The sequence below is a fragment of the Parabacteroides sp. APC149_11_2_Y6 genome, from assembly GCF_054506995.1.
Map to the genome: position 1 here is coordinate 922,742 of NZ_CP173709.1, position 57,671 is coordinate 980,412.

Here is a 57,671-nt window from a genome sequence, read left to right on the forward strand (position 1 = left end):
TGACGAGCTTGCAGCAAGTAACGGAACCATAAATAACCTTATGGTGTTTATTTTTAACAATACAGGAACCGTTATTACGAAGCAGTTTTTTGCTTCTCCGGGCGCAGGTCCTAATGAAGTATCGACCACGACGGATGCCCGTGACGTGGCAGTTATAGCCAATGCCAAAGAGGACATGTTTACTACTGTTGCAAGTAAGGATGCACTCAAGGCTGTGTTGGCAAATATACTTACTGGCGATAATCCTACAGATGCCGTAACTCAGAAGGATGATAATCTTTATATGTCAGGAGTCGGTACGTTAAGTACATTCGTAGAACAAGCGGATAAAAGTATGAAGGCTACAGTAACTGTACCATTGAACTATTTATCAGCCAGAATACAACTAAAGCAGATTACATTTAATGGTAAAGATGTAACAGATAATAAATATGTCCAATTAGCCGCGTTTGCCGGGGATGCTACTGCTAATTTTACCATCACACGCGTATATCTGATGAATGTACAGAGAGCGACACATTTCCTGCCTGTTACTGATGGCGGCACTAATTATATCGTACAAGGAGATAAACAATATACAGGGGGTGTTGCATGGAATGATCCATGGACTGGAACGGTACCCAATCAGTTCAAAAATAATAATGAATATACAATAGAGGCTGCTCCTGCTGTGTTCAAACCTACAGCAAATGCAATTTCGAATATCGGACATTGGTACACATTTGCAAATACCGGTGTCGGAAATATAGCCAATCACCCGACTGCACTTGTTGTTGAAGTGCAATGGAGAAAAGTGAAAAAAGATGATTCTGTTACTCCTCATGTTGCTGAAGAAATTCAAACCTTGTATTTCACAACTTATTTTGGAGGGGGAGACAAGGATGAACTTCAACCAGGTAATGTCTATACCGTATCTTTGGCTTTGAATGGTAACTTTAAACCTACCAATGATGGTGGTAGCGGTGGTGGTGGTACTACTGATCCGACCAAGCCGACTGTGAACAGTTCTGTGGAAGTTACTGTTACTCCGGCAACCTGGACACTTGTACCGGATATCTCTAAAGAATGGAAATAACTCCTGAATTGGTATTATGATTGATATGTCCCTCCAGCAGGGCATGCATACTTATTAATAAGTATCTGCCACGGCAGTGTCCGTGGCAGATATTTTAAACTACAAAGAAATAAAATAAGAAAGAATATCCATTATGACAGGTGCCTATAAATTCCGGTTCGCGCCGGGGATATTATCCTTTATGTTCACACTACTGCTGTTGTCGGGGTGCATAGCCGAAAATACCGATGATTGTTTCAAGGGTATCCCCCTGAAGGTCAGTTTGCCTGCCGACGTGCCACAAGAAACAATAAAAGATATGAGCCTCTATGTATTCGATGATAAAGATTTTTTGCTGGATATACTCCCAGTGGATAATTCGGAATCTGTCATCTTAAATTATCCAGGCATTCCTAACCTCCATTGCGTGGCCTGGTGCAATACGCAAGACGGTACAATGCTTGTCAGCCCTCTGAAAAAGGGCGATTCATGCTCCGATGGTTTCATCTCACTGAAACCCTCTGTACCTACACGGGCGGAGAAGAGCATATTCACCTCTCCGACTGATTTATTTTACGGAGAGCTTAAAATAGAAAATAATACAACGTCTAATCAAACGGAAGGGCAATCTATGGCTATTTCCCGCATGACGGCGTCAATGAATATAACATTACGAGGATTGCAAAAACTCACCGGTACAGAGGATGGGGATTATTCGCTTGTTATCTATGAAACATACAGCAGGATAGACTTCAACGGACATTACGGAGGCGAACTTGCCTCGTATTCCCCGGTAATGAACCGGGCGGACAACAAAGATTATGTGGTTCCTGCGTTCTTGCTTTTTCCTGTGCCGGACGGAAACGGACTGACGATAGATATCTATCATAATAATTCCCTGCTTAAGAGTTTAAAGACCGATGGCGGGGGAAACCCGATTGTTCCTGTGGTTGGCAAAACCCTGAATCTCTTATTGGATTTTGAAGGTTCTGCCAATGTAGAGATTGCAATCACAGGGTGGGGAGAAACTTATGTCTGGAAAGAATACAATTGATTCCTCCGGAACCGGAGAAATTAAAAGAAATAATATGAAGATAGAGAAGAATTATATATCGAAGTTGAATGACTTGGTAAAAGTCGTTGGGCTAATTTTCTTACTGGGAGCTTGTCAGAACGATGACCAGTACAACGCGCTACGGGAGGGGCCTGTCCTGGTCAAGCTCTCTGTATCGACTTCCGACGCGGGCAACGCTTCAGGAAGCAGTGCGGATACAGATTCGCAAATTTCTTCCATTTATATTCTTCAGTTTAATGCTAATAATGACTCTTACGGTACCCTGCGTTATGTGGCGGAGGGACACAGGAACGCCAGTGGATCATATACCGCCAACTTGTTGCAAAGTATGGACGCAAATGATAACTACAAACTTGTTATTCTCGCAAACCTCCCTGACTATGGATTTCTTTATGGTTTGTATGGCAATAGCTATGAAGATGTGCAGCGAACTTGCCTGAGTGAGGCAACGCCCGATCCCCTTGTTTTTGATGAAACCCATCTGTACCCTATGTTCGGAGTGGTTAATGGAGGAGCCTCCGTTCAGGTGAAGGATGGCACTGCGTATAACAGCAGCACAGAGCTAATTCGTGCCGTAGCCCGTGTGGATATCGGCATCGGTACTAAGAATACAGACTCGGATGGTACTATTATATCATGGACGAAAGGCAAGGTTCCTTTTACCATGACTGAAGTACAAGTATGGCGGGCTGGACAGAGATACACATATATGCCGGCAGTGGAGAACTACCATTGGAATACTGTCACTTCCGGCGGTGTTTCTTCAAATAAAATCGTGATAGACCGTCCTTCTGAGTCCGGTGGAGCAACGAGTACGAAAACTTATAGCGGTACTTCCTATATAACGAACGGTACTTACTGCTTGGGACAAATCTACCTGCCCGAAGCTGATTTGCAGTGGGGGAGCGTATATGATGCCCGGCATGCTAACCGTTTAGCTATTATTGTAGGAGGTTATTACAATAACTCTTCTCAGCTATCTTACTATCGTGTGGACTTTACCAACGATAATTCCGGTGAAAAAATGGATATCCTACGTAACCATATCTATCAGTTCAGTGTGACCAAGGTAACGGACGAAGGTTATCCCACAGCAGAGTTGGCATATAAGAGTGTGCCGAAAGATATTAGTTTCTCTGCCAATCTTGTAGCATGGACATCATCCAATCCGGTTCCCATACCTTCAATAACCGGCTACCGCATATCATATGGAAGATTGAATGGTGAGATTTTGCTATGGGATGCTACTACCAAGCTCAATGTTCCACAGAAAAAATATGCTTGGGGAAATAATCAGAATATGAGATTTGATTACAACGAATTTTATGGCGAAGCAAATAGCTTTTACGCTGTACAATATCCGGTTGGCATTCAAAACGGGCAACTATATGCCACAGTGGAGGCTGCTTTTAATCTGGAGGGAGCATATCCCAACCTGATGGTATCCGGCGATGATATAGTTGATGTGCAAGGTAATGAAAAAATTGCATGGAAAACGAATAACACTCTTACGGCTTTTGATATTTGCCGTAACTATCAGGGGGAAGGGTATAACGACTGGAGACTTCCGCGACTTTCGGAACTGGCATTAATCTATTTAAACAGGCAAAGTCTGGAATCGATGAGAGGGTTCTCGCCATTCAGTGGTACTTATTGGAGTGGGTCGGAATACCTGGTAAGTAATTCGGATTTAGATAGAAAACATTCCGAACAGGCTTGGGGTATGAATTTTGAAGCCGGCAATCCTCGCAATGCGGCAAACCATGCGAAGACGGAATTACTTAAAATCAGATGTGTACGGCAAGTACAGTAAATGAAACAATATTATATGATAAATATGGATATTCAAAAGAAACATCGCTTATCCGGAGCAATCATCATTGTATCGTGCTTTTTATTATTGACAGGGGCATGCGAAAAAAGTGACGGGATTGAAACCGGAGCTCAAACAAGAAATGTATTCCTGAGTTTCAACGCGTCCACGACAAATCCAACCGTTACTGAAACGAGGAGCGTTGAATCCATCAATGGATTTACCGGGAATTCTTATACATTTGGCATGTCCATTACGAAAAATAATAGCTTGCATAGTGAAGTTTTTGAAGGATCTGGTGATTTGACAGCCACAATGAGTAATCCCCCGCAGATACCGGGCGGGGAGTGGAACTGGAGTTTTAAAAAAAATACTGATAATCAGCTTGTAACTCCCCAAGGGCCTGAAGGAAAACCGTTAAAGGTAATCGCTTATTATCCGGCCATCAGCGGAACCGGAGCTTTTACTAATGGAATTCCGTTTGATTTTTCCGGAACTACTAATCCTAAACAAACAGAAATACTCTATAATACCAATACCTCATATATAATCTCCTCGTCATCCGGAGAAGATAAAGCAACGATCCCCTTACAGTTTCAGCATGCCTATTCCTGGATAGTTATTAACGTGACGAAATATATAGCGAAGGGCACATTTAATCTGACCAGTGTAGCTATAGATAATTTATCGGGAGAATGGATTAAAAATAAAGGAAATATCAGTCCCGAAACCGGATTGGCAATGGAGGGAAGTAGTACCGGTCCGATAGGAGAAGTAAGAAGTCCGCAAGCACTGTCTGTGGGTTCTCCTATAACATACGAATTTCTGGTTCCAGTGTTTATGGATGCAGGAGTCAAAGATGAAGATATAGTCATTACAATGATGATTAACGGAAATAAAGAATTGTTTCCCATTAAGAAAGAACATCTGAACAAAGACGGAAACACATATGGTTTCAGACAAGGCTATAAAAATACTTATAACCTTGAGTACAATAATTCGTCTATGAACCTACGTCTTTTAGATTGGACATCAGCAGATATAAATGAAAATTTTGGCGGAAACCAATCTGTTCCTGCAAATTATGTAAAAATAGACTATCAAAGCTATGATGGTAGTGGTCGACCACCACTGTGGACGTCAGCGGATAATAATGTTAAGTTTCCTCAAATGTACACGGCATCAACTATCGGAAACCATCTGTTTGAAAGTTATCTTACTACTGTGAACTATGGTGCCAATGGTGCATATGTACCTGCCAATCCAGTAATATCTCCACCTCCTGCGGGAGGAATAATCATAGCTGACGATCAGAATGTAGCTTCCATGGAAAAAGTCTATCCGATATTTCAGATGACTACGGAAGATATTTCCATTGAACCGGTACCGTGGGAGGATGATAATGGAGATTTGGTCGCAAAAGAAATCTGCAGAAAATATAATGGAGGAGGCTTTCATAATTGGAGACTTCCGAGGGCCTCTGAGCTCAGAGCCTTATTTGTATATTTAGTTTATAATGCGGGCAATAACACTTCGCTGTCGAAATTGAACTTTTCTGCTGATAAAAATCAATATAAATTATATTGGACGGGTACTGAAGTAAACGAGAATCAGGCGTGGGCCATGTACTATTATGACGAAAGTAGAACTAATTTTCAACGTAGGGGTCCGATGATATCTCCACAAGACAAAAAAATGAAATTAGCTGTGCGTTGTATTCGGGAAATACCATAAACAATGATATTTAATTAATATATAAACGAACCATATTCCTATGATTAGAATATTAATATCCTTAATATGTATATTTTGTCTGATATCCGGAGGGTGTACAGATGACAATATGATGTCTTCATCTCCAACACTTCTTCCGGGAAAGACTGTTCCTGTAAAACTGAGTTTGAGTACGGAGGCTTATAGCACTCCATTTACGGGAGAAACACGTGCCGGAGGAGGAAATTCGGTTTTGTCCGTTTCGACTCCAGGTATGGATATAGAATTGGTGGAGACACCGGTTACGAGAGTCGGTACAGCTATTGATGAAGAAAATGCCATCTATAATTATACCTTATTGCAGTTTGCGGGGACGACTGCTACTTCCACTCTGTATGGTAAGAAAACATATCCTTGTCCGAATGGAGTAATTGATACAAAAGATGTGGAGCTTAAGCTAACAACCACAGGCTCCGGTGGAACAGCCGTCAAGCACAGATTCGTAGTTATAGCGAATGTTAGTCCGGGGGATTTTAATTCTTTGCAAGAAAACAGTTCTACTTATTCGGATTTGCAAAATCTGAATTTCGGATTGAATGGAAATCAGAGTTTTCCATTGCGTGAATTAAGTGTGAGTGGGATTAATAAAAAAACAATGGTCATGTGCGGTTTGGTTGATGCAGTCATTGCGGCTTCGGGCAAACAGATAGCTATTGTTTTACAACGTACGGTGGCAAAGGTTACTTTTAACATACAAACAGATAATGCGGATTTTAGCAAATTTGAAAACTGGGATGTATCATTGATGAACATCCCCAATAAAAGTTACTTTAATACATTAGGAAGGACGGCGGTTTTTCCTGCTTTGGATGAAAAAAAACTGTCTTCCTCTTATTGGAGCAAAGTACTTACTACTCCGACCATGGGGGATGCTCTTCCTATTGGTGGAAAGTCTTTATATATACCTGTTAATCTTCAGAAGACAGTGACTACATCCACTCTGCTTACCCGTCGTAACTTTTCGCCATTGGGTGGTACTTACCTTCAAATTATGGGCAGGGAGATGTCGCCGGGGGGAACTACTGCACTGCCTGTTGTAAAAGATTTTGTTCTATATCAGATTTTTCTGGGGAAGAATCTCACTACTGATTTCAGTATTTACCCCAATTATAACCAGACTTACAATATAACTTTGAAGGGCAGGATAGAGGATGATAGCAATGTGATAAGGCTTATTCCCGGTAAATTTTCCGGAAAGCTTGTGGCATATAGTAGTTCAAGTAATACCCCTTTACAGTCAACAACTGATCCAACTGCCGTAAAATGGGAATACTCCCAAAGAATAGAAACCTATTTTGCAGATAGTCCTTTTCCATGGCAAGGATCGGGAATAGAGGATTTAGGGAGGTATGACTTGAGATGGTATGCAGGAAGTTCATTCAGTAATTTAGGAGCAACTTCTTTGACAGACGGTTACGCTAATACCCGAACACTACAAGGAACTACTATCACATATATACACTATCCGGCGGCTTTGGCATGTTATATGGGACTGAATGGTCTGGGCAATGCAGGCCAACATGACTTTACATGGTATCTTCCTTCCATAGGAGAGTTGATAGGCACGTGGGTTGCTTCCTCAAGTATGGTAAGCCAGCAAAGTCCCAGCTATTGGTCTTCTACGGCCCTTAAAGATGTTCCTCAAGCCTTTGTAATCACAAATGAAGGAGAAGTGAAAACCGCTCCTGTCAATGAGGATAGTAATCGTCATTACGTACGAGGTTGCCGGAATCCGGATAAAGTTACCGCCAACAAATAGAATATAATTCTTTAAAAAGTGAAGATTATGAGTTTCAAATACTATATCACCCTGTCGGTCGTTTGGATATTGATTGGTTTGCCATTGGATGCTTTTGGGCAATATATCCAAAAAGAGTCGGTTAATGGCGTAAATTTCGCCATTATTTACTCGGAAGGATTAGCAAAATCTGCTCAATGGGACCTGGGATTTAAAATGATGAGAAACGGGACAACCATCCGTCATCAGGTTTCTGGGGGAAATGGCGGGAATCTGAATGTCAATGACAGAATTCCGATGCGTTTCATCGTAGCTCCCACAGACGTGGCTAATGTCAGTTGGATTCAGGCTGCGGGTGTAACCGGAGGTAATGGAAATCTGAGTGCCGATTTCACAGGAACAGCAGATACAGGATGCCGCAACTATGGTAAAACTGCGCATGGTACCGGACGTAAATGGCGTGTTCCCACCCAACGCGAACTGCAACTGATGTGGTTGTTTCGTGAACCGATCGGCATTATCTATCCGCAAGCGAAAATGGAAGATGCATCGACAAAAAGCTACTGGGCTTCCACAGAGAAAGGTGCCGATAATGCCTGGTTTTTCGATTTCAAGCAAGGTGTTCCCCGTTGTTTCTGGCAACCAAAAACGACCTTGAGTAATGTGAGATGCGTAAGTGATTATTAATCAGTAATAAAAAAGAAATATGGAGATTCCGGAATTAGTAATGGATAAAGAGCGTAAAAACCTGTATCACATTTACTTGTTTTATATGAATGATACGTTTTGGGCCTTTGGATATTCCGCTTATTACCTGAGTATCATATACCCGGTATTGGAAGCCACTAAAGAGGCCTTAGAAGATCATGGAGAGTATATGCCTTGTGTACATGTCCCTGAGTCATATCTGTTAAAACTCTCGGATTTCTATAATACATTGGTTTCGGACACATACATACAGATTAGCGCTCCGCCTATTGCCTACTGCTATCGGAAAGCCTATGGTGAATGGTGCGGAAAACTGACTAACAGCCAACTAATATAAACTCCTTATATTGAAACATCAATGAGACGATTCATACGATATTGTTTATTATCTTTTATCCTATTGTTTGCAGGTAGTCTTACGACTCACCTGCATGCCCAGTTTTATTCGGTGCAAACCAATACGTTGAAATTGGCCACTACCACATTCAACGTGGAAGGAAGTATGCTCCTAAGCGAACACTGGACCATAAATATGGGGATTTCGTATAATCCCTGGAATTTTAGTGATACGAAGAAAATCAAACACTGGTTGATCGAACCGGGTGCCCGATACTGGCTTTGGCAACCTTATGCCGGTAATTTTATTAGTATGTATGCCATGGGGGCCCGGTACAACATGGCTTGGAGCGGTGAATATCGTTATCAGGGTTGGGGATATGGTGCCGGAATGACTTATGGACGTACCTGGTTGCTCGGTAAACGATGGAATCTGGAAGCAGAAGCAGGTCTGGGTTTGTTGATTTCTCCTTATACCAAGTATCGCTGCGAGCATTGTGGGGACAAAGTCGGATCAGGAACCTATTATCTTCCGGTACCTAAGCTTGCACTGAGTTTGGTTTATCTGTTCTGAGGTCTGTACTCAGGCTAACCTATGGATTTATGAAAAGTACAAAGAGCATCTGCATCTTATTCTTTATGGCAATAGTTACTGCTTGTTCTCCGTTCGGAAGGCTGTATAAAGAACAACCCAGAGTAACGCTGGCATTGCCTGCAGGACAGCGTGTAAACCCACTTGCTGTTGTGAAGCAAGATACTTTGGTGCACAGTACCGTTAACCCGGATTTTATATTTGTCACAGCCACGGGTGATTCCGTACCTGTAGGTGTATCGGCCGAGTGGGACAGTATCAATAAAGAGAATATCAGCACTGTCATGATGGATGAAATTGTGATTTCATCACGATCTGTACGTAATACAGCCGAACGGGATGGAAAAATCAATGTGGAGTTTGTAGTAACGGTTCCCAAGGAATTGCAGGCAGAAAACTGGATGGTTAATATCCGGCCTGTCCTGCTGAAAGGTGACCTGCCTGATTCATTGAGAGAGCTGCGCTTTACCGGTTCTAAATTTCGTGAACAACAGGAAAGGGACTATCGGCGTTATGACCGTTTTCTGGAAAACATTATCCCCGATTCGGTTAATTTTTACCATACATTTGTCAACTATCATGCTTTCGAACGTTATCTGGAACGACTGAAATGGTATCAGCGCGGACTGGAGCGTCGCTGGGCTATACTTGATGTCAAAAAGCGCCGTCCGGACCAGCTGTTGCAACGCTTCGATTTTTTTAATAAGAAAGCTATCCGGCTTGATACGTTGCTGAAACAGCGTATGCAATCCGATGCTTACCGGATGATAGACCGGCAGCAGTGGCAATATAACCAGGCCTGGGAGCGTATGAACGATACGGTACGCTATCTGAACAAATATTTGCCGGAACGTTTTCGTTTTTTCAATATGCGTGCGGATCGTCTTACCGATAAACTCCGTACCCGTTACCATAATAAAATCGAATATCAAAAGCTTTCCATGCCCGGCGATTCGACAAGGTTATGGAGTAATTATGTAGCAAAGGTTGCGCGTGGGAACCAAAAGGCGGAAGAGCTGATAGCCCGTAAAAGATATTTCTATGAGCTGGCACTGAATTCTTCTGTTAATTCTCCGTACCGGCAGGAGAGGTATCCCGGTGGGGTAAATCCGGAAATATACTATCCGCGTTTTATCTTTTTTAATGAAAAAATGGAAAGGCTGAGTGCAGGATTATATATGCATTACCGTATAAAAGGGGCACGTGCGGAAAGCGGGCAGGGAATTAAAATGCTGAAAGCCCTGATAGCCGGCAAAGATACCACTTCAGCTTATCTGAACCGTAGCCAGTTGGCAGAGAAGTACACGAAAAGGTATCGGAAAATAAAAAACTTTTTCCCGATGTATCATTTCCGCCGTCCGGAAGCCGATATGCTTCCTCTTTCATGGATAGCCGGGAAAGCAGACACTGTGCCTACCCGCAGGATGCTTCTTTCACAGTTCTCGGAGAAGGATATTTATGATTATTATCAAAAACAGATTCGTCCGGATACGCTTTTACCGGATACGGGAAGTATCCGGAAGCAATATGCTTCGCGTTTCAATTTCCTTTATAATTTCCTGCCTGTATACACGTTCCGGCGTGAAATCCCGGACTCTGTTCAACGGCACATCCCCAGCGTGAAAGTAGTACGTGATTTTAAATACAGCCTTTTCGACTCCGCATCTACCATAAATTACTATACGAAACGTTATGAACATTTTCGGGCTGTTTATCCGCAATACCGCTTTATGCGCCGGCTGTATAATATAAATCCTCCTGCCATGAGGTATGCCGCCCGGCAGGAAAAGATCGGAAAGTGGATAGACCGCATCAGTTCGGTGGATTCGGCCAGTTTGGTCAAGATGTTTTATAATACGCAGAAGATTGCACGTAATGAGGCACGTAAAGCGATGCGGGATGAGAAATTCCGGGACATCGTACGTTTTCCTTTTAATTCCGAAGCACGTCTCGATACGGTGATTTATGCTGCAGGACAAGTATATTTCCTGTACTCCGAAAATATTCAGGCCGATGAAAATTCATCCCGGATGAAAGTCTATCTGACAGGTGATGTGGTAAGCAGTACCGGTACCAGATATCCTTTACCGCTCTCGGACACGCTGACTTATCTGGTCAGTTCGATGATGAAGTTTGTGGATGAATCTCCCCGGTATGTCCGAAAGATTGTAACGCGGGATGCGGAAGCCAATGTGAGTGTCGATTTCACCTTTCCTAAAAATAAGTTCAAACTGGATAGTAAAATAGAAACCAACCGGGAAGGATTGAAGAAGATATATGACTTGAGTCTTGACTTGATGACAGATCCGGTCTACAGGATAGACAGCCTGACCTTATTTGCCACTTCTTCTCCGGAAGGAAACTGGAAAATCAACGGTGAAATAGCCCGGAAACGTGCAGAGTCTATCCGTTCTGTTTTGGAACGTGATTTTGCTATGCTGTATGATTCTTTGGCTATCAATACCAGCGTTGAGGTCGATGCCTCCGGTAAAATGATCCAACTGGAAACTGCAGATGAGATACCAAATCTGCCGAAACTTGTCAAGATACGGACTATTCCGGAAGATTGGGACAAACTGACTCGCCTGATAATAGCAGACCGGAATTTTGTGGGAAACAAGGAAGCCGTCCTGAAACTTATCTGGAAAGAAAACGAACCGGACCGCCGCGAGTATTTAATCAGAATACGTTATCCAAAAGAATATGCATATATGTATGATAAATTATACCCGCTCGTGCGTTCGGTAGATTTTCATTTCAGTCTTTCGCGGAAAGGTATGCGGCAGGATACGTTGTACACTACGGAGCCGGATACTACTTATGCCCGAGGGATGGAGTATCTGAAAAAGCGTAAATATGAACAGGCACTCGAAATATTGCGTCCGTATGCAGACCGGAATACGGCGTTGGCATATATGTCATTGGGATATGATAAAGCTGCTCTCCGTATATTTGAGACGTTACCTCAACTTGCTGAAATTAAGTATCTGCAAGCCATTTTGCAGGTGCGTTTGGGAGAAGAAAAGAAAGCGGTATTATTATTGCTCAGTGCAGCAGAAATGGATGAAAAAATCAAGTTCAGGGCTAATCTCGACCCGGAATTGTCTGTATTGGTGAAAAAATACGGATTATTTCAGGAAGATGATTTTTGAGAGGGAATGAGGGACTATTTAATGTTGTTAACCTATCTAAAAGAGCCGGCTCCCCTTTGGGAAAACCGGCTCTTTTTTAGTTTAATTGTTTACTTAATAGGTTGTACCCTGAAATACGTTGGATTGTGAATAAGGGAGCAATGTTCCGGTCATAGTCAGATCGTTGCCTGAGAAGTTCGGATCGACAGTTACCGTTGCATTGTTTGTTGCGCTAAACAATACCAGATTGACTGTTGCGGAAATAAAGATACCCTGTACGTTCATGGAAAGGTAAACATTGCCGTTATTCTCTTGTTTGATCTGGATATTTGAAGCACTGCCCTGTACGGTGATACCTCCTAATCCGTTAGGACCGGGATAAGGGGAGTTGGAAGCAATCTGAACCATCGCCTGTCCGTCGTTCAGTGAAACGAAGTTTGTGTTTGAATTGACATAATACACACGTCCGTTCAACGGTTGTACGGAGTTGGCCTCCAAAACGAATGATTTGTTTGTGATTGCCTGCATGGCATTGTTGAAAGCCTCTTCACCCATCACTGAGTCCTTTTCAAGCCGTGCTTCTCTTTTTTCTTTTCTTTCCAGTTTCTTTTCTGCTTTTTCAGCACTCTTGCTACTTTGAGCCTGAACCTGTGTCATACCGCCTAATACGAAGGCACACACCACCATTAAAGATAAAATTCTTTTCATACGATTTAGTTGATTTAGTTTAAAACGTTTTTTTAAAATGTATAGAAAAAACAACCTAATAAGGAAATTGTTCCTGCCCGTATGGGAAATACAGATATAATAACATTCTGTTTGAGTATTTACGTTAATCCGTCAAAGAGTTATTCAAAGTTGTCTGTTCTGGACTGTTTTAATGGAATAATCCTGTATTTTTGTAGTAGATATAAGATAAAAAGTATGAAAATAGACGTATGTTTTTCGCCGGCTTTGTATCCGGTATATCATAATCCGGAGGCTGTCGTCGTCGTGGTAGATGTGTTTCGGGCAACGACTACAATGGCGGCTGCTTTCGGTAACGGTGTGCACAGTATCCGCCCGGTAGCAACCATAGAAGAAGCGCAGGCTTATAAGGAAAAGGGGTGGCTGGTTGGTGCGGAACGCAATGTGAAACGTTGTGATTTTGCGGACTTCGGCAATTCTCCCCTGGATTATACGCCTGAAAAAGTGAACGGGAAAGATGTGGTGTTTACAACAACCAACGGAACGCGTGCCATTACGATTGCACGCGATGCCTACCGGGTAATAACAGGGGCTTTTATCAACTTGCAGGCAGTAGCCGGTTATTGCCTGGCGCATAAACGTGACGTGGTTGTATTATGTTCAGGCTGGCAGGATAAAGTGAATATCGAGGATACCCTTTTCGGTGGGGCGCTGGTCGAAACTTTATTGCAGACCGGTTTGTATGAAACAGGCAGCGATGCGGCTGTGATGGCCCGCGATATGTGGAACACAAACAAGCAGGATTTGATGGCTTATCTGGAACCGACCGACCATATGGCACGCCTGAAAGCAAACCATCTGGAAGATGCCGTTCCTTATTGCCTGACCTTAAGCAGTACGGATAAGGTCCCAGAACTGTCTATCGAGAATGAAATATTGATACTAAAATAATATGCTACGAATGGAAAAACAACCGGACAAAATACGCTTCGGCGTTATAGGAACGAATTTTATTACAGACTGGGTACTTGCCGGGGCACGGCAGGATAAACGTTTTGAGCTGGTAGCCGTATGTTCACGGAAACAGGAAACGGCAGATGCATTTGCAGCCAAACATCAGATACCCTATACCTTCACTTCCCTGGAAGAAATGGCAAAAAGCCCTTTGATTGATGCTGTTTATATCGCTACTCCCAATTTCCTGCATGCAGAACAAAGTATCCTTTGTATGAAGCACGGCAAGCATGTATTATGTGAGAAGCCTTTTGCTTCCAATGCAAAAGAAGTCAGGGAAATGATTGCCGCATCTAAAAAATATAATGTCACCTTGATGGAGGCAATGAAGCCTACTTTAACCCCGAACTTCCTGTCTGTCCGCGAAAATATAGCACAGGTAGGTACGATCCGGCGGTATTTTTCATGTTATTGCCAATATTCTTCCCGTTATGATAAATTTAAGGAAGGCATTGTTTTAAATGCCTTTAAACCGGAGCTGTCTAACGGAGCGATGATGGATATAGGTATATATACGGTCTATCCGATGGTGGTATTGTTCGGCCGCCCGAAAAAGATACAGGCATCCGGTGTGGTGCTCTCTTCCGGTGCAGATGGGCAGGGTGCTGTTAATTTTGAGTATGACGGGATGAATGCCACAGTGCTTTATTCTAAAATAGCCAATTCCTCATTACCGACGGAAATACAGGGGGAGGATGGAAATATCTTACTGGACCGTATTAATATCATCGGCAAAGTGACCTTTACGCCTCGTCCGGTGGCCGCTTCAGGCAAAGGACCGTCAACGGAACCGCAAGATATCAGTGCCGTTACGGATAAAGATGAATACTTTTACGAAGTGGCAGAGTTTATCGACCTGGTATTAGCCGGTAAACGCGAGTCTGCTATTAATAGCCATGAAAATTCCCTGATAACATTGGAAATTATCGATGAGGTCCGCCGCCAGTTGGGCATTGCCTACCCGGCAGATAATAGATAAATAACAGGTGTTTTCCAGATATTATGACTCTCGGAAAAGTATTAAACATGGATGTTCATCATGTATATTCATATTTTTTTATATATGTTTGCATGTGATGTGTTAGAGCAAGGGAGTGAATAGATGGATAAAATAACAGATGACTTATTTATTCTGAATTTAATAAAAGCAGGGGATCATTTGGCTTTCAAGCATTTGTTTGAGTTATATTTCCCCTGTTTGTGCCGTTTTATTCGCTTATATATCAGGGAACCTGGAGTTGCAGAAGATATTGTATTGGATATATTTGCGGGAATATGGGAAAAACGGGAAACCCTGCAAGTAGAAATCACTTTGAAAGCCTATCTATTTCAGTCGGTACGTAATAGGGCATTGAACTATTTAAGAGATAATGACCGTTTTGTTACGTTAAATGATTTTTCTTCATTGGAACGGTTTGAGAATGATGATACTTTTGAGATAAAAGAGCTACAGCGTTTGATACAGGAAGCAATTTTGTCTTTATCCCCTAAATGCCGGGAAGTATTTAATAAAAGCCGGACGGAAAACTTATCGAATAAAGAAATCGCCTATCAACTAAATATAACGGTAAAAGCCGTAGAGGCGCAGATAACCAAAGCTTTAAAGCAAATACGAGCTTACTTGGGAGATGCTTATTCTTATTTGTGGTAAATCTTTTTTTATAATCTTCAAAAAAACATAAAAAATGGAGTAGGGTTCTATTCCTTTGATGTGTCTTACTGTAAAAAGAAGATTTATTTTATGCACAAGAATATACCATGGCAATTAATTATCTCCCATTTGAAAGGGGAAACAAGTGAAGAGGAAAAGCAGTTTTTTCAAAAATGGCTGCTTTTAAATGAAAATGCTGCTTTGTTTTATGAACTGGAGACTTTATGGAATGATATTCGCGAAGAGGCTTTGTCTTATGAGCCGGATACTTCCTATTATTGGCAACTGTTGGAAAATAAAATGAATAGTAAGGGAACTTGCAGGAATGTGGTATCCTTACGGAAATACCGTATGGTGGTGGCGGTTGCTTCTGTTTTGTTGATAATCTCACTTACTTTTTCAGCCTTATATGGAACCGGACATTTTAATGGTTATCCGAATACCCGCTTGGTTTATTCGGCATTAACCGGAAAATCGAAATTATTGCTACCGGATAGCAGTACGGTTTGGTTGAATACAGGTTCAACATTAGAGTATACGTCAAATTTTTCGGATAATCGTGAGGTTTCGTTGAATGGGGAAGCCTTATTCGATATAAAGAAAGACGAACAGCATCCTTTTATTGTTAATGCCTCGGAAATGAAGGTGAAAGTACATGGTACGCGTTTTGATGTAAATTCTTATCCTGGAGAGGATAATATTTCAGTAACACTCTTCCGGGGGTCGGTATCTGTTGCTGCGGGAGGACAGGAAACTTATTTGCATCCGGGAGAAATCGTTCAGTTGAATAAGAAAGATAAAACCTTGAATGTGGGACCGGCTGATGTTTCTTTCGAATCTTTCTGGGCAAACGAAAGTATCCGTTTTGAGGCAAAGTCTCTCCGTTATATCGTCCGCTATCTGGAAAAATGGTATAATGTCAAAATAGATGTGGATGCAGCTGTTCCGGATACCTTGGCATATACATTTACCGTTAAAAACGAATCATTGGAAGTCATTCTCCGTATCATGTCGCGTATCAATCCGATTTCATACGCGTTTGATGAGAACGACCATGTGAAAATAACATATGTGAAACCCCTAAAAAAGTAATGCCTATGAAATAATACGGACTATATAATAATAACAGAAGGCCTAAGTAAACACTTAAGCCTTCCCAGGGAGCAAGCTCTCTAATTTAAATAGAATCATTCACAGTCTGCTGTTCAAATTTGGCCGTTTGTGCAGACTATGAAGTTAACTTTAAATTCATACAAATATATGAAGAATAGAAAACAATTTACTAAAAGAAGGGATTGTTTATTGGTTATATTTTTTCTTATATGCTTTTCTTTCCGTTTGTTAGCTTCTGAGGCAACAGATAAAAAAATAACAATCTCATTTTCAAACATACCATTGAAAGAGGCTATCCGGAAGATAGAGCAAGTAAGTGGTTACACATTCTTTTACGACAGTAATAAGACAGACCTGGCACAAAAGGTTAGTTTGAAAGTTTCCGACCAGCTTATTGATGTGGCTTTACAGTCCATGTTGAAGCCAACCAACCTCGAATTTGAAATTACGAATAAGCAAATTGCATTATTTATTAGACCCGGGATAGTAGCGCAGGCTAAGAAATCGTTACATAAGGTAACAGGTATGATTGTGGATGCCTTAGGAGAACCTGTTATCGGGGCAAATGTTTTGGTAAAGGGCTCATCTAACGGTACGATTACTGATTTGGAGGGTCGTTTTTCTATCGAAGCATCGGATAATGATGTACTGCAAGTCTCTTATATCGGTTATCTGGCACAGAATATCCCGGTTCAAGGTAAAAAAAATCTGACTGTAACGATACGTGAGGATACCCAAAAGCTGGAAGAGGTAATTGTGGTTGGATATGGAACACAGAAAAAGGTAAATCTTACCGGTGCGGTAGAACAGGTGACCAGTGAGGTGTTTGACAATCGTTCCATTTCAAATGTTACCCAGGCTTTACAAGGAACAATTCCCAATCTGAATATTACGATGACGGATGGCAAGCCGACCCGTACAGCCGAATATAATATTCGTGGAACCACATCTATCGGGCAGAAAGGTAGTGCGTTGGTTTTGATAGATGGCGTGGAAGGCGATCCCAGTATGTTAAATCCGAATGATATAGCAAGCGTATCTGTCTTAAAGGATGCTGCCTCTGCTGCAATTTATGGTGCGAGAGGCGCCTTCGGTGTTGTGCTAATTTCTACAAAGAATCCGTCAAAAGACAAGACTTCGGTGACTTATTCCGGTAATTTCACCGTGAAATCACCTACAAAAGTTCCGGATGTAGTAACAGATGGCTATACATATGCCAAATATTTCAATGAGGCGTGGAGTGCATATTATGACTATTCACAAACTCCGCAGAATATAAATAAGACGCTGAAGTTTTCACAGGAATATCTGGAGGAACTGAGACGTCGCTCAGGAACGCCCGGATTGCCGGAAGTCGAAATCGGACCGAACGGAGATTATGTATATTATGGTAATACGGATTGGTATAAAGAATTGTATAAAAAATCCACATTTGCCACGGACCATAATATTTCCGTTTCCGGAAGTAGTGGAAAGAGCAGTTTCTATGTAACCGGTCGTTATTATGGGCAGGACGGGTTGTTCCGTTATAATACGGATGACTATAAGTTATTCAATTTGCGTGCAAAAGGCTCGATACAGGTATTCGACTGGTTGAAAGTAGATGATAATCTGGAATATTCCAGTATGAATTACCATAATCCGTTGAATGTAGGTGAAGGCGGAGGTATCTGGCGCAATATAGCGGATGAAGGACATATCTTGTCTCCGATGTTTAATCCGGACGGTACATTAACTCATTCGGCTGCTTACACAGTAGGCGACATGTGGTATGGAAAGAACGGTATAGATACGGACCAGCGAATTTTGAAGAACACAGTAAGTGCTACTGCAAGTTTCTTTAAAAACAAATTGCGGATAAAAGGAGATTTTACTTTCCAGAATACTGATAACGACCAGACCCGAATCCGGGTACCGGTTCCTTTTAGCCGTCGTCCGGGTGTAGTGGAATATGTAGGCTCTTCTAAAAATGATATCCAGAATACAAATAAGACAACTACCTATCTGGCAAGTAATATCTATGGGGAATTTGAGGATACCTTTAAAGATAAACATTATTTCAAAGCAATGCTGGGATATAATTATGAACAGTCCCAAATGAAGAACGTCAATGTGTTGAGGAACGGTTTGATTTTTGACGATGCTAAGGATATGAATATGGCTCTTGGACAGACTATCAATACGGGAGGGGGATATTCGAAATGGCGTTTGTCCGGAGGCTTTTTCCGTTTGAACTATGTGTTTGATAATCGTTATTTATTGGAGGTGAACGGACGCCTGGATGGTTCTTCCAAATTCCCGTCAGATTCCCAATATGCATTTTTCCCATCTGTCTCTGCAGGTTGGAGAGTTTCACAAGAACCTTTCTGGAAAGTTCCGGAAGAAGTATTTTCCGATTTGAAGATACGTGCATCTTACGGTTCTTTGGGAAATGGTAATATTGACCCGTATTCATTCCAGGAACTGTTTAAGATTCAACAGTCTGAACGGATATTAAATGGAATACGCCCGCAGTATACCAGTCAGCCGGCTGTAATCCCTCTAGGCCTGACCTGGGAGAAATCGACCACATTGAATTTGGGATTGGATTTATCGTTTTTGTCAAATCGTCTGCATTTCTCGGGTGATATATATCAGAGAAAGACTACCGATATGTTTACGGTAGGGATGTCTCTTCCTGCTGTTTTCGGAACGGATGTCCCAAAAGGAAACTATGCCGACCTTACCACAAAAGGGTTTGAATTAAGTGTATCTTGGCGAGACCAGTTCCCGTTGGCTGGTAAACCGTTTAATTATGAGTTACGTTTCACTCTCGCTGATTATCAGTCGACAATAGATAAATATAATAATCCGGAAAAGAAATTAGGTGACGGTTATTATTATGAAGGAATGAAAGTCGGAGAAATCTGGGGATATGAGACGGAAGGATTTTTCACCTCGCAGGAAGATATAGATACTCATGCGAAGCAGCCTTATTTTTATGCGGGTGCTACGGCTGGACAATGGTTACCGGGTGATATCAAGTTTAAAGATTTGAATGGAGACCGTGTGATCGATTATGGGAATAATACGGTAGACAATCCCGGAGACCAGAAAATTATTGGTAATAGTGAACCCCGTTTCATCTATAGTTTTAATTTAAGTGCCGACTGGAGAAATTTCTTTGTTTCTGCTTTTTTCCAGGGTGTAGGTAAGCAGGACTGGTGGCCGGGCTCGGAGGCTTCTTATTTTTGGGGAATGTACAATCGGCCTTATAACGATATGCCTAAATCTCATTTAGGAAATATCTGGAGTGAAGAAAATCCGGATACTTATTTCCCGCGTTTACGAGGTTATGCCTCAGAAGAGCCTTATGCGGAATTGAATCTGAAACAAACACGCTATTTACAGAATATAGCTTATATCAGGATGAAGAATCTCCAGATTGGCTATACGTTGCCGCGTAGCATCGTCTCAAAAATCAGAATGCAGAATGCTAAGGTGTATATTTCCGGGGAAAATCTTTGGAGCTGGTCTCCTTTCTACAAACATTCGAAGGATTTGGATGTCGAGGCTGTGAGAGGATCTGATAAGGATTTGACGGAAGGTAATTCCGGAAACGGATACAATTATCCCATATTGAAAAGTATTAGCTTCGGTTTATCAGTTACATTCTAATTAAAGAGATACATTATGAAAAAGATAATATATACAATAGGTGTCGTAGCTCTGTTCTCTTGTAACTTGGATGAAATTCCTGTATCAGAGGTAGCTAAGGATCCTGTATTCAGTACTGAGAATGGTTTGGAATTATATTCCAATTCCTTTTATGATATATTGCCCAGCCCTTCCAGTGCACATCAGGCGGATAATATGTGTGATTATGCGGCACGGGCATTGGTTCCTTCTTTTATTATGAAAGATGCGTATGGTCCGCAACAAAGTGACGGATGGGAGTGGGAGAAACTCCGGAACGTGAATTATTTTATTCAGAATTGTACGGATAAGAAGGTATCGGAAAGTGTCCGGATGAATTATCTGGGGTTAGCACGTTTTTTCCGTGCCTGGTTTTATTTTGATAAAGTAAAACGGTTTGGGGATGTCCCTTGGATTAATAAAGCAATGGAAGTCGATGATCCCGATTTATATGCAGGGAGAGACGCACGGACTTTGGTTATGGATTCTGTATTGGCGGATTTGAATTTTGCCTGTGAATATATCACGACAACGAATGACCCGAATAGTTCCTTGATTACAAAATATGTGGCACAAGCCTTTAAATCGAGAGTATGTTTGTTTGAAGGTACTTTCCGTAAATATCATACGGAATACGGACTGACTGAGACAGCAAGCACTTGGTTGACGGAAGCAAAGGATGCAGCAGAGAATGTGATGAATCATTCCGGGTTTAAGTTGTATACTTCAACCGGGACGGAAAAGTCTTATCGGGATTTGTTTATCAGTAAAAAGCCTGTGTCATCGGAAGTGATGTTGGCTGCCGTATGCGATCAGTCGCTGAGTGTCCTGAATGATGCGAACTGGTATTGGACAAGTGCGACTTATGGGCCTCGCCTGAACCTGATCCGGACATTTGTGAATACGTATCTGAATATAGATGGAACTCCTTTCACCGATAAACAGGGGTATGAGACAATGGTTTTTATGGATGAAGTGAAGAACCGTGATAAACGCTTGCAACAGACGATACGTATGGGAGACTACAAACGTATTGACGGCGGAGTTGAAACTCCTGCTCCTCCTGTTTTTTCTTATACCTATACCGGATACCAACCTATCAAATATAGTCTGGATGATGTATTTTATGATAGTGGAGCGAATAATGACAATTGTATTCCTGTAATTCGTTATGCGGAAGTGCTATTGAACTATGCGGAAGCGAAAGCCGAACTGGGTTCTTTAACTGATGAGGATTGGAAAAATACAATTGGAGCTTTACGCGAGAGAGCCGGTATAACAGGAGGCCTGGATACAAAACCGGTAAAAGCGGATACCTATTTGCAAACGCACTATTTTCAGGAAATAACAGATCCGTCCTTGCTTGAAATCCGTCGTGAAAGAGGCATAGAGTTGGTGTTTGAGGGGTTGCGTTTCAGTGATTTGTTACGTTGGAAGAAAGGCGATTTGATGACCATGCCGTGGAATGGTTTTTATGTCCCGGAACTGGATAAGCCAATGGATTTGAATGAAGATGGCATTCTGGATGTTTGTTTTACAATGAACGAAAATGTGGAGAATCCTGTATCTGGAGTAACGTATATTGTGGTATCGGAAACAAAAGCGGGTAAAGTGAATCCCCAGCGTTTATCTGGAAATACAAAAGGTGAATTGACTTGGCTGAACAATATCCCCCGTGTATGGGATGATAAACATTATTTATATCCGATTCCGGAAATGGATATAATCATGAATCCTAAATTGGAACAAAATCCGGGTTGGTAACGAATCTATACAACTGAAATAAACGAAAGTATGAAAAGAATATTTTTAGCGATTACACTGCTTTTTGCAGCATTCATATTAGCACATGCGGAAAACAAAGAAGTTTTGAAAATCGGAACTTTTAATTTACGAATGGATACTCCCTCGGATGGAGATGATTCCTGGTCGCATCGAAAAGGAATGGTCAAAGACTTATTGCGTTTTGTGGATTATGACTTGTTTGGTACGCAGGAAGGCTTTAGTCACCAATTGAATGATATCCTGCAATTGGGTATCTATAAATATATTGGTGCAGGAAGGGATGATGGAAAGGATGCAGGTGAACATTCCGCCATATTTTACCGGGCAGATCGTTTTAACGTATTGGAGCAAGGTAATTTCTGGTTGTCGGAAACACCGGATAAACCGGGTTTGGGCTGGGATGCAACTTGTTGTAACCGTATTTGTTCGTGGGGTAAATTTGAAGATGTGAAAAGTGGAAGGCAATTCTATTTTTTCAATGTCCATTTCGACCATGAAGGAGTTGTTGCCCGCCGGGAATCTTCCCATTTAATGATGAAGCGTATCAAAAGTATAGCTGGGGATATGCCTGTTTTCCTGACAGGGGATTTTAATGCATTCCCAACGGACGAGCCTATACAAATACTCGATAAAAGCGGTTTCCTGAAAGATGCTTATAAGATTACAAAAGAGCCTCCTTTCGGCCCGGTGTGTACCTATCATGGGTATGACAGTACGGTAAAAACAGACGAACGGATTGATTATGTCTGGGTAACCGGCAATATCGCAATAGATAAGTACGGGGTGTTGACCAATACATTGTATGGCCGTACTCCTTCCGACCATTTTCCGGTACTGGTAGTTGCCGAGTTCTAAAAGAGGATTACAATTCTTGATTTATAAGGACCCTATTTCAGGCAGCAGAGGAGTGATATTTGATCTCCCTGTTGCCTGATTTATTGGATGGGTTTAGGATAAAACACAGAGCCATTTATACCTGATAACGGGTCATAAATGGCTCTATGTTTATTTGAAGAAGTTGGTGGAACGATTACTGTTCCATCAAATAGGCTTTGAAACCTGCAAAGTCTTTCTTAAGCTCGATGCTTTGTTTTTCTCCTTTCATAAATGCCTGTAATTTGGCAGGTATCTCGATGTCTGTATCCAGAATCTTATCGACCGTGCCTTTAAACTTGGCGGGATGGGCTGTTTCCAGAAATACCCCGGTTTCGCTGGCGCTGAGTTTATTGTCTGTTAAAGCCTGGTAACCGCATGCTCCGTGAGGGTCCAGGATATATCCCGTATTGCAGTAAACCTGTTTCATTGTGGCGGCAATTTCTTCATCCGTGTACCGGTATCCTTTTATCAGGGAAGTGATTGCAGTGTGCGGGTCTTCCTGTTTACCGAATAAATCCATGATACGTGCGAAGTTGCTCGGATCGCCTACGTCCATAGCATTGGCAATGGTCGGAACGGAAGGACGCGGGGTGTAAACGCCGGAACGGAGGTATTCGAGGAAGACATCGTTCCGGTTGTTGGCTGCGATAAACCGTTTGACAGGCAATCCCATCCGGTGGGCGAATAATCCGGCAGTGATGTTCCCGAAGTTCCCGCTGGGGACGGATACAACCAACTCATCGGCTTTTCCGGCTTTGTCCAGTTGGGCATATGCGTTGAAATAGTAGAAGGACTGCGGAAGGAAACGTGCCACATTGATGGAATTGGCGGATGTCAGTTTCATATGATTGTTCAACCCGGCATCCATAAATGCGGATTTAACCAGCGCCTGGCAGTCGTCGAACGTCCCGTCAATCTCGAGTGCCGTGATGTTCTGTCCTAATGTAGTGAACTGGCATTCCTGTATGGGGCTGACTTTGCCTTTGGGGTACAGCACATAGACATGGATGCCCGGGACACCCAGGAACCCGTTGGCTACCGCACTGCCCGTATCGCCGGAAGTGGCCACCAATACATTGACTTGCTTCAACCCTTCTTTTTTGATGAAATATCCTAACAGGCGTGCCATGAAACGTGCCCCCACATCCTTGAAAGCAAGGGTGGGGCCGTGGAAGAGTTCCAGACTGTAGATATTGCCGGCTACATGGACGGCAGGCGTGTCGAACGACAAGGTGTCTTTGACAAGGGTATCCAATGTATCCGGCTCTATATCGCTGCCGAAAAATGCCCGGGCAACGGTACAGGCTATTTCGTGGAATGATTTATTTTTTAAGCCGGCTATGGCTTCTTTATCCAGTTTGTCGATGTGCTCGGGCATGTATAAGCCCTTGTCGCCGGCAAGTCCCTTTACAACGGCTTCTTCCAGTGAAGCGGCAGGGGCTTGTTTGTTGGTACTGTAATACTTCATGATAGTAATTCTTTTATAAATTGGTCTTTTTCTAAAATGCCGTACTTCCCGTTTTCTACGGAGAACTCGTCGAAGCGGGTTACGCTGTCCGGTTCCTGTCCCGGTTTATAAATCAGGAAAGGCACAGGGATGTTGGTATGTGTACGGATGGAGCAGGGGGTAGGATGGTCCGGCAATACGGCAATGGCAACCGGTTCGTCCCATTTCTGCAAAGCCTCGTATAGAATGCCGACGGCACGTTTGTCCAGGTTCTCGATTGTCTTTATTTTGAGTCCGACGTCGCCTTCGTGTCCGGCTTCATCGCTTGCTTCGATATGGAGGTAAACGAAATCGTCTGTTTTCAGGGCTTCGAGGGCTGCTTGCGCTTTGCCTTCGTAGTTGGTGTCATAAAGTCCGGTAGCTCCTTCTACGGTGATGACTTTCAGGCCGGCATAGACGCCGATACCCCGGATTAAGTCGACAGCGGATATAACCGAGCCGCCATTGAATCCGTACATCTCCTGCATTGTCTGCATGGCCGGACGGTATCCTGGCGACCAGGGCCATATGCTGTTGGCCGGGTCTTTTCCCGAAGCGATACGTTTTTGGTTGACCGGATGGTTTGCCAGTATTTCCTGGGATTTCAGGATAAGCCCGTTTAATAAATCGGCTGTCTCCTGTGCTTCCGCTACTTCGGCTTTCACCATCAGCGGACGGAAGGGATGCAGGGGTACATCGTGGGGCGGCGTACAGTCCAAACGTTTATCGCCGCCTTTTATGACTAAAAGATGACGGTAGGAGACGCCTGTATAAAAGTGCACACGGTCGGAGCCGAGTTTCTCGTTCAGGAATTGGATAAGTTGGTCTGCCTCCCGGGTTGTGATATGCCCGGAGGAGTGGTTTTTCAGGATGTCTCCTTCCACGCAAACCAGGTTACAGCGCATCGCCATTTCACCCGGTTTGAGTTCGTAACCGATACTGGCTGCTTCCAGAACGCCGCGCCCTTCGTATACGGTGGGCAGGTCGTATCCTAAAACCGCCATATTGGCCACTTCACTTCCCGGATGAAAACCGTCGGCTACCGTTTTTAACCGTCCGGTAACTCCCAGCTTCGCCAGTTTGTCCATGTAGGGAGTCTCTGCATATTGCAGCGGGGTCTTGCCTCCTAAAGCCTCTATCGGCTCGTCGGCCATTCCGTCTCCCAGAATGATAAGAGTCTTCATGTTAGTTGACTTATTAGTTGACAGTTGACAGTTGACAGGTGACAGTTAGGCTTCGCGCTCGGTGTATAAATTGACTGAAAGCCGAAAAATAACTGTAAGCTGTCAATTGTTCTCTGTTTGTCAGCTGTGGATTGAATTGTTTTTACTTGTTTTTATAATGCTTATTGTTAATCTTATTAATTCCCTGCAATCGTCAACAATAGAGACGTATTCGGCATTAGTAAGAAACTGAGTGTCTTTTAGGAGCGTAATCCAGTATTCGCTTTCATTTGCCTCCTTTAAAGCTATGTTTACTTTACTGATGAAATCGGCACGGGATTGTGCTTGCTCGCTTTCCTGTAATAAAGCTCCGATAGCTGTACCACTGCGTAAGAGTTGCTTTGATAAAACAAATTCCTTACGCTTACATAAAACCTTATAAAGGTTCACAATGCGTATTGCAAACTTATACGCTTTCTCTCTCGTAACGTTTTTTTTCATAAAGCTTGGTATGGTTTTAGTTGACAGTTGACAAGTGACAGTTGACAGTTAAGCTTCGCGCTCGGTGTACAAATCGGCTGAAAGCCGAAAAATAACTGTCAACTGTCACCTGTCAACTGTCACCTGATCAGATGTTTGCAATTGATATTATATCTGCGAATACGCCGGCTGCCGTAACATCGGCTCCTGCGCCGTATCCTTTTATAATCATGGGGTATTCGTGGTATCTTTCGGTGGAGATCATGATGATGTTGTTGCTGCCTTCCAACTCGTAAAAGGGGTGGTGGCTGTCCACTTCCTGGATATCGATGGTGCAGGTTCCGTTATCCATGGTGGCAACGAAACGGAGACGCTTGTTTTCGGCTTCCAGTTGTTTTCTTTTTGCTTCAAATTCTTCGTCCAGGTTCCGGATGTTTTTCCAGAAATCTTCGAGGGAACCTTCAAAATAGGCACTGGGGATGAATAAGTTGCATTTTACATCTTTCTGCTCTACCTTGTATCCGGCTTCGCGTGCCAGGATAACCAGTTTGCGGATAACATCCTTGCCGCTCAGGTCGATACGGGGGTCGGGTTCCGAGTAACCTTCTTCCTTTGCCATTTGTATGGCACGGCTTAAGGGGATATCGGCGCTAACCGTGTTAAAGATGAAGTTCAATGTACCGGATAAAACAGCTTCCAGCTTGGAGATATGGTCGCCGCTGTTCCGCAGGTCGTTCATTGTGTTAATAATAGGAAGACCGGCTCCCACATTCGTTTCGAACAGGAACTTGATGCCACGATGGCGTGCTGTCTCCTTCAGATTCATATAATTATCGTAGGGGGAAGAGGCAGCCAGTTTGTTGGCAGCTACTACGGAGACGTTGTTGCTTAATAACTCTTCGTACAGGTGTGCTACTTCTGCATTTGCCGTACAGTCTACGAATACGGAGTTGAATATATTCATTTTCAGAATTTCGTCCCGCAGGTGTTCCGGTGTGCTTTCCTGACCGTTTTTCTTTAACTCGTCGATGCAGGTTTCCATGTTCAGCCCTTCGCGGCAAATGAGCGCATGTTTGCTGTTGGCGATACCTACGACATTCAGTTTCAATCCGTTCTGCATCAATTTCGGTTGTTGGATACGGATTTGTTCCAGTAAATTACCGCCTACCGTTCCAACTCCGGCGATAAAAAGGTTCAGAACCTTGTATTCGGACAGAAAAAAGGAATCGTGGATGGAGTTCAATGCTTTACGCAGATACTTCAGCTTGATAACAAATGAAATATTGGTTTCTGAAGCACCCTGTGCACAGGCTATCACACTGATACCGGCACGTCCCAGCGTACCGAACAATTTGCCGGCAATACCCGGAGTACGTTTCATGTTCTCGCCGACGATAGCTACGGTAGCCAAATCTTTCTCCGCAACCATGTCGCTGATTTCCCCTTGTGCACGTTCAAGGGCAAACTCTTCGTTAAGCACTTCTACAGCAAGTTCTGCATCCGCATTACGGACGGCGAATGTCGTATTGTTCTCGGAGCTTGCCTGTGATACCATAAATACGCTGATACCGCTTTTGGCCAAAGTCTTAAAGATGCGGTAGTTGACGCCGATAACACCAACCATACCCAATCCCTGCACTGTAATCAGGCAGGTATCGTTGATGGAAGAGATACCTTTGATAATTGCTTTTCCTTCTTCTTTTACCTTTTCCTTGGAGATATAAGTCCCCGGGGCTTCCGGATTGAAGGTATTCAGGATACGGATAGGAATATTTTTATGATATACCGGATAAATCGTAGGAGGGTAGATAACTTTTGCTCCGAAGTTACATAACTCCATTGCTTCCGTGAAAGTCAACCGGTCGATTACGTATGCCGAGCTGATTACACGTGGGTCTGCCGTCATAAAGCCATCCACATCCGTCCATATTTCCAGAACAGAAGCATCCAGGGCGGTAGCCAGGATAGATGCCGTATAATCGGAACCACCTCTTCCCAAGTTCGTAACTTCACCGTTTTCGGCACTGGAAGAAATAAAGCCGGGAACCAGTGATACTTTAGGCAACGGGTTGAAAGTTTCCTGTATCAGTTCGTTGGTCAGCTCGAAATCGACAATATGTTTGTTAAACTGGCGGACAGTTTTGATAAATTTACGGGAATCGAACAGCTTTGCATCTTTGATTACATTGGAAACGATTAAAGAAGAAATGCGTTCGCCGTAGCTGACAATCGTATCGGATGTTTTTGCAGAAAGGTCATTAATCAGGTATACTCCTTTAAATATATTGCCCAGTTCATCCAGTAAGTTCATTACTTGTTTCTGGACTTCAATCCGTTGTTTTTCATCCGGTATAACCCCTTGTATAACGTCGAGGTGGCGGGTGATGATTTCGGAGTATTCCCTTTCGTAACCGACATCTCCTTTGGCCGCCATGGAGGAGGTTGCAAGTAATTTATCTGTAATGCCGCCAAGTGCGGATACGATAACGATTACAGGCTCTTCAATAGCCTCTACTATTTTTTTTACACTAAGGATGCTGTTAACGGAACCTACGGATGTTCCACCGAATTTCAATACTTTCATCAGTACGTATTTATTTAGGATGACAACAGGCCAAATAGCAATGGAGCATTGTAAAGGATAAAAATACAAGCCACGCCTGATTGACGGTTGTCCGTATTTTACTATTATATAAATCTGATTGTGAATAAGGAAATGAATGCAATACGATGATTGCCACAAAGTGGGACCTGGTCGCCACAGTTGTTTATTTGCAAATATTAACCCCCCAAGGGGTCATCAATGCCCATGTGTAATATGTAACACAAATAATAGTCATTTGCAGAATTTTCTTCTGTTTGTTTTTACGGCAGCAATATTACACAATATTTTTCAGATGCAAGCATTTTTTTGATTGAAAGTTGAAAAATGATAGCAAAAAGTGTAATCTTGCAGCAAGAGGGCATGTGTATAATGAAAAGATAAATAAAATCTTACCAGATTTGGATTCCTGTGCTTACTTGCAATTTGTAATAATTTACCAGGTAATTGATGCGTGACTGTAGCAGTTGCAGTTTACTGCTTGAAAAATTTGTCGAACTGGTTAGTAGTTCGAGGTTTGTGATGCTTCCTGCTTTGTAATTTACCTTGGCTTGTGCGTATGCTTTTTCTGCTAGGGCGACTTGTTCGGTAAGCTGTTTTATCTGTTCATAGTTGGATTGCAGCGTATAATAGTTCTCGCTAACCTGTTGGCGGACTTGTCTTTCAACCAGATCTTTCTGGTATAAAGCGGAATTGTAGGCGGAGTGGGCGAGGGATGTGCTTTGTTTGCGCCGTCCTCCTTCATATAAAGGAATGGAAAGGGTAACGCCTGCTTCATAATTCAGTTTCATCCGGTCTATATGTATCGGATAACCGTTTTTTGCTCCGGCGGAAGCGGCTAAATCGAGAGATGGGTTATAAGCTCGGCGGGCGGCACTTTCTTCCAGTTTGGCGATGGCTAATTGTTTGTCTGCAATTTGTAACTCCGGACGTGAGGTATAAGCTATAGTAAGTAAATTATCCAAGGAGGTTAAATTGCTTTTTATTTCAAAGTATTCGTTTAAAGGCATAGTCTCTGTGATTAAGGTATCGGCCAGGACGGATAATTGTGTTTGTAATGTATGTAGATTACTGCTTAATTCCGTCAATTGGGTATGGATTGATGCTTGACTGACTTGTGTATTTAATAGATCGAAGGAAGTTGCCGAACCGGATTTAACCCGGATTTCTGCTTGGCGCAGCATCTCTTCGTAATCTTTTAGTTCCTGATGTTTGATTAAAATTGCTTGTCGGGTAAAGCAGTTCATATAATATAATTGTATGGTATTTAATGCCAAAGACTGGAATAGTTCTGTTTGTTGCAGTCGGGAGAGTGTTTCTTTTTCTTTGGCTGCTTCTATTTTGGGACGGTTCTTGCCAAAGTCATAGATGAGTTGGCGGAGTGAGATACCTGCGTCATAATTATTTTTAGGGCTGAATGATAAGTCCATCTCATCAAAATGTACCGTTGCTACCGGCTCGATACGTGTATAAGAGGCGGATGCGTTTAAAATGGGAAGTAGGGCTGCCCGTGCCATTTTTATATTGTAGCCAGCACTTTTTACTGCTTCTTCTGCTTGCTTAACTGTGGGATAAGTAGTCATAACCCGCTGGATAGTGGCATCCAGTGTCAGGGTGTCTTTTACTTGTGCCGGAGTCTGATACGACAGGCATAAGAATAATATTATAATGTATAAAGGCTTTGACATTTTATATGATGTTTTTTATTTGACTTTCTTTATTTGTTTTACCCGGTGAAGCCATATAATAGGTAACAGGCAAAGCAGGGTAACGATGAATGCAATAAAGAAATCATCGTTAATCCCTCCGATATAGGCTTCCAGGTCAAGGCGTTTGACAATCATTTGCTCGGCAAGCGTTTGGGCTGTCTGTGCTGTTGCACCTGCTGTTTGCCGGGCAAAAAGGCTTAAGTTTTCGACGGTTTGCTGATATACTTCTCCGGTGTAGTTTAATGCTTCACTGTAACGTTGGGTATGGTAACCAGTACGTTGTGTCAGGATATGGCTGAAAATTGCCACTCCAAAGCTACCTCCCATCTGCCGGATAATGTTGGTAATGCTGGATGCCTGTGCCATCATATCGCTTTTGATGTTGGCAAGTGATAATGTTAATAAAGGGGTAAACAGGATTCCCATCCCTATGCCCCGTAGGTACAGGCTCATCATGATATACCATTTCTCTGTCAGGAAAGACAGGAAAAAGTTTAGATAGAAACTGACAGCCATCAGGATAAGACCGGCTGCAATTAATATTTTAGGATTGATTTTTTGTCCTAAGGCTCCCGCTGTGGGAGAACAGAACCCCTGGATAATACCGACCGGAATAAAGAACATTCCCGCCTGAAACGCAGAATATCCTAAGTTATTCTGTAGGTAAAGCGGTATAAGGAAAGTACTCCCGAACATACCGATACCGAAAATAAATATCATTAGGTTAGACAAGGCGAAGTTCCTGTCTTTAAACACTCTGAGATTTATTAATGGATATTTTACTGTCAGTTCAAAATAGATAAAGAGGATGAAAACAACGGCTGAAATCCACATGGAACCTAATACAACCGGACTGTTCCAGCCTTGTGTATTGGTGGATGAATTAACTTCAGAGAGCCCATACATAAAGAGGGGCAGAAAGATACCGGAGGTAATAAATCCCGGAACATCAAAAGGCGGTGGTGTTTCCGCCTTATATTCTTTTTGTAAAATAGCAGTAATGAACAGAGCAATAGCTCCTACTGGTACGTTTACATAAAAGATATAGTTCCAATTCAGATTATCTACCAGGTACCCACCGATAGACGGTCCGAAAGAAACGGAAGCGGCAGAAGCGATTGCCCAAAATCCCAATGCCATACCCCGTTGTTGCGGGGGAAAAACATTACTGACAATAGCCATGCCTACCGGCATGATGGCACCGCACCCGAAACCTTCTATCACCCTCCAGAAAATCAGTTCTTCGATAGAGACAGAATTTCCACACATGAAAGAACCGAAAGTAAACAATAACAGCGACAGGAAATAAATCCGTTTGTAACCGAAGCGGTCGGCAAGCCATGCTGCTGCCGGAAGGATACTTGCAATAGCCAGCATATACCCGGTTAATACCCATTCAGCTGTATTAATACTGGCACCGAGCGTTCCCATAATAGCCGGTAAACCTGTGTTTACAACGGTCGAGTCGAGAACTGCCATAAAGGTACCAATCATGATATTTCCTAATACCAGCCATTTATAGCTTCCTTTCTGTATGTCGGCAGAGGAACTCATTCTTTTTCTTTTATGATTTTGACAGTGGCAGACATACCTGAAACTAATTTAGGCTTTACTTTCTCTCCGGATTTTCCGGAGATATGGTCTATCGATACTTTTAAAGGGACACGTTGTGCTACTTTTGTGTAGTTTCCTGAGGCATTGTTGGGTGGAATGAGTGAAAATTCCGAAGCTGTATTCGAACCGATATAAAATATTTTTCCGGAGAAAGTTAAATCCGGATAAGCATCTAATGTAAAGGTTGTGGGTTGTCCCAGGTATATGCTATTGAATTTGGTTTCTTCCAAGTATACGGCAACCCATATATCTTTGCCTTCGTTAATCGTAAAGAGGGTTTGTCCGGATTGGACAATATCGCCGGGTAGTGACCAACGTTTGGCTATGACTCCATCTGCCGGTGCTGTAATCCGATAGTAGTCTAAGGTAACACGGACCGACTCAATGGATGCACTTGCTGCATTGATCGCAGCTTCGGTTGAGGCAATTTGGGCTTTGACTACATTAATCTGATTTTTAGCGACACTTACTTTTATTTGATTGCTTTTATAAGCTTCTTCCATATTTTGAAATGTTTCCTGCGAAATAGCATCCCCTTTATATTGAGTCTTTGCACGTTGATAGTTTAATCCTGCCTGTTCGAATGCTATTTCCGCCAGTTTCAGGTTGTCTGTGGCAGTTCGCAGGTTTTCTTTATTCAATTTGAGGGAGGCAGAGAGTTGTTCGCGTTGTGCAATGGTTTCTTGAAGTTGTGCAACGATATTTGTACTGTCCAGTTCTGCCAGTAGCATACCTGCTTTTACAGTATCACCTTCCCAGGCATATAACTTTAACAGGGGAGCCATTACACGGGAGGCAACGCTTATCCGAAAGCTATCCAGATTGGCATCGTCCGTTGAAATATATTTCCGGTAGTTCCACCACCAGAGGACTGCTGCAATAATAGCGCATGTTAATACGATAATTAGCCATATCAGGCTTTTGTTTGACGTTTTTTTGTTGGATAGGCCAGTTGTTGTATCCATAGATTTAGTTTTGTACAATTTTATAGTCCTAAAACAAACAAATTATACAAAAGTTTTTGATAGGATACAGCTTAACTTAATCTACATCTGTTCTTTCTTTCTCCAGATCTTCCCGGCTCTTACTTTGTGTTACCAGGTATACTCCCACAAAAACAAGGACTGCGGATACTATTTTTTGTAAAGAAAATGTATCCTGCCCGATCATTACTGCAATCAGGGATGCTATAATGGGTTGTATATAATTATACATGCTGACGGTGGTAGGGCGTATCCGTTTTAATGACATGGGGATGAGTAAATAAGGAAGGAATGTTGCTCCGAAAAGAACATAGAACAAAGCTGAAAGCGCCGTCCAGTTCCATTCTATCTGATGGAAAACGGGAGCGTCGAGGATATGTTGATAAGTGATCGGGAATAATGTCAGTGAAGTAAAAAGAAACATCCATTTCATCATGGTAATAGATGAATATTTCAAGGTCAGAGGTTTGGATAGCACCAGATAGATGGCGTACATTAATCCGCTGACAATTATCATAAGATCCCCATCCAGACTGCTGCTTGTCTGGACTGTATGTGTGGAAGACAAAACAAGGATGACTCCTCCGCTTGCACCCAGGAATACACCGAATGATTTTTTTCTGGTAATAGGTTCTTTTAATATCAATGCGGCTAATAACATGACAAAAATAGGAACGGAAGTGGCAATAATAGAAGCATCAACCGGTGAAGTCCGGTTCAATCCTACTATAAAAAGTCCCTGGTTGATTCCGACTCCACATAAAGCACAGATAAAAAGCATGCCTAAATCTTTTAAGGGGACTTTTTCTTTTGCTGTAAATAAAGAAACCATCCAAAACATGACACAAGCAAAAAGCATACGCATAATGGTAAGCCCTTCAGGTGGCACATGCGTGGGTAGTAAGTATTTGGAAATTGGCATATTAACAGCAAACAAAATGTTTGTGATCAAAATTAATATGTGTCCTTTTAATTTTTCTCGATTCATAGTAGCAATTGTATAGATTTGGAGGAAGCAAAGATACGATTTCTGATTTGTTTGGCTCTAAAAGTTATACTTTTTAATCTAAAGTGTCATTTAAGGATTTATTAAGGGTCATGGAAAAAGTTCCATGTATTGTATCTCCCATGGAAAAAACTGATATGTAAAAATTATAGTAGATTTCTGTTATTTTGAGATTATATTAGGTATAAAGTTGGTAAGTGATATTTTTAAACTCTTGGAAAAGCATAGGTGTTTTTTTATATAAATTTTGAATATTAAGGTATGCATGGAGTTGTTTTGATGAAAAATATTTCTTGCTGTATGATTATTTTATATTCATTTGAAAGAAAATCATTACTTAAAAATAACGAAATTTGAAATTAGGATTTGTATTTCATAAATTACATAATTATAATAAGTCTGCTGGATTAATTTTATTAAATATTGTTATGCATGCTTTGAATATTAATTAGTTTGTGAATATTGTTACTGTTTATGTTGTTTATAAATGAGATTAATAAATGGATATGTATTGTTGTTTTTATGCAAAATAATAAAATAGTGTGCTTGCTGTTGCTTTTGGTATGTAGATTTATGTCCATGAGTTTATATTAACTATATAGGAGGTGTTATTGTTTTGGTAATTACTAATATTGTTCTATATTTGCATCATGAATAAACCATATATAATGTGTTTTTTCTAACCCTTTATAGGAACAAAACCTTAAGTAATTCAAAGCTTTCAGAAGTTATTCCCTTTGGGAGTGACGAATATTTGTATAGGTGTAAAATAAATTAACTAGATGAAAACCAATGATTTGATAACCTGTGTGTTAAAAAGGAAATATTTTAGCCGTTGGTTAGTGTTTTTAATTGATTTGTTCTTTTCCCTTACTTCAACCTTGATTGCGTTAGCTCTTGTAAACTACCTTTCAATAGCAGTAATAACAAATCAAATTTCATGGATAATTTTAATCTCTTCTGTATGTTGTAGCATTATTAGTTTTTTCTCGCTTCAAACATACAAAGGGATTATTCGTCACTCGTCTTTTACAGAGGCAGGGCGCATTGCTATTGCTTCTTTATTAAAAGTCTCTCTTATTGTTCCTCTTGCTTCTGTTATAACGACAGGCTTGTCATTGAAAACTCTTATTTTAGGTGGGCTAACCGATCTCTTCCTTACATTTTTTATTCTTACTCTCCTACGTGTAGTTTTAATTACAATCCATTCTTTTATTGTTTATAGTATTACTTCCTATCGGGGAAGATTTTTAATATTTGGAACAGATTCTCCAACATCATTATTGAATGAAATATCTATGCCGGACCAAAAAATATACCGGATGAAAGGTTTTCTTAATATTGGTACGCGCACATCTTTGAGAATCGGTAAATACAAAGTTTATTCAATCATGGAACAGGTGGAATTCAACCGCTTGGTAAACCGGAAGAATATAAGAGCTATTTTATTTACTAACTACCAGGATGTAAAGGCAGAAAGTGAGCGGCTAGTCCGTTATTGCGAGAAGAAGAAGGTACGCATGTTGGTCCTTCCCTCTATTGATGAGTTGGAAAAAGGTAAAGCTGTCCTTCGAAATCTTCACGAAGTTCGTATTGAAGATTTGTTAGGTCGTGATGAAATTCAAATCAATATGTCTGAAATAGCAACATCTTTGAGAGGTAAGACTGTGATGGTTACGGGTGCAGCCGGTTCAATAGGTAGTGAGCTATGTCGGCAGTTGTGTGCATTTGGCTTGGAGCATCTTATTTTATTTGATAGTGCCGAAACCCCGATGCATAATATTCGTTTAGAATTGGAAGAAAAGTATCCAGATGTACTATTTACTCCTGTAATGGGAGACGTACGTATGCCTTCACGTGTAGAAAGTGCTTTTAAACGTTACTATCCTCAAATAGTATTCCATGCTGCAGCTTATAAACATGTTCCTTTGATGGAAGAAAATCCATGTGAGGCAGTTCATACAAATGTTTATGGGACCTGTAATATAGCAGATATGTCTGTAAAATATGGTGTGGAAAAATTTATTATGATTTCAACAGATAAGGCCGTTAATCCTACAAATGTGATGGGGGCTTCGAAACGTTTGGCTGAAATTTATACACAAAGTTTGAGTATTGCAATCAATAAAGGAATCTTTCCAGGTAAAACACGTTTTATTACAACTCGCTTTGGAAATGTGCTGGGAAGCAATGGGTCTGTTATTCCCCGTTTCCGGGAGCAAATGGAAAAAGGAGGACCTTTAACTGTTACTCATCCGGATATAATCCGCTATTTTATGACAATACCAGAAGCGTGTCGTTTGGTTTTGGAAGCGGCTTTTATGGGAAAAGGAGATGAAATATTTGTATTCGATATGGGAACACCTGTAAAGATTGCAGATCTGGCTCATCGGATGATTGAACTTGCAGGTCTTGTTCCTGATAGGGATATTGAGATAAAATATACGGGACTTCGACCAGGAGAGAAATTGTATGAAGAATTATTGGCTGTGAAAGAAAATACGATTCTGACAGAGAATGAAAAAATCTTTCGTGCCAAAGTACGTGAATATGATTTTACTGAAATTAAAAAAACTGTTACTGATTTGATTCTATTGGCTGTAAAAGTAGATAAGATTGAGACAGTAAAGATGATGAAAAAACTTGTTCCTGAATTTAAGAGTAAGAATTCGGAATACGAGGAACTTGACAATAATAAAATAGTTGTAGCGTAAAATGAAAGTGTTAGTAACTGGGGGAGCCGGCTTTATCGGTTCCAATTTATGTGAAGTCTTGTTGAGACAAGGGCACACAGTAAGGTGTTTAGATAATTTTGTGACTGGTAAAATTGAAAATCTATTGCCGTTATTAGAACAATATTCGGGAGTTTTTGAATTGACGGTCGGTGATATACGGAAGCTGGAAGATTGCCAAAAGTCGGTGGAAGGAATGGAATATGTATTACATGAAGCCGCATTAGGTTCGGTTCCGCGTTCTATTAAAGACCCGATAACAACTAATGATGTAAATGTCGGAGGTTTTTTGAATATGTTAGTCGCTTCCCGTGATGCAGGAGTGAAACGTTTTGTTTTTGCGGCTAGTTCTTCTACTTATGGAGACTGTCAATCTTTGCCGAAAGTAGAAGAGGTAATAGGTAAACCTTTATCACCTTATGCGATTACTAAATATGTGAATGAATTGTATGCGGATGTTTTTTCTAGGACTTATGGATTGGAGTATATAGGATTACGATATTTCAATGTTTTCGGCCGTCGTCAAGATCCTTTTGGTGCTTATGCAGCAGTAATACCTCTGTTTGTAAAACAACTAATGAAGCATGAAAGTCCGGTTATTAATGGTGATGGTCTATACAGTCGGGATTTCACTTATATTGATAATGTCATTCAAATGAATCTATTGGCTCTTACTACAGATAATTCGGAAGCTGTGAATCAAATATATAATACGGCTTATGGAGAGCGGACTACTTTAAATCAGTTGATCGGTTATTTAAGGGAGTATTTGAGTGAATATGATCCATCTATTGCAGGAATAGATATTATTCATGGACCAAACAGAGTAGGAGATATACCACACTCTTTGGCTTGTGTAGATAAAGCAAAAACACTTTTAAATTATACTCCTCAATTTAATATGAAACAAGGCTTGCAAGAAGCTGTGAAATGGTATTGGGAAAATATTTAACTAATGAATTAATCAATGAAAACAGAAGTAAAAATCGCTGTAATCGGCTTGGGATATGTAGGGTTACCTCTTGCTCGTTTATTTTCCACAAAGTATAAGACTGTAGGTTTTGATATGAATCAGACTCGTGTCGATGCTTTAATGTTGGGACATGATGCCACACTTGAAGTCTCGGACGAATTGCTACAGGAAGCATTGGCTAATGGTTTTCTTTGTACAGCCAATGTTGAAGATATCCGTGATTGTAATTTTTATGTCATAGCAGTACCTACTCCGGTTGATGTTAATAATAATCCGGACTTAACTCCTTTATATGCTGCAAGTACAACTGTAGGTAAAGTGATTAGCAAAGATGATATCGTTGTTTACGAATCAACTGTTTATCCTGGTGTTACGGAAGATGAATGCATTCCGGTTGTAGAAAAAGTCTCAGGTTTAAAGTTTAATAAAGATTTTTTTGCAGGTTATTCACCGGAGCGGATAAATCCTGGTGATAAAGAACATACAGTAGAAAGAATAAAGAAAGTTACGTCTGGTTCAACTCCAGAAGTAGGAAAGATAATAGACTTGGTTTATGCTTCTGTTATAATTGCAGGAACACATTTGGCTCCTTCTATAAAAGTGGCTGAAGCTGCAAAAGTTATTGAAAATTCTCAGCGCGATATCAATATTGCTTTTGTAAATGAATTATCCAAAATCTTTAATCGGTTAGGTATTGATACTCAAGATGTGTTAGAAGCAGCTTCTACAAAGTGGAATTTTCTCCCGTTTAAGCCTGGATTAGTCGGAGGGCATTGTATAGGCGTAGATCCCTATTATCTGGCACAATGTGCGCAACGTTATGGGTATAATCCGGAAATTATATTAGCTGGACGCCGTATGAATGACGGAATGGGAGAGTATGTAGCGAATGAGGTGATTAAGCTAATGCTAAAGAAGGGAATCCAAGTATTGGAAGCTAATGTTTTGATATTGGGTTTTACCTTTAAAGAAAATTGTCCAGATGTGCGTAATACGAAAGTAATAGATATTTATAAAGCGTTGAAAGAATATGGAGTAAATATCACTGTTTATGATCCTTGGGCAAGTATAAACATTGCTTATCATGAATATAATGTTGAGATAAAAAATGAGTTGCCAAAATGTAAATTTGATGCTGTTATACTGGCAGTTGCTCATAAGGAATTTCAGGTATTGGATATTTCAGACCTATTGAAATCTGATAATGTTGTTTTTGATGTTAAAAATTGTTTGAACAAGAGTTTTATAGACGGTAGATTATAACTTTTATTTTATATTGGATGGCATTGAACCAACTTAAAGCCGGAGCTTTTTTGTCTTATGTATCAATAGGTCTGAATAATATAGTAGGATTACTCTATACTCCATTTATGTTGCGTATGATGGGGCAAACTGAGTATGGGCTTTATTCTCTTGTAGCGTCAGTTATTGCATATTTAACTGTATTGGATTTAGGCTTTGGAAATGCAATAATTAGATATACAGCAAAATTCAGGGCTGAAGGAAAAATACAGGAACAATATGAAATGTTTGGGATGTTTTTTTTATTATATAGCGTTATTGGAGTTATTGCATTTTTAATAGGACTTGGTTTATATTTTAATGTTGATTATCTGTTTGATGCAACAATGGATCCTTCCGAATTATATAAAATACGGATAATGATGCTTTTAATGATATTTAATCTGGCATTTACATTTCCGATGAGTATATGGGGCTCGATAATTTCAGCATATGAAAATTTTGTTTTTCAAAAGCTGGTGAATATTGTTCGTATAATATTGAATCCTTTAGTTATGATAATTATGTTGTATGTAGGATATCGGGCTATAGGGATGGTTGTTGTGACAACAATATTTAATATATTGACTTTGTTGATAAATTGGTGGTATTGTAAGAAGAAATTGAAAATACGTGTTTATTTTAAAAAAATAGAGTGGCATTTTTTTAAAGAAATATCAGTTTATTCGTTTTGGATATTTCTTAGTGCTATTATGGATCGAATTTATTGGAATACTGGTCAATTTATATTAGGTATTTATTCGGGTGCTGTTGCTGTTGCAGTTTTTGCTGTAGCTATTCAGTTACAACAGATATATATGGCGTTTTCTTGTGCAATATCAGGCGTATTTTTGCCCAAAGTAACAGCTATGGTAACACATGATAATAATAAAAATAATATCTCAAATCTATTTATTCGTACAGGTAGAATACAATATATTGTAATGGCATTTATATTAACTGGTTTTATTTTATTTGGAAAACCTTTTATCCATTTATGGGCAGGCAGTGATTATGAGGATGCTTATTGGATTGCCCTTTGTTTTTTTATACCTCTGACTGTTCCATTAATACAAAATATAGGGATTACAATATTGCAAGCTAGAAATCAAATGAAATTTCGTTCAAGTCTTTATGTCTTAATAGCGTTGTGCAGTTTATTTATATCAATTCCACTTGCTAAGCTTTATGGAGGGATTGGTTGCGCTATAGGTACATCTTTTGCTCTTTTCATGGGACAAATAGTGGTGATGAATATTTATTATTATAAAAAAGTTTTTATAGATATAATTTCTTTTTGGAGAGAGATATGTAAAATGTCATTTGTTCCTTTGTTAGTGGGTGGTATTTTCTATGTGTTTTTATATAATATAAATATTAATACGGTTGGTATATTGATGTTATATATGTTATTATTTGGTGTCGTTTATATCCCTTTGTTTTGGTTTATAAGTATGAATAAATATGAGAAAAACTTATTTGTTACACCAATGAAAAATATAATGTCAAAAGTCGGTTTATGATTGAAATTAAAGATAATAAAGATTGCTGTGGATGTAATTCTTGTGTACAGAAATGTCCTCAATCTTGTATAAGAATGCAGGAAGATAAGGAAGGTTTCTTATATCCTTTGATAGATTATATAGCATGTGTAGATTGTGGTATTTGTGAAAAAGTATGTCCTATCATTCATCAGAAAGAGGAGAGAGAACCTTTATTTGTATATGCAGCTAAAAATAAAGATGAAATAATACGTTCAGAAAGTTCATCCGGTGGCGTTTTTACATTATTAGCAGAACAAGTTATATCAGAAGGAGGGGTAGTTTTTGGTGCTAAGTTTAATACAAATTGGGAAGTAATACATGCTTTTACAGAAACAATAGAAGGTTTGGCTGCTTTCCGTGGTTCTAAATATGTACAGAGCTATATTGGAGAAACTTATGTGCAAGTCGAAACTTTTTTAAAAACAAAACGTAAAGTCTTGTTTAGTGGAACTCCTTGTCAAGTTGCAGGTTTAAAAGCATTTCTTCGAAAAGAGTATGAAGATTTATTGACTATAGACTTTATTTGTCATGGAATTCCTAGTCCTATGGTGTGGCGGAAATATTTGGAAGAATTACTCGTTCGTCAGAATATTGGAAAAAAAGTTATTTCGTGTTCTTCTGATATAGAATATTTAATACGGAATATATCACAGATAGAGTTTAGAAATAAGAAATTCGGATGGAAGAAATATAGTTTTTCTATTACTTTCTCTGTTCCTGTTAAAGATGAGGTTTCCCTAAAAATACTTTTCTCAGAGTCTTTAAAAAAAAATATCTTCTTGCGAGGTTTTTTGGCAAATTTATATTTACGTCCGGTTTGTTATAGTTGCCCGGTAAGGGAACTAAAAAGTGGGAGCGATTTAACTATTGCTGACTTTTGGACTGTTGATAGATGGCATCCTGAAATAAAAAATGATAACAAAGGACTTTCTTTATTATTGGTAAATAATAGTAAAGGTAATTCATATTTGCAATTAATTTGTGATAATATGAACTTATGGGTCTCTGATTATCGAATAGCAAAGATTGTAAATCCTTCTATTATAAGAAATGCAAGTATAGATAAAAAAAGATATATATTTTTTGATAGAATAGATAGGTATGGTGTAATTGATAATGTAAAATGCTTGTTAAATAAAACGCTTAAACAGCAATTTTATTCTTTGATTAAAAAGATATATATTCGGATAAAATAAAGAATAATAAAAAAAACATGGTAGTAGGAATATTGACATTTCATTTCGGAAATAATTATGGTGGTATATTGCAGTGTTATGCGCTCTGTAATGTGCTGAAAAAATGGGGATATGATGTTAGAGTAATTAATTATAAACCTTCTTCTTCTTTTTATTATCGTTTTGTTAGAAAAATAAAAATGTTTGATAACTTTTTGGACTTATTGAAGTATTCTATCGGTTTTTTGAATTTTACTACTTCTGTGAAAAAGGATATAAATACATTAGATATTTATAAGGAAAATATTTTAAATGAATTTGATAGTTTTCGAGAAAAGTATTTGAATTTAACAGAACCTGTAAATGAGAAAACTATAGGAAATATATGTGGAGAATTTGATGTTATAATTGTAGGTAGTGATCAAGTTTGGACTTCATTGTATGATAAAAATTCTATTTACTTTTTAAATTTTGAACCCGCCTTTAAAGGAAGGAAGATCGCATATGCTGCTTGTTCTGCACATAAGTTTGTCTTGGATAAAAGAAAAAAAGAATTGTTGAATTATTTAAAGGAATTTGACTTTATATCAATTCGAGATAAAACAACTCAGGATTTGGTGAAAAATATTACAGGCAAGAATGAATTGATTGTTGCGGATCCTACATTATTATATGATTTTGATGAGTTTATAAGTTTAAAAGAGACTCCACCTTATATCTTGACTTATATTTTAGGTGATGATATAAAGGGAGGGCATTATACTGCTCTTAAAAAAATAAAAACTAAATTTGGAGATATACCTGTTAAGTCTATAATCATACCTTCAAATAATACAAGCTCTATTGCAGAGTACTCAAATGAAGTGTATTATGATTTACATCCGTCAGAATGGGTGAATATGTTTGCAAATTCCACCTTTGTGTATACGGATTCTTTTCACGCTATTATGTTTGCATTGAAATTTGATAAACCTTTTGTTGCTTATTATGTAAATCAAATTAGGATGTCTAGATTGATTGATTTAAAAGATCGATTTGGATTAACTAATATTGTTAATAATGCAGAAGAAATAAAGGAAATGTATATTTCTATTTCTTTAGATACATTCTCAAAAGAGTCTTTATCTTTACTAAAGAGTAAGTTGTAATATATGTTCCCTTATATTTTATTACTTATAGTCTTGATATTTGGGGTTTGTTATGAGCTTGGTATTTTTTCAGGTAGGGTATGCTATAAACATACAGGAATGCATGATTTGTATTTTACTTGTGGATGTTTATTGGCATTTATTCTTACGGGTTTCAGAGATATGATGGGAGGGTATGATGTTTTTGTATATGCTTCTTTTTTTGATTCTGTACCAACTTTAAATTCTATATTGAATATACAGACTTATGATCCAAAACTGTTTGCTCATTTTGAACCAGGATATTTATTTATTAATTCAATAATAAAAACATTATATAATAATACATACTTCTTTTTCTTTATAGTGGCATTATTGGTGTATTCATTTGTCTATTCAACCTTATATAGGTATCCCTTTATGCTGTTCTCATTTTTTATCTTTGTCTCCAAATTCTTTATTGTAGGATTTGTATATACACGCCAGTTTATTGCAATGTCTATTATTTGGTTTGCTTTGAAGTTTTTGGAAAAGGATAAGAAATATGTATTTCTTGTATTTTTATTTATAGCTGCATCTATTCATTATAGTGCTCTGACAGTTTCTTTAATTTTATTGATTTATAAATGGCGATTTTCTCAAAAAATATTATTGATATTATTTATTGTTTCATTGTTTTTGGGTATCACTCCTTTTATTAAAATATTAATGTCTTTTGTGAATCAATATATGTCTATGGATAAGTTGGATGGATATGCAGAAAAAGCACAATCTGTTTTTCATATACCTTATTTTATTGAAACTTCATTTATGGCTTTTATGGCATTGAAGTATAGAGATAAAATATATCAAATGAGTCCGAGGTATGTGATAATGTATAATATGTTAGTTCTTTATATAGTGTTTTCCTATTTAACATTGAGAGATGCTGGGGTGGTTCGCTTTATTTGGTATTTTGTGATTGGATATTTAACATTATTTCCTATACTTATCTATAAACTTGTGAAAAATAGGTGGTTGCTTATATTTTTTATCGCTCTTTATTTTTCATTTGTTTATTTTCGAAATGTAACAGTAAGAGATGATGGATCTAATGTCCATTATCGGACTTTTATTTTAAAAAATTGAATATGATAACAGTATTTACTCCTGTATATAATCGTGCTTATATATTAACTGTCTTATATGATAGTTTATGTAAACAAACATTCTCGAATTTTGAATGGCTAATTGTAGATGATGGTAGTTCTGATAATTTGGAAGAATTGATCTCTTTATTTATAGAAGAAAATAAAATATGTATTAGATATTTTAGACAAAATAATGGTGGGAAACATCGTGCGATTAATTATGGTGTACAATTGGCAAAAGGTGAATTGTTTTTTATTGTAGATAGTGATGATTATTTACCTAAAAATTCATTGGAAAGAATTTTTAGTCATTATATAATGATAGCAGATGATAACTCTTTTGCAGGTGTGTGTGGGCTTAAATGTTATCCGAACGGCACAAGTGTGGGAGGTGATAAGTCTTTTTGTATATTAGATTGTACTTCTCTTGATTTTCGTTATAAGTATTATTATTCTGGAGATATGGCAGAAGTTATAAAAACAGAAGTATTAAAAGAGTATCCATTTCCGGATTTTGAAGGAGAACGGTTTTGTGCTGAAAGTTTATTATGGAATCGTATTGCTCAAAAATATAAATTTAGATATTTTCAAGAATCAGTTTATATTTGTGATTATTTGGAAGACGGACTTTCTTTTTATTCTGTAAAAAACAGGATGAAAAGCCCAACTTATGCAATGTCTAATTATTCGGAACTTTCGAGAATGAATATACCGCTTAAAATAAAATTGAAATCTTATGTGAATTACTGGAGATTCTCTTTTTGTTCTTCATATTCTTTTATGAATAAAATTAAGCAGATAAATTTATTTTCTGTTTTTTTACTTCCTTTTGGATTATTACTTCATTGTAGGGATCTTAGAAAATGAAAATACTTCAAGTTATTACTTCTTTAAATACAGGAGGTGCAGAAAAATTATTATTAGATATATCACCTCGATTAATTAAAAAGGGACATGAAGTTGATATTCTTGTGCTTCGGGATAGTGATACTCCTTTTCGTAGGCAATTAGAGAAAGAAGGTGTGAAAGTTTATTCTATATCGGATACGATGAATTATTACAATCCACTGTTTTGTGTAAAATTATATCCTTTTATAAAAGGTTATGGTGTAGTACATGTTCATCTATTTCCAACTTTATATTGGGTCGCATTCTCAAATATGTTTCATAGGAATAAAATACCACTTGTTTATACAGAACATAGTACTGATAATGGCCGGAGGAAGTATAGGTGGTTAAAGTGGATAGAAAAAATTGTATATAATCAATATGAACGTATAATTGCAATATCGGAGGGGGTATATAAAAACTTAACACTTCATTTATCACCCCAGATTCCAGCTATAATTGTACATAATGGAGTGGATGTGGATTTAATATCTAAAGCAGAGGCAATCTCTTTCCCTTTTTTATTTCCGAATTGTAAACATATAGTTCAGGTAGCAAGTTTTAGAAAGCAAAAAGATCAGGATACGGTAATACGTGCATTAAGTTTGTTGCCGGATAATTATCATTTGTCATTTGTAGGAGCTGGAAGTAGGATGGAAATTTGCAAATCCTTGGCAACTGAGTTAAACGTAGAAGAACGAGTTCATTTTCTATTGCAATCTACAAAAGTACCTAATATATTAAAGTCTGCAGATATTGTTGTTATGTCCTCTCATTATGAGGGTTTCGGTTTGGCGGCAGTAGAAGGTATGGCTGCAGGAAAACCTGTTTTGGCAACAAATGTTTCTGGATTGCGGGATGTCGTAAATGATAAAGATTTACTTTTTGAAGTAGGTGATTATATCGAATTGGCAAATAAGATACAGATGATCTCCGAACATGAAGATGTGTATAGGAAGAAATCATATGCTTGTTTACAACAGGCTTTTCAATATGATATTCAAGCTACGGTTAGTGGTTATGAACAAGTCTATAAAATTGTTTGTCAAAAAAATGAATAGATATGCTTAAATTGATTCGTATAACAACTGTTCCCCAATCTTTAAAAACACTTTTAAAAGGACAGCTTCATTTTATGAAGCAATACTATGATGTAGTGGCTGTTTCGTCCGATGGTGAATGTTTTGCCGAAATGTTGAAAGAACAAGAGGTTAGAGGTGTCTGTATTCGAATGACACGAAAAATTACTCTTGTTGCGGATTTAAAGGCATTGTTTGCCTTAATATGGTTGTTTATAAAAGAAAAGCCCGAGATTGTACACACACACACACCTAAAGCCGGGCTTTTAGGAATGCTTGCTGCACGTATAGTTGGAATTCCATGCAGATTGCATACGGTTGCCGGACTTCCTTTATTGGTTGCAACTGGCAAAAAAAGGAAATTATTGAATTTTGTCGAGAGGCTGACTTATACTTGTGCAACTCATGTTTATCCGAATTCTTTTGTTATGAAACAGATTATTATTGATAATGGCTTAACAAAAGCAGATAAACTAAAAGTGATAGCAAATGGTAGTTCGAATGGGATAAATACATCCTTTTTTTCTGTTGATTCGTCTTTTGGTAAATTGGAACGGGATTCAAGTGTTTTCACATTTTGTTTTGTTGGACGTGTTGTTCGTGATAAAGGAATTAATGAATTAATAAATGCATTTGCCAGACTCTATAAAGAAAATAGTAAAATACGGCTGGTATTGATTGGTGTTCTCGAAAACAGTTTAGATCCGGTATTACCGGCAACGGAAAAATTGATACGGACTCATCCTGCGATTAACTTTGAAGGTTATCAATCAGATATTCGCCCTTTTCTAGCAGTATCCGATATTTTTGTTTTTCCAAGTTATCGGGAAGGTTTCCCGAATGTGGTAATGCAGGCTGGCGCTATGGGTGTTCCTGCTATTGTAACCGATATTAATGGGTGTAATGAAATTATTATACAAGATAAAAATGGGGTGATAATACCTCCAAAAGATGAAGAAGCTTTATTCTTTGCGATGAAAGATTTAGCATCGAGTCCTGAAAAAGTGAGTCAGTTGGCTGCTAATGCGAGAGAGATGATAACCTCACGTTACGAACAACGCTTAGTGTGGGAGGAAATATTAAAAGAATACCAAAAAGTCATATGTACAAACATATCTTCAAACGTGTCATAGATTTTTCCGTTGTTTTTTGTGTGTTATTAGTTATTTGCCCTTTGTTGCTGCTGATAACTATATGGTTATATTTTGCCAATAAAGGAGCAGGTGCTTTTTTTACACAAGAACGTCCGGGGAAGGATGGAATAAGTTTTAAAGTAATTAAGTTTAAATCGATGACGGATGAGTTGGATGAAAATGGGAATTTGTTACCAAATGAGCAACGTCTGACTCCTGTAGGTTTGTTTATTCGCAAGACATCGATTGATGAATTACCTCAACTTTTTAACGTCTTGAAAGGAGATATGTCGTTGATTGGTCCTCGCCCTTTGAGAACTGATTATTTGCCTCTTTACAGTAAAGAGCAGACAAGGAGGCATGAAGTACGTCCGGGTATAACTGGATGGGCACAAGTAAATGGGCGAAATGCCATATCTTGGGCTAAAAAGTTTGAATTGGATGTTTGGTATGTAAACCATATTTCTTTGGTGTTGGATATGAAAATTATTTATTTGACAATTCTGAAGGTCCTGAAACGAGATAATATAGATGCGGATGACAGGGTCGGTGCAGAGCGATTTAACGGATATAATTAATTATGAAAAGTGTTATTATTGGGGCAGGAACTTACGGTCAGGTTTACTATGCTTACCTCCATGATATGGGTGTGAATGTTATCGGCTTTTTAGATGATAATGAAAAATTGTGGAATACGCTTGTTTTGGGTATACCGGTACTTGGGGGTACAGATTTATTGGAAAAACAGAGAAATACAGGGATGTTTGAGGCTGTATATTGTCCTATTGGTAATAATCGTTTGCGTGTTCATTTTTTGAAATGTGCAGAACAGTTAGGATATGAAATTCCTAATTATATCCATCCGACAGTGGCTTTATCTCCTCATGTTGAAATAGGAAAAGGTGTTTATATCCTATTAGGTACGACTATTATGCCTTATACTCAGATAGATGATTATGTAATGATTAGTATGGGAGTACATCTTGCCCATCATTCATACTTGGCAAAAGGAACATTTTTATCTACGGGAGTCAATTTCGGAGCTTCTATATCGACTGGTGAATGTGCATATGTTGGTATTAGTGCTACGATTATGACAGGTTTACATATATTAGGTAAAGATTGTCTTGTTGGAGCAGGAGCTGTTGTTGTAAAAGACGTTCCGGATAGAGCGGTTGTAGCAGGAGTCCCTGCCAGGATTATAAGATATCAAGAATAAATATATCATGCGTGTGTTTCCTTTATTTCTAAGCTAAAAATGATTGAAAATGAATAAAAGAATTTACCTTTCTTTAGCCCATATGTCCGGTCGTGAACAAGAGTTCATAAAAGAAGCCTTTGATACGAATTGGGTGGTTCCTTTGGGACCCAATGTCGATGCCTTTGAAAAATTGTTGGAACAATATTTAAGTACGAGTGATGAATCTGGAATAGAGAATCTCGGTTGCCATGTTGTGGCACTTTCGGCTGGAACTGCAGCTCTTCATTTGGGACTTATTCAGTTAGGAGTTAAGCCTGGCGATGATGTGATTTGCCAGTCTTTCACATTTGCTGCTTCTGCAAATCCAATTTTGTATTTGGGAGCAACTCCAGTTTTTGTAGACAGTGAATCGGATACCTGGAATATGAACCCTATCCTGTTGAAAGAGGCAATAAAAGACCGGTTGGAAAAAACAGGTAAACTGCCAAAAGCAATTATTCTCGTTCATTTATATGGTATGCCTGCAAAAATGGATGAGATAATGGCGATAGCCAGATATTATAATATTCCGGTATTGGAGGATGCTGCTGAAGCTTTAGGCTCCGAATATAAAGGGCGTAAATGTGGCATTTTCGGTGAATTCGGAGTTTTGTCGTTCAACGGGAACAAAATAATAACGACATCCGGAGGTGGAGCTTTGGTTTGCCGGACAAAAGAAACTGCTGAACGGACTATGTTCTATGCAACCCAGGCACGTGAGAATGCTCCGCATTACCAGCATGAACATGTTGGTTACAACTATCGGATGAGCAATATATGTGCCGGCATCGGACGTGGACAGATGACCGTATTGGAACAATTCATCAAACGCCGCCGGGAAATCCATGCGTTATATGCAGCTCTATTGAGAAAAGCTCCGGGTATAACGGTACATCAGGCACCTTCCGCTGATTATCATTCCAACTATTGGCTGACCTGTATCCTTGTCGACCCGGATAAGGCAGGTTGTACCCGTGAAGATATTCGTCAGCGTTTAGCAGAACAAGATATCGAGACTCGTCCTCTTTGGAAACCGATGCATTTACAGCCGGTATTTTCCCAAGCGCCATTTTATGGTGACGGTACTTCCGAACATTTGTTTGACATTGGTCTTTGTCTTCCTTCAGGGCCTACTTTGACTGATGATGATATTTGCAGAGTGGTAAATGCGGTTTTGAATAATTGATTACAGAGCAAATATAACCGCTTGTTTACGGACTTGGGACACGAAGTGAATCGAAAGTATTTTGAAGTTTATATGCGTTTTTTGTGTATTTGGATAATTATATTTTTGTTACTCCCTACTGGGTTTTTGAAAGCTCAGTATTCAATGGGTACGACCGGATTTTTAAATATTCCTTCGGCGGATATGCAGCCAGACGGAACATTTATGGGTGGAGGAAATTATTTGCCCAAACAGATGTTGCCATCCTCGTGGGGATACAACACTGGAAATTATTTTGTGAATATGACTTTTCTCCCATTTTGGGAAGTGGCATATCGTTGTACATTGCTTCGTGGCGAGTTTAAAGCAGGAACTAAATGGCAACAAGATCGCTCTGTTTCTGTCCGTTTACGTCTTTTAAAAGAGGCGAAGTGGTGGCCGTCGATTGTTTTAGGAAGTAATGATGCTTTTACAACGAATCAGTTGAATATGTTTGGTGAAGTAGGAAAAAACCGCTTTTTCTCCTCAGTGTATGGGGTGGCTACAAAACATATTTTTCTATCCGGACATGATCTCGGAATTACGTTTGGTATTAATGTACCTTTTAGTAAAAATAGTTATAAGCAAGGTGTGTTTGGTGGGATTAGCTATAGCCCGGTTTTTTTCAGGCCACTAACAATGATGATGGAGTATGATACTACAGATGCGGTGAATATTGGAGTTGCGGCCCGGTTGTTTAACCATTTATCCTTACATGCTTTCTGCTATGACTTTAAAACGGTCTCTGCAGGAATACGTTATGAAATCCAATTGATAAAGAGATGATGCGTCAAGTATTTTTATTTACATCTTTTCTGATATTTGTATGGGGGTTCCCTTTTGGTGCGAAAGCAAATAATCAATCTGGAATCTCGGCAGTGGCGGATAGCTTGGTAAAGATGGGATTGGAGAATGTCCGTGTAAATGAGAAAGGGGATGTTCTCCGTATTGCTTATGAAGATAAGGTACATCGTGGAACTTATCGTGGATTGGCAGTCGTAATCGATAAATTACTTAGTGATGAATCTATTATTACTCCGGTGCATCTTGTTGTTCTGGAAAATCGTATTCCTCAAATAGATGTCCGTATGTCAGTAACTGCTATTTTTGATTATCGAAAAGGTTTGATTGATTGGAAGGAGTTTGTTAATTCTTTAAAAATCAGTTATGATACGGATGAAGATATGAGCATGTTAGTTGAAACTCCAACTATGAACCGTTCCACAGGGAAAGTAGATGTTGTTCTTTATCCTCAAGTAAGTTTGAATAACTCTTGGTTGGATAAATTGTATGGAGTAGTGTTGAACATTGCCCCTGCTGTGGAGGTTTGTCTTTGGAGAGGAGCTTCTTTTACCGGTCAGGTAATCTTCCCTGTTTGGAATAATATGGGAGGTGAATACGATTATATTCGTCCTGGTATGTTGGTATTACGGCAAGAACTACGTTTTCCTCATAATTTGTTTGCATCATTTAGTATTGGGAATTTTAATGCGGACAGAATGGGAGTGGATGTATCGTTACTTTATCGCTTAAGTAATGATCGTTGGGCTTTCGGATTAAATGGAGGACTGACAGGTTCATCAACTTTCTATGGAGGAAAATGGGAAGTCGCCCAATGGAAAAAGATAAATGGTTCTGTATTGGTACAGTATAATGAACCCTATTATCAGTTGGAATTTAATCTGCGTGCATTACGTTTTATTTACGGAGATTATGGAGTACGTCTGGATTGTATACGTCATTTCGGGGAAGTTTCTGTTGGACTTTTTGCAATGTGTGCAGGTGGACAGGTGAATGGTGGTTTTAATTTTGCAATCCCGTTGCCCCGTAAGAAAAGAAGTAACAGGCGTGCCATACGTGTTCGTCTGCCGGAATATTTTGATTGGGAATATCAGGCACGGACAGGGGGGTATTATGAAAAGCGTTTAGGAAGAACATTTGAAACCCGTCCTGATGAAAACCATAACCGGAGTTATTATAATCCGGATTTTATACGAACCAATTTGGAACGGTTGGAAAAGTGAGTGTGTTAGTTGTGTTATTAATTATCAAATAATTATTTAAATTGAAACAGAATGAAAGCGAAAAGTAAGTTGATAGCCGGATTGTGTTTTTGCATGTTGGCTGCAATGAGTATAGGAAGTGTTTCCTGTAGAAAAAGTGAACCTACACCTGAAATTGTAACTAATCCATTAGATGCTGTGGCTTACTATATTGTAGGGCATGTACATGATGGTACTAATGGTTTAAGCGGTGTAAAAGTAAGCACTTCCGGTGTCGAGGCAACGACTGATGCCAACGGAGAGTTTAAATTGGATGTAAAAACGAAAGGAAACCATCTTATTGAATTTTCAAAAAATGGTTATATTCCGGTTTCTGCAGATGCAACAATTGCGTCAAGTGCGACTAAACGTAGTAGTGTTATGATGACTCAGGTTATGACGAAAGCGAATGATCCTGTGGTTGTTAATCCGGATAGAGAAGTTGTAATAACAGGAGGTACGACAAGTCCTGCTTCTTTGACTTTTCCTATAGGTGCGGTAAAAGAGGCTACTGGTGTCACTGTTACAGAGTTTGTAGGAGGTGCTAAAAAATCGCCAACCCATATTAGTTTATCTATGCTAAATTGTCAACCAGATGGACTATCTTTTGACGTACCGGTACAAGTCTCTGTAAAAAACCAGACTAGTAATGCTATTCATTTTGTTGATGTACTTCATTTTATCGAAAAAAATGGGGTGTGGAAACAAGCAGGAACAGCATCTTATGATGCAAATGATAATGCTTATACAACAAAGCTGAACAGTTTTTCAAACCATTCATTTGGTCCGGCTCATCAAGTTGTCTCTTCAGGAACTTCAGAAGAGAACCTGGATGAAATAGTTGTAGATAATTTGAATAATATGGCGGTTAAAGAGTCTGAAATTAAAGGTGCCCAAAAAATGGGTTGGGAAATAAATGGAGACTTGAAAGCTTTGTTAAAAGCAAAATTTCCAAGTTTGACTGATAGTGATATTACTGCATTGGCAACAACAATTCAACATGCGATAGCTTCAACAAAGGGTAGCACTCCGGGTGTACATCAGTCTACCATTTCTTTTGGAAAGGCTAAAGTGAGCGGAGATACAAAAATGACGCTTACTTTACTTTCTGATGTCCATACTGAAAATATTGCATTCGAACTTGCCGCTCAGAATTCTTCTTCAAGTTTAGAGGTGCCTGTTAAGACATACAGTGGAGTTTCTGCTAAGATTACATACCAATATGGACCTACCCGTACAGACCATTCCGGAGGGGGAGGTGATTAATAATTTTTTTATTGACAATGAAAAACTTAAAATTTATAATTATGTACATGGCTGTCTTATTAACAGCCTGTACTTCTCCTAAAAAAGTACTATACCTGCAAGATGTGGACCCTTTTAAAAAGCAGGAAATTGATCAGAAATATGAAGTGATTATTCATAATGATGATTTGCTTTCTATCGTGATAAATAGTCGGGAGCCAGAATTAGCACTACCTTTTAATATGCCAATGGTAACGTATCAATTGGGTGCACCTGGTAGCCAATCAGGGCAACATCGTGTATTAGGATATTTAGTAGATGCAAATGGGTATATTGATTTTCCTATTCTAGGTTCGATAAAAGCTGCGGGATTAACCCGTTTGCAATTAACAGATTTAATTAAGGATAAATTAGTGAAAGGTGATTTATTGAAAGATCCGATTGTAACAGTCCAATTCCTTAATTTTAAAATATCAGTAATTGGTGAGGTTACGCATCCGGGGAGTTTTAGTATTACGGGAGATCGCGTTACTCTGTTGGAAGCATTAAGTATGGCTGGTGATTTGACTATTTATGGGAAACGTGATAGGGTTGCTGTAATTCGTGAAAAGGATGGCATACGCACTATCCAATATCATGATTTACGTTCGTCAGATATTTTTGAGTCCCCCTACTATTATCTGCAACAGAATGACATCGTATATGTTGAACCTAATAAAACAAAATCCGGGCAAAGTGGAATCAATCAAAATAATTCGGTAGGGGTATGGCTATCAGCTGTGTCGGTTTTAGCCTCTGTTATATCGTTACTTGTGACACTTTCAAAATAAATAGGATAAAATAACCCTTAAAACTCATATGAATTAGAATATTGTATAATAGAGATTTGGAAATAGGGCTGAATACTCTGTAGACAATTGTTCATAAAATAAAATTAAATGGAACCAAATCAAGAATTAGATAACCATTTGTTGCAACAGGAAGATGATAGCTTGAACATAGGGGATATGATTCGTATAGTACGAGCTCACTGGCTTTGGTTTGTATTATCGATAATTGTGTGTTTGGCTATTGCTTTTGTTTACCTGAAATGGGCTCCGAAACAATATACACGGACAGCTACAGTATTAATCAAAGATGAAAAAAAAGGTGCAGGTGCGATTAGCGAATCTTCTGCATTTTCTGATATCGGGATGTTTAGTATGAGAAGTAGTGTGGACAATGAGGTCCTTCTGTTTCAATCTAAATTGTTAATGCAAAATGTAGTGAAAAGACTTAACCTAGACATAAGGTATACAGTGAAACGTGGTTTGAGAACAACCGATTTGTATACTCAAAGTCCAGTTGTTCTGGTTTTCCCAGAATCAGAATCTAATCAAAAATTTTCTTTAGCTGTTACACCAATAGATGAGAGACGTGTCAAACTTAGTAATTTTGAAGCTGAGGGAATAGATACTTCAGAAACGAAGACAGTTTTAATGGGAGATACGGTACAAACCCCTGTTGGAAAGCTGATGGTTTCTCCCTCTTTTTATTATACGGGAGAGTATATAGGGAAAACTATTCAGGTACAAAAACAGGATCGTGATGAAGTTGCATTACGTTTTAATCGTAATTTACAGGTTTCTCTTGCCAGTAAAACCGCATCTATTATTAATTTGACATTGCAGGATGTATCTATTCCTCGCGCAGAAGATGTTATAAATACTGTAATTTCAGTTTATAATGAAGACGCAGTGAATGATAAAAATCGCATTATGGTAAACACCTCGGATTTTATTAATGAGCGTTTGATCATCATAGAAAAAGAACTAGGAAATGTCGATACAAATATAGAATCGTTTAAGCGTGAGAATAAATTGACGGATATTGTTTCGGAAACTGGAATTTATTTAAGGGAGAGTAGTGAGTATAACCAGACTGGACTTAGTTTGGAGAATCAGTTGATGTTGGCGCGCTATATTCATAATTATCTGCTGGATCCGTCAAAGGATTCTGAACTAATACCGATGAATACGGGTATTGCAGATATGAATGTGGAATCCCAGATAGCTGAATATAATACGATGTTGCTAAAACGGGACCGTTTGGTTTCCAGTAGTAGTAACCGGAATCCTGTTGTAATGGATTTAAATAATTCTCTTCAGGCGATGCGACAGACAATTATCCGTTCTGTAGATAATTTAATTGTTAGTTTAAATATTCAAAATAAGAATGTTCGTGCCAGGGAAGAACAAACTTCTAAAAGAATATCTGCTGTTCCTGGACAACAAAAGCAAGTACTCTCTATAGAACGTCAACAGAAAATTAAAGAAGAGTTATATCTTTACTTATTGAATAAACGTGAAGAAAATGCATTGTCACAAGCTATAACAGAGAGTAATGCACGTATTATTGATCCGGCTATGGGAAGTAAGTCTCCTGTTTCTCCAAAATCGATGATTGTTTTGTTTACAGCATTTATTTTAGGAGGACTGGTTCCTGCAGGTCTGTTATGGTTATTTAAAACTATCGATACGAAAGTGCGTTCGCGTAAAGATGTAGAAGATAAAACTACTATTCCTTTCCTTGGAGAAATTCCTCTTCGTGATAAAAATAAAAAGAAGAATGAGGATATGAAAGAAGGTAAATATGATGAGGTCGTTATACGCGAGGGAGGACGTGATGCGGTATCGGAAGCTTTTCGTATTGTTCGTACAAATATGGATTTTATGCGTGTGAAGGCTACTGAAATGAAGGTTGTGATGTTTACTTCCTTCAACTCAAATGCAGGAAAAACTTTTGTTTCGATGAATCTGGCAATGAGCTTCGCTTTAGCTAAAAAGAAGGTCGTACTTGTCGATCTCGATATTCGTAAGGGTACCCTTAGCTCCCACGTTCACAACGCGAACGTGGGGATGACAAATTATTTATCAGGAAAAGTTGAAAAAGTCGAGGATATTATTCGTAAAAATGAGTTGCATGAGAACCTCGATATTATTTATGCCGGTCCGGTTCCCCCGAATCCTGCTGAATTGTTGTTAAGCGATCGTTTAGAAAAATTGGTGTCAGAGTTGAAAAAATGTTATGATTATGTAATTCTGGATAATGTTCCAAGTGGTGTCGTTGCTGATGCCGCTATTGTTAATCGTGTTGCCGATTTGACGATTTATGTAATACGTGCAGGCTTGTTTGATCGTCGCCAGTTACCGGAATTAGAACGATTGTATCGCCAAAATCAATATCGAAACCTATGTTTGATATTGAATGGTGTCCGTTATAAGAAAACGGGTTACGGATATGGCTACGGTTACGGCTACGGTTATGGTTATGGATATGGCTACGGTTATGGTAATGAGAAATCAAAAGAATAATGAAGAACATTTATCGACAGATTTTATGATATCCTTCTTTACAGGGAAAAAGAATATTCTCCATACGGGATTATTGGAGAAAATGGGGGATATTCATTGTCATTTATTGCCAGGTGTTGATGATGGAGTAAAAACAGAGGACGAAGCCATCGATTCTTTTATTGCTTTGCGGGAAATGGGAGTTAGGTCTTTCATACTGACTCCACATGTCATGGAAGAAATATCGAATAATACACGGACTGTTCTGGAAGGACACTTTAATTGTTTTTTATCAAAGGTGCCTGAAGGAGTCGAAGTCCGGTTGGCTGCGGAATATATGCTTGATGCTAATTTCTTAACCCATATGAAAGATGGTTTATTAAGTATGGGTGATAATTTTGTATTGGTTGAAACGTCTTATCTTTCACCTCCTCCGGAAATGCAGGATATGATTTACGAGATACTTTTAAACGGGTATCAGCCTATACTGGCCCATCCGGAACGATATGTTTACATGACCGATAAAGATTATGTCCGTTGGAAGCAAGTAGGATGTAAATTTCAATTGAACTTGTTATCACTTAGCGGATATTATGGCAGATCCGCGTTATTGTCTGCCCATAAATTGATAAAAAAAGGTTTTTACGACTTTGTCGGTTCTGATTTCCATAATCTGAAAAAATATAAAGAAGGATTAAAACACCTCTACCTTTCTTCTTCCGAAAGGAAAGAAATAGAAAAACTGCTGGTGAATAATCAAAATTTGATGGGTGATAGTTAATAGCTGATTAAACAAGCAGGTGAATCCTTTTTTATTGGCGGCACAGGTTACAAGTCTGTAATTTGTGCCGCCTCTGTTTTTGTACTTGGTATTATATATGAAAATCGAAGATATTTGTGTAAATTTGTTCTTTATACAAGTATATAAAAATAAAAAGGACACAAATAGATGAAACCGGATCGAATTATTGAAATATGTGCCAATTCTGCACAAAGTTGTGTGGAAGCGGAAGCAGGAGGAGCCAGACGGGTAGAGTTATGTGCCGGAATACCGGAAGGCGGAACAACTCCCAGTTATGGAGAAATACGTACAGCGCAGACTTTGACTTCATCCATTGATATAAATGTGATTATCCGTCCGCGCGGGGGGGATTTCCTGTATACGCCGGCGGAGATACAATCCATGCTCTATGATATAGAGATGTGTAAGCAACTGAAGGTACATGGTGTCGTATTCGGCTGCCTTACGAAAGATGGGGATATAGATATCGATTTGATGAAGCGTTTGATAGAGGCGGCGCATCCTCTATCTGTAACTAGCCATCGTGCTTTTGATGTTTGCCGTGACCCGTTTACAGCTTTGGAACAATTGATAGAACTGGGTTGCGATCGTATACTCACCTCCGGACAGCAGTCGGATGCTGTAAAAGGAATCCCTTTGCTGGCCGAATTGGTAAAACGTGCCGGAGACCGTATAATCAT

Annotated in this window: 45 protein-coding genes (2 of these 45 running past the window's edge); 36 read left to right on the top strand and 9 right to left on the bottom strand. The window is 39.3% G+C overall.

The window, feature by feature from the left end; genetic code table 11:
* The 9 genes from ACGE0T_RS03785 to ACGE0T_RS03825 all read left to right on the top strand — a co-directional run.
* On the top strand, nucleotides 1–1,075 hold the 3' portion of the coding sequence (locus ACGE0T_RS03785) for a fimbrial protein (RefSeq protein ID WP_459189208.1). Its footprint begins 176 nt before the window's first position; 1,075 of the gene's 1,251 nt are visible here — the last part of the coding sequence; its start codon lies beyond the left edge, outside the window; its stop codon occupies nucleotides 1,073–1,075.
* Between the two features lie 133 nt (nucleotides 1,076–1,208).
* Nucleotides 1,209–2,108, top strand: a complete 900-nt coding sequence (locus ACGE0T_RS03790) for a FimB/Mfa2 family fimbrial subunit (protein ID WP_459189209.1) — start codon at nucleotides 1,209–1,211, stop codon at nucleotides 2,106–2,108.
* A 34-nt stretch (nucleotides 2,109–2,142) separates the two neighbouring features.
* A complete protein-coding gene (locus ACGE0T_RS03795; RefSeq protein ID WP_459189210.1) occupies nucleotides 2,143–3,942 on the top strand; it encodes an Lcl domain-containing protein in 1,800 nt (599 codons plus the stop codon).
* Nucleotides 3,943–3,957: 15 nt separating this feature from the next.
* The gene (locus tag ACGE0T_RS03800; RefSeq protein WP_459189211.1) at nucleotides 3,958–5,676 is read left to right on the top strand and encodes an Lcl domain-containing protein; all 1,719 of its coding nucleotides are present in this window, start codon (nucleotides 3,958–3,960) and stop codon (nucleotides 5,674–5,676) included.
* A 40-nt stretch (nucleotides 5,677–5,716) separates the two neighbouring features.
* A complete protein-coding gene (locus ACGE0T_RS03805) occupies nucleotides 5,717–7,474 on the top strand; it encodes a DUF4906 domain-containing protein (RefSeq protein WP_459189212.1) in 1,758 nt (585 codons plus the stop codon).
* A gap of 27 nt (nucleotides 7,475–7,501) precedes the next feature.
* The gene (locus tag ACGE0T_RS03810) at nucleotides 7,502–8,140 is read left to right on the top strand and encodes an Lcl domain-containing protein (RefSeq protein ID WP_459189213.1); all 639 of its coding nucleotides are present in this window, start codon (nucleotides 7,502–7,504) and stop codon (nucleotides 8,138–8,140) included.
* A 19-nt stretch (nucleotides 8,141–8,159) separates the two neighbouring features.
* Entirely contained in the window at nucleotides 8,160–8,498 is a 339-nt protein-coding gene (locus ACGE0T_RS03815; RefSeq protein WP_459189214.1) for a hypothetical protein, read from the top strand.
* Nucleotides 8,499–8,519: 21 nt separating this feature from the next.
* Nucleotides 8,520–9,071 carry a DUF3575 domain-containing protein gene (locus ACGE0T_RS03820; protein WP_459189215.1) on the top strand — a complete coding sequence of 184 codons (552 nt, stop codon included), beginning with the start codon at nucleotides 8,520–8,522 and terminating at the stop codon, nucleotides 9,069–9,071.
* Nucleotides 9,072–9,100: 29 nt separating this feature from the next.
* Nucleotides 9,101–12,241: a tetratricopeptide repeat protein gene (locus ACGE0T_RS03825; RefSeq protein ID WP_459189216.1), complete on the top strand. Its 3,141-nt coding sequence runs from the start codon at nucleotides 9,101–9,103 to the stop codon at nucleotides 12,239–12,241.
* A 93-nt stretch (nucleotides 12,242–12,334) separates the two neighbouring features.
* Here the strand turns inward: ACGE0T_RS03825 and ACGE0T_RS03830 are convergent, their stop codons facing one another.
* Entirely contained in the window at nucleotides 12,335–12,928 is a 594-nt protein-coding gene (locus ACGE0T_RS03830) for a DUF4251 domain-containing protein (protein ID WP_459189217.1), read from the bottom strand.
* A 216-nt stretch (nucleotides 12,929–13,144) separates the two neighbouring features.
* Here ACGE0T_RS03830 and ACGE0T_RS03835 point away from each other — a divergent pair, with 216 nt between their 5' ends.
* The 7 genes from ACGE0T_RS03835 (at nucleotide 13,145) to ACGE0T_RS03865 (ending at nucleotide 23,000) form a co-directional block, all read left to right on the top strand.
* Nucleotides 13,145–13,858: a 2-phosphosulfolactate phosphatase gene (locus tag ACGE0T_RS03835; RefSeq protein WP_459189218.1), complete on the top strand. Its 714-nt coding sequence runs from the start codon at nucleotides 13,145–13,147 to the stop codon at nucleotides 13,856–13,858.
* 10 nt (nucleotides 13,859–13,868) lie between these two features.
* The gene (locus ACGE0T_RS03840) at nucleotides 13,869–14,900 is read left to right on the top strand and encodes a Gfo/Idh/MocA family protein (RefSeq protein ID WP_459189219.1); all 1,032 of its coding nucleotides are present in this window, start codon (nucleotides 13,869–13,871) and stop codon (nucleotides 14,898–14,900) included.
* A 123-nt stretch (nucleotides 14,901–15,023) separates the two neighbouring features.
* Nucleotides 15,024–15,572 carry an RNA polymerase sigma-70 factor gene (locus tag ACGE0T_RS03845; protein ID WP_459189220.1) on the top strand — a complete coding sequence of 183 codons (549 nt, stop codon included), beginning with the start codon at nucleotides 15,024–15,026 and terminating at the stop codon, nucleotides 15,570–15,572.
* A gap of 90 nt (nucleotides 15,573–15,662) precedes the next feature.
* Nucleotides 15,663–16,664: a FecR family protein gene (locus tag ACGE0T_RS03850; RefSeq protein WP_459189221.1), complete on the top strand. Its 1,002-nt coding sequence runs from the start codon at nucleotides 15,663–15,665 to the stop codon at nucleotides 16,662–16,664.
* A gap of 168 nt (nucleotides 16,665–16,832) precedes the next feature.
* Nucleotides 16,833–20,342: a TonB-dependent receptor gene (locus tag ACGE0T_RS03855; protein WP_459189222.1), complete on the top strand. Its 3,510-nt coding sequence runs from the start codon at nucleotides 16,833–16,835 to the stop codon at nucleotides 20,340–20,342.
* Between the two features lie 15 nt (nucleotides 20,343–20,357).
* Nucleotides 20,358–22,124 carry a RagB/SusD family nutrient uptake outer membrane protein gene (locus tag ACGE0T_RS03860; protein WP_459189223.1) on the top strand — a complete coding sequence of 589 codons (1,767 nt, stop codon included), beginning with the start codon at nucleotides 20,358–20,360 and terminating at the stop codon, nucleotides 22,122–22,124.
* A 30-nt stretch (nucleotides 22,125–22,154) separates the two neighbouring features.
* On the top strand, nucleotides 22,155–23,000 hold the full coding sequence (locus tag ACGE0T_RS03865; protein ID WP_459189224.1) for an endonuclease/exonuclease/phosphatase family protein: 846 nt from the start codon (nucleotides 22,155–22,157) through the stop codon (nucleotides 22,998–23,000).
* Between the two features lie 175 nt (nucleotides 23,001–23,175).
* Here the strand turns inward: ACGE0T_RS03865 and thrC are convergent, their stop codons facing one another.
* The 8 genes from thrC to ACGE0T_RS03905 all read right to left on the bottom strand — a co-directional run bounded on the left by thrC (nucleotide 23,176) and on the right by ACGE0T_RS03905 (nucleotide 34,046).
* Nucleotides 23,176–24,489, bottom strand: a complete 1,314-nt coding sequence (gene thrC / locus ACGE0T_RS03870) for a threonine synthase (RefSeq protein WP_459189225.1) — start codon at nucleotides 24,487–24,489, stop codon at nucleotides 23,176–23,178.
* Nucleotides 24,486–25,691 (bottom strand): cofactor-independent phosphoglycerate mutase, encoded by a 1,206-nt coding sequence (locus ACGE0T_RS03875; RefSeq protein WP_459189226.1) that lies wholly within the window; start codon nucleotides 25,689–25,691, stop codon nucleotides 24,486–24,488. Before ACGE0T_RS03875 ends, thrC begins: the two co-directional genes overlap by 4 nt.
* Before the next feature lie 120 nt (nucleotides 25,692–25,811).
* Nucleotides 25,812–26,171 (bottom strand): four helix bundle protein, encoded by a 360-nt coding sequence (locus ACGE0T_RS03880; protein WP_459189227.1) that lies wholly within the window; start codon nucleotides 26,169–26,171, stop codon nucleotides 25,812–25,814.
* A gap of 127 nt (nucleotides 26,172–26,298) precedes the next feature.
* Nucleotides 26,299–28,734: a bifunctional aspartate kinase/homoserine dehydrogenase I gene (gene thrA, locus ACGE0T_RS03885; RefSeq protein ID WP_459189228.1), complete on the bottom strand. Its 2,436-nt coding sequence runs from the start codon at nucleotides 28,732–28,734 to the stop codon at nucleotides 26,299–26,301.
* Between the two features lie 410 nt (nucleotides 28,735–29,144).
* Entirely contained in the window at nucleotides 29,145–30,440 is a 1,296-nt protein-coding gene (locus ACGE0T_RS03890; RefSeq protein WP_459189229.1) for a TolC family protein, read from the bottom strand.
* 15 nt (nucleotides 30,441–30,455) lie between these two features.
* Nucleotides 30,456–32,015, bottom strand: coding sequence for a DHA2 family efflux MFS transporter permease subunit (locus ACGE0T_RS03895; RefSeq protein ID WP_459189230.1), 1,560 nt, complete (start codon nucleotides 32,013–32,015; stop codon nucleotides 30,456–30,458).
* Nucleotides 32,012–33,040 carry an HlyD family secretion protein gene (locus tag ACGE0T_RS03900; protein ID WP_459189231.1) on the bottom strand — a complete coding sequence of 343 codons (1,029 nt, stop codon included), beginning with the start codon at nucleotides 33,038–33,040 and terminating at the stop codon, nucleotides 32,012–32,014. Before ACGE0T_RS03900 ends, ACGE0T_RS03895 begins: the two co-directional genes overlap by 4 nt.
* A 76-nt stretch (nucleotides 33,041–33,116) precedes the next feature.
* Nucleotides 33,117–34,046 (bottom strand): DMT family transporter, encoded by a 930-nt coding sequence (locus ACGE0T_RS03905; protein ID WP_459189232.1) that lies wholly within the window; start codon nucleotides 34,044–34,046, stop codon nucleotides 33,117–33,119.
* Between the two features lie 800 nt (nucleotides 34,047–34,846).
* Between ACGE0T_RS03905 and ACGE0T_RS03910 the strand changes: the two genes are divergently transcribed.
* From ACGE0T_RS03910 to ACGE0T_RS04005, 20 genes are all read left to right on the top strand, one after another.
* Entirely contained in the window at nucleotides 34,847–36,778 is a 1,932-nt protein-coding gene (locus ACGE0T_RS03910) for a UDP-N-acetylglucosamine 4,6-dehydratase family protein (protein ID WP_459189233.1), read from the top strand.
* A 1-nt stretch (nucleotide 36,779) separates the two neighbouring features.
* Nucleotides 36,780–37,748, top strand: coding sequence for an SDR family oxidoreductase (locus ACGE0T_RS03915; RefSeq protein WP_459189234.1), 969 nt, complete (start codon nucleotides 36,780–36,782; stop codon nucleotides 37,746–37,748).
* A 15-nt stretch (nucleotides 37,749–37,763) separates the two neighbouring features.
* Nucleotides 37,764–39,032, top strand: coding sequence for a nucleotide sugar dehydrogenase (locus tag ACGE0T_RS03920; protein WP_459189235.1), 1,269 nt, complete (start codon nucleotides 37,764–37,766; stop codon nucleotides 39,030–39,032).
* Nucleotides 39,033–39,049: 17 nt separating this feature from the next.
* A complete protein-coding gene (locus tag ACGE0T_RS03925; protein WP_459189236.1) occupies nucleotides 39,050–40,573 on the top strand; it encodes an oligosaccharide flippase family protein in 1,524 nt (507 codons plus the stop codon).
* Nucleotides 40,570–41,790, top strand: a complete 1,221-nt coding sequence (locus ACGE0T_RS03930; RefSeq protein WP_459189237.1) for a Coenzyme F420 hydrogenase/dehydrogenase, beta subunit C-terminal domain — start codon at nucleotides 40,570–40,572, stop codon at nucleotides 41,788–41,790. Before ACGE0T_RS03925 ends, ACGE0T_RS03930 begins: the two co-directional genes overlap by 4 nt.
* Before the next feature lie 17 nt (nucleotides 41,791–41,807).
* On the top strand, nucleotides 41,808–42,917 hold the full coding sequence (locus tag ACGE0T_RS03935) for a polysaccharide pyruvyl transferase family protein (protein WP_459189238.1): 1,110 nt from the start codon (nucleotides 41,808–41,810) through the stop codon (nucleotides 42,915–42,917).
* Nucleotides 42,918–42,920: 3 nt separating this feature from the next.
* Nucleotides 42,921–44,024, top strand: coding sequence for an EpsG family protein (locus ACGE0T_RS03940; protein WP_459189239.1), 1,104 nt, complete (start codon nucleotides 42,921–42,923; stop codon nucleotides 44,022–44,024).
* A gap of 2 nt (nucleotides 44,025–44,026) precedes the next feature.
* Nucleotides 44,027–44,893: a glycosyltransferase family 2 protein gene (locus ACGE0T_RS03945; RefSeq protein WP_459189240.1), complete on the top strand. Its 867-nt coding sequence runs from the start codon at nucleotides 44,027–44,029 to the stop codon at nucleotides 44,891–44,893.
* Entirely contained in the window at nucleotides 44,890–45,975 is a 1,086-nt protein-coding gene (locus ACGE0T_RS03950; RefSeq protein ID WP_459189241.1) for a glycosyltransferase, read from the top strand. Before ACGE0T_RS03945 ends, ACGE0T_RS03950 begins: the two co-directional genes overlap by 4 nt.
* A 2-nt stretch (nucleotides 45,976–45,977) precedes the next feature.
* Nucleotides 45,978–47,126, top strand: coding sequence for a glycosyltransferase family 4 protein (locus tag ACGE0T_RS03955; RefSeq protein WP_459189242.1), 1,149 nt, complete (start codon nucleotides 45,978–45,980; stop codon nucleotides 47,124–47,126).
* On the top strand, nucleotides 47,096–47,704 hold the full coding sequence (locus ACGE0T_RS03960; RefSeq protein ID WP_459189243.1) for a sugar transferase: 609 nt from the start codon (nucleotides 47,096–47,098) through the stop codon (nucleotides 47,702–47,704). The genes ACGE0T_RS03955 and ACGE0T_RS03960 overlap by 31 nt, the downstream gene beginning before the upstream one ends.
* A gap of 2 nt (nucleotides 47,705–47,706) precedes the next feature.
* The gene (locus ACGE0T_RS03965) at nucleotides 47,707–48,345 is read left to right on the top strand and encodes an acetyltransferase (protein ID WP_459189244.1); all 639 of its coding nucleotides are present in this window, start codon (nucleotides 47,707–47,709) and stop codon (nucleotides 48,343–48,345) included.
* Nucleotides 48,346–48,394: 49 nt separating this feature from the next.
* Entirely contained in the window at nucleotides 48,395–49,552 is a 1,158-nt protein-coding gene (locus ACGE0T_RS03970; RefSeq protein ID WP_459189245.1) for a DegT/DnrJ/EryC1/StrS family aminotransferase, read from the top strand.
* A gap of 72 nt (nucleotides 49,553–49,624) precedes the next feature.
* On the top strand, nucleotides 49,625–50,356 hold the full coding sequence (locus ACGE0T_RS03975; protein WP_459190414.1) for a YjbH domain-containing protein: 732 nt from the start codon (nucleotides 49,625–49,627) through the stop codon (nucleotides 50,354–50,356).
* Nucleotides 50,353–51,594 (top strand): YjbH domain-containing protein, encoded by a 1,242-nt coding sequence (locus ACGE0T_RS03980; protein ID WP_459189246.1) that lies wholly within the window; start codon nucleotides 50,353–50,355, stop codon nucleotides 51,592–51,594. The genes ACGE0T_RS03975 and ACGE0T_RS03980 overlap by 4 nt, the downstream gene beginning before the upstream one ends.
* 51 nt (nucleotides 51,595–51,645) lie before the next feature.
* The gene (locus tag ACGE0T_RS03985; RefSeq protein WP_459189247.1) at nucleotides 51,646–52,878 is read left to right on the top strand and encodes a peptidase associated/transthyretin-like domain-containing protein; all 1,233 of its coding nucleotides are present in this window, start codon (nucleotides 51,646–51,648) and stop codon (nucleotides 52,876–52,878) included.
* Between the two features lie 17 nt (nucleotides 52,879–52,895).
* Nucleotides 52,896–53,687 carry a polysaccharide biosynthesis/export family protein gene (locus ACGE0T_RS03990; RefSeq protein WP_459189248.1) on the top strand — a complete coding sequence of 264 codons (792 nt, stop codon included), beginning with the start codon at nucleotides 52,896–52,898 and terminating at the stop codon, nucleotides 53,685–53,687.
* A gap of 108 nt (nucleotides 53,688–53,795) precedes the next feature.
* Nucleotides 53,796–56,210, top strand: coding sequence for a GumC family protein (locus ACGE0T_RS03995; protein ID WP_459189249.1), 2,415 nt, complete (start codon nucleotides 53,796–53,798; stop codon nucleotides 56,208–56,210).
* A complete protein-coding gene (locus ACGE0T_RS04000) occupies nucleotides 56,137–56,970 on the top strand; it encodes a tyrosine-protein phosphatase (RefSeq protein ID WP_459189250.1) in 834 nt (277 codons plus the stop codon). Before ACGE0T_RS03995 ends, ACGE0T_RS04000 begins: the two co-directional genes overlap by 74 nt.
* Before the next feature lie 168 nt (nucleotides 56,971–57,138).
* On the top strand, nucleotides 57,139–57,671 hold the 5' portion of the coding sequence (locus ACGE0T_RS04005) for a copper homeostasis protein CutC (protein WP_459189251.1). Its footprint extends 205 nt past the window's final position; only the first 533 of its 738 coding nucleotides appear in the window; the start codon lies at nucleotides 57,139–57,141; its stop codon lies off the right edge, out of view.

Coding starts and splice junctions, on each gene's coding strand:
- ACGE0T_RS03790 (WP_459189209.1), top strand. CDS start 1,209: ATGACAGGTGCCTATAAATTCCGGTTCGCGCCGGGGATATTATCCTTT.
- ACGE0T_RS03795 (WP_459189210.1), top strand. CDS start 2,143: ATGAAGATAGAGAAGAATTATATATCGAAGTTGAATGACTTGGTAAAA.
- ACGE0T_RS03800 (WP_459189211.1), top strand. CDS start 3,958: ATGATAAATATGGATATTCAAAAGAAACATCGCTTATCCGGAGCAATC.
- ACGE0T_RS03805 (WP_459189212.1), top strand. CDS start 5,717: ATGATTAGAATATTAATATCCTTAATATGTATATTTTGTCTGATATCC.
- ACGE0T_RS03810 (WP_459189213.1), top strand. CDS start 7,502: ATGAGTTTCAAATACTATATCACCCTGTCGGTCGTTTGGATATTGATT.
- ACGE0T_RS03815 (WP_459189214.1), top strand. CDS start 8,160: ATGGAGATTCCGGAATTAGTAATGGATAAAGAGCGTAAAAACCTGTAT.
- ACGE0T_RS03820 (WP_459189215.1), top strand. CDS start 8,520: ATGAGACGATTCATACGATATTGTTTATTATCTTTTATCCTATTGTTT.
- ACGE0T_RS03825 (WP_459189216.1), top strand. CDS start 9,101: ATGAAAAGTACAAAGAGCATCTGCATCTTATTCTTTATGGCAATAGTT.
- ACGE0T_RS03830 (WP_459189217.1), bottom strand. CDS start 12,928: ATGAAAAGAATTTTATCTTTAATGGTGGTGTGTGCCTTCGTATTAGGC.
- ACGE0T_RS03835 (WP_459189218.1), top strand. CDS start 13,145: ATGAAAATAGACGTATGTTTTTCGCCGGCTTTGTATCCGGTATATCAT.
- ACGE0T_RS03840 (WP_459189219.1), top strand. CDS start 13,869: ATGGAAAAACAACCGGACAAAATACGCTTCGGCGTTATAGGAACGAAT.
- ACGE0T_RS03845 (WP_459189220.1), top strand. CDS start 15,024: ATGGATAAAATAACAGATGACTTATTTATTCTGAATTTAATAAAAGCA.
- ACGE0T_RS03850 (WP_459189221.1), top strand. CDS start 15,663: ATGCACAAGAATATACCATGGCAATTAATTATCTCCCATTTGAAAGGG.
- ACGE0T_RS03855 (WP_459189222.1), top strand. CDS start 16,833: ATGAAGAATAGAAAACAATTTACTAAAAGAAGGGATTGTTTATTGGTT.
- ACGE0T_RS03860 (WP_459189223.1), top strand. CDS start 20,358: ATGAAAAAGATAATATATACAATAGGTGTCGTAGCTCTGTTCTCTTGT.
- ACGE0T_RS03865 (WP_459189224.1), top strand. CDS start 22,155: ATGAAAAGAATATTTTTAGCGATTACACTGCTTTTTGCAGCATTCATA.
- thrC (WP_459189225.1), bottom strand. CDS start 24,489: ATGAAGTATTACAGTACCAACAAACAAGCCCCTGCCGCTTCACTGGAA.
- ACGE0T_RS03875 (WP_459189226.1), bottom strand. CDS start 25,691: ATGAAGACTCTTATCATTCTGGGAGACGGAATGGCCGACGAGCCGATA.
- ACGE0T_RS03880 (WP_459189227.1), bottom strand. CDS start 26,171: ATGAAAAAAAACGTTACGAGAGAGAAAGCGTATAAGTTTGCAATACGC.
- thrA (WP_459189228.1), bottom strand. CDS start 28,734: ATGAAAGTATTGAAATTCGGTGGAACATCCGTAGGTTCCGTTAACAGC.
- ACGE0T_RS03890 (WP_459189229.1), bottom strand. CDS start 30,440: ATGTCAAAGCCTTTATACATTATAATATTATTCTTATGCCTGTCGTAT.
- ACGE0T_RS03895 (WP_459189230.1), bottom strand. CDS start 32,015: ATGAGTTCCTCTGCCGACATACAGAAAGGAAGCTATAAATGGCTGGTA.
- ACGE0T_RS03900 (WP_459189231.1), bottom strand. CDS start 33,040: ATGGATACAACAACTGGCCTATCCAACAAAAAAACGTCAAACAAAAGC.
- ACGE0T_RS03905 (WP_459189232.1), bottom strand. CDS start 34,046: ATGAATCGAGAAAAATTAAAAGGACACATATTAATTTTGATCACAAAC.
- ACGE0T_RS03910 (WP_459189233.1), top strand. CDS start 34,847: ATGAAAACCAATGATTTGATAACCTGTGTGTTAAAAAGGAAATATTTT.
- ACGE0T_RS03915 (WP_459189234.1), top strand. CDS start 36,780: ATGAAAGTGTTAGTAACTGGGGGAGCCGGCTTTATCGGTTCCAATTTA.
- ACGE0T_RS03920 (WP_459189235.1), top strand. CDS start 37,764: ATGAAAACAGAAGTAAAAATCGCTGTAATCGGCTTGGGATATGTAGGG.
- ACGE0T_RS03925 (WP_459189236.1), top strand. CDS start 39,050: ATGGCATTGAACCAACTTAAAGCCGGAGCTTTTTTGTCTTATGTATCA.
- ACGE0T_RS03930 (WP_459189237.1), top strand. CDS start 40,570: ATGATTGAAATTAAAGATAATAAAGATTGCTGTGGATGTAATTCTTGT.
- ACGE0T_RS03935 (WP_459189238.1), top strand. CDS start 41,808: ATGGTAGTAGGAATATTGACATTTCATTTCGGAAATAATTATGGTGGT.
- ACGE0T_RS03940 (WP_459189239.1), top strand. CDS start 42,921: ATGTTCCCTTATATTTTATTACTTATAGTCTTGATATTTGGGGTTTGT.
- ACGE0T_RS03945 (WP_459189240.1), top strand. CDS start 44,027: ATGATAACAGTATTTACTCCTGTATATAATCGTGCTTATATATTAACT.
- ACGE0T_RS03950 (WP_459189241.1), top strand. CDS start 44,890: ATGAAAATACTTCAAGTTATTACTTCTTTAAATACAGGAGGTGCAGAA.
- ACGE0T_RS03955 (WP_459189242.1), top strand. CDS start 45,978: ATGCTTAAATTGATTCGTATAACAACTGTTCCCCAATCTTTAAAAACA.
- ACGE0T_RS03960 (WP_459189243.1), top strand. CDS start 47,096: ATGTACAAACATATCTTCAAACGTGTCATAGATTTTTCCGTTGTTTTT.
- ACGE0T_RS03965 (WP_459189244.1), top strand. CDS start 47,707: ATGAAAAGTGTTATTATTGGGGCAGGAACTTACGGTCAGGTTTACTAT.
- ACGE0T_RS03970 (WP_459189245.1), top strand. CDS start 48,395: ATGAATAAAAGAATTTACCTTTCTTTAGCCCATATGTCCGGTCGTGAA.
- ACGE0T_RS03975 (WP_459190414.1), top strand. CDS start 49,625: ATGCGTTTTTTGTGTATTTGGATAATTATATTTTTGTTACTCCCTACT.
- ACGE0T_RS03980 (WP_459189246.1), top strand. CDS start 50,353: ATGATGCGTCAAGTATTTTTATTTACATCTTTTCTGATATTTGTATGG.
- ACGE0T_RS03985 (WP_459189247.1), top strand. CDS start 51,646: ATGAAAGCGAAAAGTAAGTTGATAGCCGGATTGTGTTTTTGCATGTTG.
- ACGE0T_RS03990 (WP_459189248.1), top strand. CDS start 52,896: ATGAAAAACTTAAAATTTATAATTATGTACATGGCTGTCTTATTAACA.
- ACGE0T_RS03995 (WP_459189249.1), top strand. CDS start 53,796: ATGGAACCAAATCAAGAATTAGATAACCATTTGTTGCAACAGGAAGAT.
- ACGE0T_RS04000 (WP_459189250.1), top strand. CDS start 56,137: ATGGCTACGGTTACGGCTACGGTTATGGTTATGGATATGGCTACGGTT.